The following is a 57,386-nucleotide window of genomic DNA, read 5'->3' on the forward strand; positions in this document are numbered from 1 at the left end:
CTGGCGTCGAGCTGCAGCGTACGCGTGCGCATCTCCAGTCCAGCTTCCTTGACCTGCATCTCCACCCGCATGCACTCGTCGGGCTGTATGCCCAGCAGAATCCAGTTCGGCCGCAGCGCTTCGACCGCCGTCTCGCGGAACAGCTGCTGCGGCGGATGCTTGAAGCGGATGCTGATCATGGACGTGTTAGCCGCCATGCGCTTTCCGGTGCGCAGATAAAAGGGTACGTTGCGCCAGCGCCAGTTGTCGATGTACAGCTTGAGCGCCGCGAAAGTCTCGGTGACGCTGCCCGCGGGTACACCCTCCTCCTCCACGTAGGAAGCCACCGCCTCACCGTCCACCTTGCCGCGCGCATACTGGGCGCGAAACGCGTGCGCATGCACCGCGGACTGCGGGATCGGGCGAATCGAACGCAGTACTTTCACCTTCTCGTCGCGCAGGGCTTCGGCGTCCATGCAGGCCGGCGGCTCCATGGCCACCAGGGTGAGCATCTGCAGGAGATGGCTCTGGATCATGTCGCGCAGTGCGCCGGAGCCGTCGTAGTACTCCGCCCGTCCTGCGGTGCCCTGGCGTTCGGCATGAATGATCTGCACATGATCGATGTAGTTGCGGTTCCACAACGGCTCAAGCAGCAGGTTGGCGAAACGGAACACCAGGATGTTCTGAATGGTGCCCTTGCCGAGGTAGTGGTCGATACGGAATATCTGCTCCTCGGAAAAATACTTGTGCAGCCGCTGGTCGAGCATCTGCGCGCTTTCCAGGTCGTAGCCGAACGGTTTCTCCACCACCAGGCGACGCCAGCCTTCCTCCTCGCGATTGAGCCCCGCTTCCGTCAGATGCTGGCTCACCGCGCCGAAGTCTGAGGGCGGGATGGCCAGGTAGAACACCAAATTCGCCGACGGTAGCTGGGCATCGTTGTCGATGCGCATCGACAACGCGTCGTAGCAGGCGCGCTCGCGCATGTTGCCTTCCACGAAATGCAGCCGCTTGGCGAAGCTGGCAAAGGCCTTTTCGTCGAAACTGCCCTCGCGTGCGTTCACGCGCAACAGCGCCTCGACCTCTCCGCGCCACAGCTCATCGTCCCAGTCGCGCCTCCCCACGCCAACCACGGCCATTTCGTCCGGCAGGCTCCCGGAGCGTTCAAGCTGGTACAGGGCGGGCAGTAGTTTGTGGGCGGCTAGATTGCCGGTAGCGCCGAAAATGACGAAAGTACAGGGATCGAGCATGGAAACCTCGAATAGGGCGAATTGGTCTGCGGGAAGACGGCTGAGCTATAGTCTCAGGCTGACCACGCCAAGCTCAATCGACTGGCTGGCTGAAACTCGAAGCGTGCCGCACCACTCCTGGCGATCGCTCAGGGCTCCGCGACAGCGAGAAAACGCATGGGACGGAAAGCTGCAACGCTGTCGATTCAAGGCAGCTTGATCGACGAATCGCCACGGATGACCGACAGTACTCCTGTGGAGTATAGACTTTCGCGCAACCAATGAACGCGCGCAACCCCGAGGAAACAAGAAAAATGCGCATCCTCTTTGCCAGTAGCGAAGCGCACCCGTTGATCAAGACCGGTGGCCTCGCCGACGTCAGCGGCAGCCTACCCGTGGCGCTCGCCGCGCTCGGCCACGACGTACGTCTCGTCCTGCCGGCCTATGCCGCGGTCACTCGGGGTCGGCACTGGCGCAAGGTCGGCGAACTCGACATCCCGGGGCAGCGTCAACCCGTGGGACTACTGCAGGGCAAACTACCCGGCACGCCGTTGCCCGTATGGCTGGTCGATGCACCGCTCTACTTCGACCGCACCGGCGACCCGTACCGCGCACCTGACGGACATGACTGGCAGGACAATCACCTGCGCTTCGGCCTGTTCTCGCGCGCCATTGCCGCCCTCGCCCAGGGCGACGGCCCGAACGACTGGCGCCCCGAGATCCTGCATTGCAACGATTGGCAGACCGGCCTCGCCCCGGCCCTGCTTGCCGAGCAGCCCGACCGCCCCGCCACCGTATTCACCATCCACAACCTGGCCTATCAGGGCCTGTTCCCCCTCACGGCGCTCGCCGAGCTTAACTTGGCAGGCAAGCTGTGGAATCCCGAAGGGCTCGAGTTCTATGGCCAGTTATCCTTCATCAAAGGGGGACTCGCCTACGCCGACCGCATTAACACGGTCAGCCCGAGCTACGCCCGCGAGATCCGCACGCCGCAGTTCGGCTACGGCCTGGAAGGCCTGCTCAACCACCGCTCCCACATCCTGAGCGGCATTCTCAACGGCATCGACACCGACGTCTGGAATCCGCGCACCGATGCGCACATCAGCCAGCCCTACGATCCGCTGGACCGCCCAGCCAAGGGTCACAACCGCGCGGCGCTGCGCGCCGAATTCGGTCTCGACGACACCCACCCCGGACCACTGTTCGGACACATCGGCCGCCTAGTCGAACAAAAGGGTGCAGATCTCATCGTCGCCGCACTCGAACCGTTGCTGACCGACGGACGCGTGCAAGCAGTGGTGCTCGGTAGCGGCGAAAAACGCTTCGAACAGACCCTGGAGCGCCTTGCAGCGCGCTTCCCGCAGCGCTTGGGCGTACGCATCGGTTATGACGAGGGGCTTGCCCACCAGATCGAGGCTGGCGCCGACGCCTTCCTCATGCCGTCGCGCTTCGAACCCTGCGGCCTCAACCAGATGTACAGCCTGCGCTACGGCACCCTGCCGGTGGTACGCCGAACCGGCGGCCTAGCCGATACAGTGGTCGATGCCACCTCCGAAACACTCGCCGCAGGCACGGCCAACGGCTTCGCTTTCGACGCCGCGAGCGCAATGGAACTGGGCGTGGCGCTGGAGCGCGTTGTAGACACCTGGACCCATCCGCAGATCTGGAATGCACTCATGGCCGCGGGCATCGCGCAGGATTTCAGCTGGGAGCGCAGTGCGAAGCAATATATTGCGATGTACGAATCCCTGCTCTGAGCCCCTGCCCAGGCGCAGAATCATCGAAATATCAGCAAGCTGCTATACTCGGCCGTCCGGCTGCCCCCATCCTGGCCACACTACGGCACTCCAGACCAGCGCCGCCGCGCAGCGCGCGGCCTGGACAACTACGGCGAGTCACAGCGTATGGCACACTCACAAGTTCCCCACCTACGTTCCTACGACAAGCTGCTGCGTTCACGGGTGAAATTGCTCGGCTCGCTGCTGGGCGAGGTCCTGCGCACGCACGCAGGACGCCGCGTCTACTCCGCCGTGGAAACATTGCGCAAGGGCTACATCAGCCTGCGCAAGAGCGAGGATCCCGCCAAACGCGCGCGCCTGCTGCGCTACATCGCGCGACTGGACGCGGACACGCTGGAGCAGGTCATTCGCGCCTTCAGCACCTACTTCAGCCTCGTGAACATCGCCGAGGAGGACCATGCGCACCGCTGGCGCCGGCAGCAGGTATCCAAGGGGCAGCGCTTCTGGAAGGGCTCCTTCGCGCAGACGGTGCACGAACTGCATGCCGAGGGTATCGACGCACAGCAGATGCAGGCCCTACTCGACCGCCTGAGCTACAACCCGGTGATCACCGCCCATCCGACCGAGGCACGCCGCCGCACGATCATGGAGATCCTGCGTCGCATCTTCCTAGTCAACGACAAGCTCAACATCCGCCGCTGGGGTCCGCTGGAGCGCGACTTTCTGCTCGAACGCCTGCGCATGGAAATTCTCGCGCTATGGCATACCGACGAGGTCCGCATACGCAAGCCCGAGGTCAGCGACGAGATCCGCACCGGTCTGTACTATTTCCGCGAGAGTCTGTTCGAAGCGGTGCCACAGACCTATCGCTTCGCCGAACGGGCGGTCAACCGCTTCTACGGCACCGGCACCGTCGAGGTACCCAGCTTCATCCGCTTCGGCAGCTGGATAGGCGGAGACCGTGACGGCAACCCCTTCGTCAAACCCGAGACCACAACACTGGCCCTGCGACTGCAGATGCGCGAAGCGCTGGAGGAATACCATCACCGCCTGGTGGACCTCAGCAAGCGCCTGACACATTCCAACCGCCTCTGCCAACCCTCGTCCGAGTTTCTGGCCAGCCTGGAGCGGGACACCCACCTCGATGAAGGCGCTTATGACGAGCACCTGCAGCGTTTCGAACACGAACCGTACCGGCGCAAGCTCTACGCGATGCGCTACCGCCTGCAGCTGACGCTTGAAACTGTCAGGCATCGCCTGGAAGGGAAACACTCCGCCCCCGCTCCCGGCGCCTATCGCGGCGCGCAGGAGCTGCTCGACGACCTCAAGCTGATCCGCGACTCGCTGATCTCTCACGGCGACGCCCTCATCGCCGGCGCCGAACTGCAGGATCTGATACGCCTGGTGGAAACCTTTGGCTTTCACCTGCTCAGCCTCGACGTGCGCCAGGAATCCACCGTGCACACCCGCGCCGTCGACGCGGTACTCGAACAACTCGCGCCAGGCAGCCGCTATGCCGCTCTGGATGAAGACGGACGCATCGGACTGCTGGCCCAGTACATCGATACGCCCGTGCTAAGTCCCATCGATATGCGCGAACTCGACGACGAGGCGAGCGAAACGCTGGAAACCTTCGCCACCATCGGCAGGCTGCGTGACGAGACCGGCGGCGACCCGTTCGGCAGCTACGTCATTTCCATGACCCACCAGGCGAGTCACGTGCTCGAGGTGCTGTTCCTCGCCCGGCTCAACGGCCTCTGCGGACAGGACGAGCACGGCCGCTTCTGCCACATCCGCATCTCGCCGCTGTTCGAAACCGTGGAAGATCTCAAGCACGTACGCGGCGTGCTCGGCCGGCTGCTCGACACCCCGGCCTATGCCGAAATGCTGCGTGCTTCCGGCAACGTGCAGGAAATAATGTTGGGCTACTCGGACTCCTGTAAAGACGGCGGCATCCTCGCCTCGGCATGGGGCCTGTATACCGCCCAGCGGGAAATTCTCGCCATCACCCAGGCGCACGGCCTGCAGTGCCGTCTGTTCCACGGCCGAGGCGGCACCGTCGGCCGCGGCGGAGGTCCGACCCACGCAGCGATCGCTGCGCAGCCTCCGGGCACCGTGGAGGGACAGATCAAATTCACCGAACAGGGCGAAGTGCTCTACTACCGCTACGGCCAGCCCGAAACGGCGGTCTACGAACTGACCATGGGCAGCACCGGCCTGCTCAAGGCCAGCCGCGGGCTCATCGGTCCGGTCCGACAGGATCGCTCCGCCTACCTCGAAACCGCCACGCAACTGGCTGAACTGGGCGAACAGGCCTATCGGGCGCTGACCGACGACACGCCGGGACTGATCGACTATTTCTACGAGGTCACGCCGGTCAGCGAGATCGGCCAACTCAACATCGGCTCGCGCCCCTCGCACCGCAAGAGTGGCGACCGCAGCAAGTCATCGATTCGCGCCATTCCCTGGGTATTCGGCTGGGGGCAGGCCCGCTATACCATCCCCGGCTGGTACGGCATCGGCACCGCGCTGGAGCGCTGGCGGCAGGCCCGCCCGGACGGCTTGGAGCAGTTGCGCGCGATGTATGCCGAATGGCCGTTCCTGCAGGTACTGCTGGGCAACACCCAGATGTCTCTATACAAGGCCGACATGCAGATCGCGGGCGAGTACACCGCCCTGGCGACCGACAAGCAGCAAGCCGGAGGGATACACGAGACCATTCGCGAGGAATACGAGCGCGCGGTTCGCGAGATTCTGTCGATCACCGCTGCCGACACGGTACTGGCCGAAAACACCACGCTAGCGCTGTCGCTGACCCGCCGCGACCCTTATCTTGACCCGCTCAACCACATCCAGATCACCCTGCTACGGCGACATCGGGGGACGGACTTGAGCGACAACGAGCGCGAGCGTTGGCTGGCCCCGTTGCTGCGCACCATCAACGCCATTGCCACCGGTCAACGCAATACAGGATAGAATAGCCCCATTCGCACTGGACAAATTCGTGTCATGTGCAATCTACTGATGCCATACCCGCGTAGAGATCGAGGACGATTCCAGCAGCGGCGTCTCGCCATCCGGCTCGGCGGCTTTGAACAATCACGACGGAACGTGAATGGACACCTGCTTACACCAACTGTCGGCTCGGGGACAATCCGCCGTAATGCAAGGCATAGGGTGCTGCGGCCGCCGCGAGAAGCACCGAAGGCGCCTTGCCACGGAATCGGAAATGTTCGCCCCGCCGCAATGAAAAGCTGCTAAAACCATATAGCTCGCTCTAATCCAGAAACAGGTTCGTCCATGCCAAGAAACAGAGCCTTCGGCCATCACCTATCCAAGGGCATTATCTTTCTGGCGCTCATCCAGGCCGGCATAGCGTTCGGGGCGGTCTATCTGGCGACCTGGCTGCGCCTGCATGGAACCCCACACCTTGAAATTTACCTGGAATACCTCTTACCGCGGGCCGTGGTATTCACCTTGGGCATCAGCCTGTGCCTAGTGGCCGTCGGGTTATACCGCCATCAACTGCGCGGCACCATAGATCAGATCATCATGCAGGTGCTGGTTGGCGTCGGGCTCGCCGCCATGGCACTGTCGATCATGTACTACCTGCTGCCCGAGCTTTACATCGGACGCGGCATCATGGCTCTGGCCGGCCTGCTCGCCTTCGTCGGCATCGCCGGCACGCATGTACTGTTCATATCCGTACTGGACCAGGAAACCTTCAAACGACGCATCCTCTTCTACGGCGCCGGTGAAAACGCTCTGAGCCTGCTCGAGCGCATGCAACGCAAGGCGGACCGCAGGCTGTTCCGCATCGTCGGCTGCGTCCCGGTCCCCGGCGAAACGCTCCACGTCACCAACGAAACGATCCTCGGCCTGTCCGACAACGACCTGGTCCGCCTCGCCCATGAACACAGGGTCGACGAAATCATCGTGGTGCCGGACGAGAGGCGCCAGTCGCTGCCGATCGAGGCATTGCTCAAGCTCAGGCTAGAAGGAGTGCGCGTTTCCGAAGCAGTATCGTTCTACGAGCGTTATATGGGCAAGCTCAAGACCGACCTGATGAACCCCGCCTGGATCATATTCTCGGAAGGTTTCGAACAGGGCTGGCCCCGCCAGGTAACCAAACGCCTGTTCGACCTCCTGCTCGCCCTGCTCGTCCTGCTCGTCAGCTGGCCCTTCATGCTCATGGCCGTGCTTGCCATCTGGCTGGAGGAAGGCATTCGGGCGCCTGTGCTGTATCGCCAAACGCGGATTGGACTCAACAGCGAACCGTTCCAGATTCTGAAATTCCGCAGCATGCGGGTGGATGCCGAAGCGGACGGCAAGGCACGCTGGGCCTCGACCAAGGACGATCGCGTCACCCGCGTCGGTGCCTTCCTTCGCAAATACCGCGTCGACGAACTCCCTCAGCTATTCAACGTCTTCCTCGGCCACATGAGCCTCATCGGGCCGCGTCCGGAACGGCCCGAGTTCATTCAGGAACTGCGCCGGCATATCAGCTATTACGACCTGCGCCACCGCGTGCGCCCCGGCGTCACCGGTTGGGCGCAGCTGTCCTATCCTTACGGCTCCACCAATCGCGATGCTCTGGAGAAGCTGCAATTCGATCTTTACTACGTAAAGAATGCGAATCTGGTGCTCGACCTCTACATTCTCCTGGGCACGGTGGAAGTCATTTTGCTCGGCAAGGGTGGCCGCTGAGAGGCCCCCACTGCCGAGCCCGGGAAACACGGCACCTCGACACGCCGCCGTTCTTGAAGCACATCTATGCAACAATCGGCCTGGATTGTCACAGCGAGTTATGGCGCGGGAGCCATAGCCTTTGCCGCCCTTTCACTGCTGCTACTGACCAACTGGCGCGGCAGATTGCTTGGCGCGACCTTCGCCGCAGCCACTCTGATCAACACCGCGTGGCTGACTCTGCTGGCGTTGACGCCGTTTCTCCACAAACTTCCGTGGCAGTTCATCTTATCGGGCGAAGCCGTGCGCGACGGCGCCTGGCTCTTCTTTCTATCCCGCCTCCTGCGCTCTTCGCGTCGCGGCGAATGGCTACAGATAGTAGCCCTCCTGGCCCCTGCCACCTGGATCATCTGGGCGTTTTCACCGACGGTGTTCCCGCCCGCCGCCCTGCACGTGAACATGCAGGCCAGCCTGACGGGCGGCGGACTCAGCCTGTCCATCATCGGCCTGGTTCTGCTGGAACAATTCTGCCGTAACATTGCTCCCCAACGCCGTTGGGCACTCAAGTTTCTGTGCATCGGCGTAGGCGTCCAGCTCGGATACGACCTGCTGCTCTACTCCCTGGGCTTGCTCTACCATCACATCGACCCTGCATTCTGGTCTGCCAGAGGTGCCGTCATTGCGCTGACAGCCCCATTGATGGCCGTCGCCGCTGCCCGCAATCCAACGTGGTCCGGCGGCATATTCGTCTCCCGCCGCATCGTCTTTCACACCGCGGCACTGCTGGCGGCCGGCGCCTATCTGCTGGTCATGTCCGCCGGCGGTTACTACATCCGTTACATGGGAGGCAATTGGGGAAGTTTCTGGCAGATTCTGTTCGTATTCGCGGCAGCCATCGTGCTGCTGATTCTATTCACCTCTGGACAGGTGCGCGCCAGAATAAAAGTATTTTTGATCAAACACTTCCACACATACAAGTATGACTACCGGGAAGAATGGAACCGGCTCATACATCGCCTGTACCACACCGAGGAATCCGTCCAGTCGCCGTACGAGCGCGTCATCCATGCCATTGCGGAAATCGTCGACAGCCCGGGCGGAGCATTGTGGGTCAAAAGGGATTCCATCGGCCGCTACGCCCCTGTCGCCCGCTGGAACCTGAACGTACCCGACAGCGCGACAGAACCGCTGGACGGTGCGTTGGTTACCTTTATGCACGCACGGCACTGGATCATCGACGCCGGCAGCTATCATGTAGACACCGCGCAGCATGGCGATCTCGATCTGCCGAGTTGGCTATCGGCCCTTCCCAATTGGTGGCTGGTCGTACCATTGATTCAGGAAGACGCTCTGATCGCCTTCGTCGTATTGCCCCGTTCGCGCGCGCCGCGCAACCTCAGCTGGGAAGACCGCGACCTGCTCAAAGCCGTAGGTCAGCAACTCGCTGCCTATCTAGCCCAGCATGAAGCCGGGCAATCGCTGTCGCAGGCAAGACAGTTCCAGGCCTTCAACCAGCTCAGCACCTTCCTGATGCATGACCTGAAGAACCTCATCGCACAGCAGTCACTGATGGTCAAGAACGCCGCCAAACACAAACACAATCCCACCTTCGTCGACGACATGATCGCCACCATCGACGACTCCGTACAGCGCATGACGCGTCTTCTCGCGCAATTGCAGAGCGGACGCCAAGAAGGCAACCGCCTCCTCGTCGCGGTCGAGGATATCGCAGGCCAGGCGGTCGCGCAGGCAGCCGACCGCACGCCACGGCCTCATCTGGAAATCGCCGTACGGGATACTCCCAGCCGGGTCAGCGCCGACACCCACGCATTCTCGATGATCCTGCAGCATGTCATCCGCAACGCTCAGGACGCCACTGCAGCCGACGGCGAGGTTTGCGTTAAGATCACTCCAGAGGACGAACGCATTCTGATAGACGTTGTCGATAGCGGTAGCGGCATGAGCCCGGAATTCGTGCGCGAGCGTCTATTCACGCCCTTCGACTCGACCAAGTCCTCGCGCGGCATGGGCATAGGTGCCTACCAGGCCCAAGCATTTGCCAGGCAACATGGCGGCGATGTCGAAGTGGAAAGTATTCCGGGAAAGGGAACGCGCTTCCGCATCTGGCTCCCGCGAGCGAAGGAACCAGTCCATACAGCCGAGTAATACGGTGACGTCGACGCCTCGTCACCCGGCTTTAGCTACTGGGAACGGCTTGGCCGTTGCCACGGTCTGCTGAGTACCATAAAACCAACCACCGATCGCCGGGCACAGCGCCCGTAACGAGGGGAGAACAACGCGAATGAGTACGGAGCGGCAGGGCCTGCTTGTAGTGGAGGACGATCCGGGTCTGACGCGCCAGTTGCGTTGGTCGCTGGAAAAATACGAACCGGTGTTCGCGGAGACGCGCGAACAGGCGCTCAACATGGTCCGCCAGCACAGCCCGGCGGTAGTGTTGCAGGATCTCGGACTGCCGCCCGACGCCAACGGCATAGAGGAAGGCATGACCTGCTTGCAGAACATTCTGGCTCTAGCACCCGACACCAAGATCATCGTCGCCACGGGCAATGGCGACCAGACCAGCGCGGTACGGGCTATCGGCCTGGGGGCCTGGGACTTCTACCAGAAGCCGCTCGACGTCGACGTACTGGACATCATCATCGACCGGGCCCTGCAGATCTGGACGCTTGAACAGGAACACAAGGCATTGCAGCGCTCCATGAGTTCGCCACTCAGCGGACTAATCGCCAGCAGTCAGAACATGCTCAAAATCGTCCGCTTGGTCGAAAAGGTGGCTCCGACCAATGCCACCACGCTCATTCTCGGAGAAACCGGCACCGGTAAAGAAGTCATCGCGCGGGCGCTGCACGAACTCAGCGGACGCAGCAAGGGGCGTTTCGTTGCCATCAATTGCGCCTCGATCCCGGAGACCCTGTTGGAAAGCGAATTGTTCGGTTTCGAGAAAGGCGCGTTCACCGGCGCCATAAAGCAAACTCCGGGCAAAATCGAAACAGCCGACAAGGGCACGCTGTTTCTCGACGAGATCGGTGACATGCCGCTGGAACTGCAGGCCAAGCTCCTGCGCTTTCTCCAGGAACGCGTGGTCGAACGCCTCGGCGGGCGCACCGAAATCCCCGTGGACGTACGGATTCTATGTGCCACGCACCGGGATCTGCGCGAACAGATAAGCACCGGCGCATTTAGAGAGGATCTCTACTACCGCATCAGCGAAATCGTCATCGACATGCCGCCGGTTCGCGAACGCAACGGCGATGCCGTACCTATCGCCCAGGCGCTTCTGCGCCGGGCGAACCAGCAACATGGCCGTGCGATCCGAGGCTTCACACCGGACGCGATGATCGCCATTCAAGCATATCCATGGCCAGGCAACGTCCGCGAAATCGAAAACCGCATCAACCGGGCGGTCATCATGGCTGAAGGGCGCATGATCGATTGCGAGGACCTGGGCCTGGCGGAGGACCTTCACGATGCACCGCCCACGCTTCGTGAGGCCCGTGAAAACGCCGAGCGCGACGCGCTTGAGCGCGCCCTCAACGTAGCGGCCGGCAATCTCACCCGGGCAGCGGAACTTCTGGGCGTTTCCAGACCAACCCTTTATGATCTGCTGAAACGCCATAGAATCAGCACAGACTGACGAGCGCTCCGACAAAAGGAACCCCAAATGCGTATCGCAATATCCCGTTTTCTACCCTTGGCGCTCGTGCTCTCGGCAAGCCTCATGTTGGCTGGATGCGGTTCCGGCCCCAGCGAGCAGGCTCAGTTGCAGAAGGCACGCGAATACGTTTCGGCCGGGAAAAACCGCGCCGCACTCGTCGAACTGCGCAACCTAGTCAAAAAACACCCTGAAAACCGCCAGGGCCGACTTGCCCTCGGGACGCTGCTACTGAACGTCGGCGACCCTGCTGCCGCCACCGTGCAACTGCAGCGCGCTCAAAAGCTCGGCGCACACCCCGAGAACGTCGAGCTACCGCTCGCACGTGCATTGCTCCAGACGGGAAAATTCAAGGAAGCTCTGGCCGAACTTCATCCGGAACAGGTCACTTCGACAAAACTTCAGGCGGCCATGCTCACGGCCAAAGGTGAGGCTCAAATCGGCCTCAAACAACTGCAGGAGGCCGACAAGTCATTCGCCGCAGCCTTGGAGAAAGACCCCCGCTTCGCACGAGCCGTGGCCGGGCAAGCCACCCTGGCGCTCATCGACAAACACCCGAAAGCGGCCATCGTCACCGCCGACAAGGCCCTCGCGCTGGACGCAAAAAACGGCCAGGCGTTAGCCATCAAGGGGATAGCCCTGCTTGAAGAAAAACTGTACACGAAGTCGGCCGAAAACCTTCAGCAGGCCTTGTCCGTGGGCACGCCGCAACTGGCGCCAGGCCAACTCTTCATGCTCCGTGCACGCCTGGTAGAGGCGCAGATCGCCACCGGTCAGCGTACCCAGGCACACAAAAACCTCGCACTGATGTTGAAACAGTCTCCCAAGGAACCCTACGCAAACTATCTCAGTGGCCTTCTGGCGTTCCAGGAAAAAGACTACCCCACCGCCGTGCAGCACCTGCAGACCGCGCTGAACGCCAATCCCTACGACGCGAGATCCCTGACCCTGATCGGTGTTGCAGAGGCTGCTCAAAACCACGACGTACTGGCCACGAACTACCTCAGCAGCGCGCTCGCTCAAGCATCCGACAACCCTATGGCACGCCGCCTGCTCGCCTCGATCCAGATGCGTTCCGGACATGGCCAGACGGCGCTGGATACGTTGTTCGCCCAAAAAGGCGGCGTCTCCACCAATGAAATACTGTCGCTGTTCAGTTCACCGACACAAGCGATCCAGACACTGACCACCCTCCAAAGCAAAGTTCAGAATGAACAGTACCGCGCCGCAATCGATCTCGCGCTGGCGCAGGCGTTTCTGATAAAGGGCGACTCGAAAAAAGCCTTGTCGACGCTAAGCACGCTCAAGGGCAACAGCAATACCGCCATGGATACGCAGCGCCTTACCGCCGCGGCGTTCATCCGCAACGGCGAGCCTGGCAAGGCCATCAAAATAGCCGAATCCATCGCCGCGGAGCACGGCCGCGACGTGAATGTCCTGCATCTAGCCTCGGCGATCATGCTCGCCGCTGGCTCGAACAAGGGCGCTGAAACCATACTGCGCAAAGCCGAAAAAATTGCGCCGGACAACCCCGCCACCAGCAATGCCCTCGGCGCACTCATGCTGCGGGAAAACCGATTGGCCGAAGCGCATGGAGCGTTCGAAAACACCCTGAGGCACGCCCCCGGCAATCTACCCGCGCAGTTGGCACTCGCGCGTATCGCCGCCCAGCGCGGCCAGACCGACAAAGTTACTCAGTGGCTCGACAAGGCCAGCAGCAGCCACCCACAGACGCTCGCACCACTGGTCATTCTGACTGAGTTCCAGCTACGGCAACAGAAAACCAAGCAGGCAGTCGAGACAGCGCAGCGCGCCGTGAAGCTGGCGCCCAAGGCAGCGGCAATCCTGAGTCTGCTAGGACGTGCGCAACTAGCCGACAAGCAGAACAAAGCAGGACTCGAAACCATCAAGGCCGCCGCAGCCGCTGCACCGAACGATCCGCGCTATGCACTGACTGTCGCCAGCGCACAATTAGCCCTCCAAAAACCCAAGGAGGCTCAGACAACGCTGACGAACATAGTCGCCAAGCATCCCAAGTTTGTCCCGGCGGTCAGGGCCCTGGCAATGCTGGAACTAGACAACAAGGACCCCGAAGCCGCCTTCAAGACAGCCGACAAACTGGCGACACGGACGACCGAAAAAGCAGCTGCGGAAGAAATCAAAGGTGACCTTTATACCCAGCAGAAACACTATGGCGAGGCTCGTACCGCCTATATGCAAGCCTTAAAACTTTCGCCATCGAGGACATTGGCGATCAAGGCCTTCGCCACAGGCCTGCGCAGTGGTTCCGACAAAGCGCTTGAGCCCCTGCTGGCCTGGTTGCAGCAACATCCGCGCGACGTCACCGCCCGCTCTACCCTCGCAAGCTACTACCAGAACGTCGGCAAATTGCAGGATGCGGAGACACAATACCGCCTTGCGCTGAAAGATAGCCCGGATAATCCCATCGTCCTCAACAACCTCGCGTTCATCGTCGGTGAAAAGAGTGTCGATCAGGCCCTACCGCTCGCCGAAAAAGCCTACCACCTGGCGCCCAAAAGCCCCCAGATCATGGACACCTACGGTTGGCTGCTCATCCGCCAGCACCATCCTGAGAAAGCGCTTCCACTGCTGCAACAGGCCGCTGCGGCACAAAAAGACAGCCCACAGATCCAATACCATTACGCCAAGGCTCTGGCTGATACGGGGCAGAAGGCGAAAGCTGCCACATTGCTGACAGACATTCTCGGGAAAAACAAAGAATTCGAGGATAAGGCCGCGGCCGTGGCGCTGCTCAAACATCTGCAGAACGGGACTTGATCTGTCCCCGGCCATGGATATCATTAATTTCGACCGCATCGATGGCCGGGAGAGCCCAAACCAACAGCCACGTGTACCTGCCGCTGGCCCGTACCGCCATCAGTGCCTTAACAGGCTGTTGAAATTCTACTCATGCGGCGCGATAGCGCGTCAGAATCGGGCTCTTGTGCTCATTTACACCCCGTAAACTGCGCTTTTTCGCCCGACGCTTCCTTCTCTCGCACTCGCCTGAGCGAATTTCAACAACCTGTTAAGCGAGGATACACTTGGGATATCACGCCGCGGGTGGTTATCCATTCTCCAGAGGTGCGCAGATGGACCCCGGGAATGCCGATCGACGCGGCAGATCGGCGGATATCGTTTCAAGCAGCGAGTCGTACAGCGCTCGCATGGATGTGTCGAGCCCCTCCACGACCTCATCGAGCGTAATGCGATAAGCGGCCCGCCTTCCATGATATTCGATCTCCGGCCCCGCCTGTTGAAACTGAATGCCGAAGCGCTTCAACAAGCGCACGAGCCGCGGTTGCATCATGGCGTATCCTAGTGTCTCATGCACCCTACGCACGTCCACAATCGCAGCCACCGACAAATAAAGCGCCAAGGGCAACAAGGGCAAACTGCGCTCCATGATCGAGATTTCATCCGGATCCATCAGCACATTCAATCCAATCGGCGAAAGCCCTTCACCTGATCGGCGCCGAAAGTTCGCGGATACCGCCAAGCGTGAAATCTCGATCAGATGATTCCTCGGTACATCGCTAAAGTCCAAAGTCTGATCATGCACCGAATAGGCCTGTTCCAGCGGCAAGATGCCTTCTAGCATATCTGCGCACAGGATTCGCACGGTACCTGCCAACTGGCCGCTAGAACGATGCTCGGCGTAGACGTGCAAGGCGGACACGTCGAACGCATCCGCCTCGCGCTGGTTCGGACAATCCTCTTCACGTTCGTAGTGAAACTCTCGGCAGTAGACCTCCCAGCGCAAATGCTGCAAGCGCTCGATTTCCGCCCTCGTTCGCGCAATGCGCAAAGCGAAATAGCTACTAAAATTCGTCATACTCCCCTCCCACCATCCTTAGGCGTATCCTCAAGCCAGAAAACCCAGCGCCTCCAGCTTGAGGAGAACACGCTGGATAGCCATTTCCGGCTGCAGGTCGCTCGTATCCAAACTTATATCGGGATCGAGCGGGGCCTCGTATGGATCATCTATACCGGTAAATCCCTTGATCAGGCCCGCACGCGCCTTCGCGTAGAGCCCCTTACGGTCACGGGATTCACAGATATCCAAAGGGGTCGAGACATAGACTTCCACAAAGCCCCCTACCGCCTCGATCATCTGCCGGGTCTGCCTGCGCGTACTTGCATAGGGAGCGATCGGAGCGCAAATCGCAACACCTCCATTCTTGGTGATCTCGCTTGCCACGAACCCAATCCGCCGCACATTGAGGTCACGATGCTCTTTCGAGAAGCCAAGTTCACTGGACAAATGAGTGCGCACGACGTCACCGTCCAGCAGCGTCACCGGTCGCCCACCGGCCTCCATCAGCTTTACCAGCAGCGCGTTTGCCAAAGTAGACTTGCCCGCTCCCGACAAACCGGTGAAGAAAACCGTAAAACCCTGCTTGTGTCGCGACGGATAGGTTTGGCGCAGCTCTTCCGCGATCTCGGGATACGTGAACCAAGCAGGAATATCCAAGCCTTCGCGCAGGCGACGCCGTAACTCTGTGCCCGAGATTAAGCGAACCGTTTCACCTTCATCGACCTCGTCAACCGGCTTGTACCCCGCACGTTCCTCCACGTAGACCATGGCCTGAAACGGCACCATTTCGATGCCCAGCTCGGCTTGGTGCTCCTTGACCAAATCCTGTGCGTCGTACGGGCCATAGAAATCCTCGCCGCTGCTGTCCTTGCCGGGACTGGCATGATCGCGGCCCACGATGAAATGGCTGCAGCCATAGTTGCGCCGGATGATCGCGTGCCACACGGCTTCACGCGGCCCCGCCATACGCATGGCCAACGGCAGTAGGGAAAGCATCGTCGTCTGCTCGGGAAAACGTCGCAGAGCGTGCTCATAGCAGCGAACTCGCGTGTAGTGGTCGACGTCACCGGGTTTGGTCAAACCCACCACCGGATGTATCAGCAGATTGGCTTCAGCGATCTGCGCGGCCCGAAAGGTCAATTCCAGATGGGCTCTATGCATAGGATTGCGTGTCTGGAACGCCACTACACGAGACCAGCCACGGCGTTCGAACTCGCCACGCAGCTGTGCCGGAGTAAAACGTGAGGAGCGGAAATCGTAGTGTAACGGCTCGTTCACGCCGAACAACCGTCCACCCAGGTAGTACTCATCGGTCCGGTTGTACAGATAATCGACCGCCGGATGCGCGACATCGTTGCTACCATATACAGCCTCGGCTTCTCGGGCCTTGTCCGGCCGCCAGCAAGAAGCCACCTCCATGTGTGCCACCAGTACGCCTTCAGCGTCCCGCAACTCTATCCATCCACTGTCAAGTGAAGCAGCAAAGTCTGCAGACACGTCAAGTACGATGGGCATCGGCCATAACGTGCCATCCGCCAAGCGCATCGAATCCACGACTTGGTTGTAGTCGGCTTCCGTCATGAAACCATCCAAAGGCGAAAACCCGCCATTGAGCAGCAACTCAACATCGCATAAATGCCTGGCGCTCAAGATCACGCAAGGTAAATTCTGCGGCGGATCCCCCTCCGGGAACTCAGGGGGCGCTGCATAAAGGTCCTTCAACTCTCCCCCATAGGGCGGAATCAGACGCGACATAGAAAACGACTCCTTGTTATTGGGCGAAATGTACCCGTCCAAAGCAGCTTACGCGATTAACCCGGCTGTTCATCAACGAAACAATCCATCAACCGCCCATAATAAGCTGTCTACTCAGTACGAAACGCTCGCTTACGGTCTTATATATTTCGATCATAACGCACTGCATTCCGATTCGTATCCATCTCAAAACCACCATGGACAATATCGACATTGATCCGTCGAATTCCTTTACAAACTCCCTTCACCGTACCCATCCGCAATCAAACCAACCAAGACAGCAGATCGAAAAATGATAAAATTTAATATAAAAAAATCAACAAGTTAAAGAACAAAAAGGAAATCAGACATCACCCACGAAGACAAAAAAAGAAAATCCGCACGAATATTGCATCTCCATTTTTTCAATGCCGGGCCGAATAAAACGACGAGGAGCTGATGTACGATCCCAAAAGACGCCTTGAATTCATCTATCAGCCCCCGTTACGCCAGAGGACAGCGGGACGGCAGCTGTATATTTCGAGCCATCCCCGCAGACACATGGCAGTACTTGATGATTTGACGTCGTTTCGGTTTGGCGCCTTCCAATGCCGCTTCTTTGCCCGGCTAAGAAAGCAGATCTTTTCCGCCCTCCCGCTGCCCAGACCGTCTCCACCAAAAGAACGGCGACAACAGCCCCCCAAAGCCTGTGGACTTGCGCTGTCCGCCCAAGCCATGCGCTGGATGGACTGACCTTCTGTCGAACCATAATCTCAACCCAGCCACGCTTCCCCATAGGTGCTGATTCCCATATCCGCTCTGGGCTGGCTTACGTAGCCATTTTCTTCAAGCGTCGGCCGGCAATCGCCAAGATCAGACGCTGCAAGGGATTACGATTTCCACCAGGTCGCCAGGTACGAACCATCTTTTGCCTGTAGGCATCGAATTGAAGCCCGGAGGGCGCATATGAAACGCGCCCCCGCCCAAGCAACAGCTTCATCGCCTCCGCGCCAGCCACCCCGGCGCACAGTTCACACGCCATGGGCGTCGACGGACCACGGCGCTCACTGAAACTCACTGCCGAGGGATCTGCAACGTAAGTTTGCTGCAATACTCGCGGCGCCAGACCGACCATAAAGCGCAACAACTGCTCGTCGAAAGTACGCCCTTCCAGATCGAAATAGTCCTCGAACGACATGCCTTGCGGATCGAAGGCCAACAGCGCCACACCCACACCGAGCGGCGCCGCAGTCAGTGCGGGGATTCCCCGCTCTCGACATGCCGCGAACACTGCCCGTCGAATATTCATCTCGAAGAAATCGAGACCATCCACATAGAGATCGGCGCCATCAAGAAAGCGCCCTAGATTCTCTTTGCTGACGCCCTCGGGGAAGCCCTGAACTTCGGCTCCGGGATTGATATCCCGCGCCATGCGTGTAATCACATCGAGCTTGGGCTCACCCATAGTCGAGCAAAAGGCCCCGGCCTGGCGATTCATGTTAACCAAGGCAAAAGAATCCATATCAGCGAGGTTAAAGCGCTGAATACCCAAGCGGGCTAGTGTCATCACATGCGAGCCGCCCACACCACCCAAGCCTGCCACCGCTACGCAACGACCTTTCAACAACTCGCGTTCACCACGAGTGATCCAACCGATCGTGCGTGAGAATGCCTCGTCATAGTCGAAATTCAATGCTGGGTGACCTCTCTTTGACCTAATAGGTGCTACCGACATTATGGCGCAACAATCCAGGAACTTCGCTTCGCGTTATCCCGTAAGGAGAGGCAGAAACTGTGAGGGAACAGCCAGAAAAAACTGAGGCGCCACGAGGGCGCCTCCAAAAGATCGGCCGACAGATCTTGCTTATGAAACGTCGCCCGAAACCCTAGCCATACTACAAAATCAAAAATCAGCTGCGGCGGAAACGGGACTGCCGGAAGCGAAGCCCCATCAGGCCAACCATAAGCAGGCCAAGCCCCATCATGCCGAGATCACTGGGTTCGGGAACAGCATAGTAGCCCCCCGTTCCGCCAGCCTGGTAGTTGTATGCAGGCAGAGCACCCGAATTATACGAGGTGGCGTTTCCACTAAAGAAAAGTCCACCTTGTCCGCCAGCTTCTGTCAGCATCCAGTTAAGCGCACCAGTTTGACCGTTGTTGGTGGAAGCTTTGACATCTTCTGCCTTGAAAGTGAAATTCTGGCCAGTCTGAGTAATCGGCGTTGCCATGAAATCATTGATCGCCAGACTCCACATAAGCGTCCCCTGGCCTGCAGCCGCGAAGGTTGGGCTATTTTGGTTGAAGCTCCCATCGTTGACATAAATATTCATGGCCCCCGGAGTATAGGTCGAGTAGGAGGTCCCATCGATAGTCGTCGAGCCGCCGGTCGGCACCAATCCGGTAACTTGAAACGTCAATTGACAGCCACTTGTTACGCAGTAATCGGCGTTCTGATTAGTTGCCGATAGACCTCCGTTGAGGTAGCCAAAACTGTTGCCGTTGCCAGTTGACAACCACTCTGAAAAATTGAAGTAGCCAGAAAGAGGCACGCTGGTGGTTGTAATCGGCGTGTAGCCGCTCGTATTAGACCCAACATCCGCCTCAATCGTCCCGCCGGGTGTTACATAAGTAAAGACATTTGCAGAGGCAGCGGATGCAAAAGCCAACCCGGCAACTAACATTGTTCCGCCCAACACTGCTTTCACTTTAGTTGCTCTGATCATGATCATTCCCCAATGCCGATGATTTGTGCGCGACGAGCCCTTGGCCCGCCCGTAATTACAAACAAAGCAACTAACGAGCCAACTTGATCGAAACCACCCCGAAAAACATTTAATAGATTGTTTTTAAAGTATTTAGTATTCATCCATCATCTTGCTCTCACTTGGCATAACGGACAGGATCGTAAAAAACATCGACACCCACTTTCCCTTGAGCATGACACCCCAACGCCCCCTTCCCGAAACAGTCATTGGAGAAGCGCTCTAACAGCCACTTCTGAGCCTGCGCCTTATAAGACCATGCCAAACGGTCGACCAACAGCGCTGTAGTAGCGCCAGATCTACATAGACGGTTATTGCAGCGCGATAAACATAGACGTGCGACCAGGGCTTAGGACAACCACATCCACTACACAAGCGAATCGATCTTCCCGCAGACAATGTCGCTCGCTTACCAGAGCGCCTGATTACTGGATCAAGCGATCCAGCGGCAAACGAACGGAACGCGCCGTAGGCGCCGAGCCGTCGCCAAGGCGGCAAAGAAAAATGCCATCAAGCACAGCCTGCTCAGATAACAATCCCTCGAGGGCGCCCCGCACGATGTGGGCTTTCTGCAAGGAGGGGGGGCCACTGGTGAATTCACGCCGGTCCCGCGCATACCGCGCAAATATCAACGGCGTCATTTCCGGCTGGAACTGCAACCCTTGAACAGTCGCCGTCAACCAGAAACGCTGAACCGCCCGCCCTCCTTCGAGGTAAGCATCTATGCCATTGAGTGGGTTGCGACTTGCAATCAACGCATGTGCCGCGCACCTATAGCCCGGCAGCAGATCGAGTTGCAGACGCGGTAGCCACGTTCCAGCCAACCATCGATTGAGAAAACTCACACGCCGCCAGCTCTTCATCCCCCAGCGCATGAGACTCACCCCAACCGGATCGAGCCCAACCGCCTGATCCGGAATCCTGTCCTCGCTGACGCGAGCGCACCATTCGATCACACGGCTGTGCACCTCGTAGGCTTCGGGTATGGTCAATCGGATATGCGCACTGCGGAACAGCAGCTTCGCCATGCGCCAACGCGCCGCCCCACCCTCAAGCCAATGCACTTCGTAAGAATTTCCGACACTAGCGGTCAGTGCGGCTTTCTGCTCATCAGTGAGCGGATGGGTACTAAAGGCTCGGCGCTGGGTTACTCGCTGCTCGATCACCTGCCCTAGAGGGTCGCCTATGAGTTGCTCGTCAGGTGTGAAATGAACGTCGATGAGGGGATGCTCTTCGGGCGCCTCCTGCCGCCGCCTAAACTCGGCGCGCAGCCCCAACGTCGAAGCCGCGATAGCGATCGTTTCCAGCAGCGCGCCCAGTGCGATCTGACTGGCATGGCCGTCGAGATCGTAGACACACCACTGCCGGGTATCGTGTCCATGGATAGTGATGTGCTGGGCATCGTGTATTTCGAAGCACCAGGGCTGCGTGTTGTCCCCGCTGGGCGCCCAACGCGCGCGTTCAAGGATGATTCTCAGATTATCGTTCATCTTTTCTTCACCCATGTCTACATTCCATCAACGCGAAGCATGCTCCTTCAAACTCGATGCGATGCGGTTCGCAGCATGGCCATCCCATAGTGCAGGAGGGATAACTACCCTCCGCCCGGTCCGCAATACGGCATCGACAGCACTGGGCAGCTCTGCGATGCTGATCAGCCGATTAGTACCAGCCGAGACTGTAATCGGCCGCTCGGTGTTTTCCCGGAGAGTCAGACATGGGATGCCGAGATAAGTCGTTTCCTCCTGCAACCCACCCGAGTCGGTGACGACAAGCGCCGCATCCTGCAGCACGTTCATGAATGGAATATAGGCCAGAGGCTCTGTCAGCAGCACGTCCGGATTCGCCTGCAGCAGGGGAAGCAGTTCTCGATCCTGCAGCTGCTGGAAAGTTCTCGGATGCAGCGGAAAGACCAGTCGCATGCGGCGGGACAGTTCGTTCAACGCATCGACCAGCGCGGCGAGGCGCTGCGGCTCGTCAACATTCGAGGGACGGTGCAGCGTTGCCACAGCGTACTCTCCCGCATGCAAACCGAGCCTGCGGCGCGTGCCGTCGGCATCTATCCGATCCTTGAGGAGACGGTATGCATCGATCATGACGTTGCCGACGAAGTCGATACGGCTTGCGGGAACATTTTCCGCCAGCAGATTTTCGGTCGCATCGGTCGACGGCGTCCAAAGCAAGTCGGACACGGCATCGGTCACGATGCGGTTGATTTCTTCCGGCATCGTGCGATCACGGCTGCGCAACCCTGCCTCAAGATGCGCCACCGGAATATGCAGCTTGGCTCCAACCAGAGCCGCTGCCATCGTCGCGTTTACGTCGCCCACCACCACTATCCAATCTGGCGGCATATTCAGACAGACGCGCTCATAGGCTGACATGACTCTCGCTGTCTGTTCGCCATGTGAAGCGCTGCCTACGACCAAGGCAATTTCAGGCGGCGGCAGGTCGAACGCCTGCCTGAACACCTCGGACAGGTTCCGATCGTAATGCTGACCAGCATCAACCAGCCGCGGTTCGCACCACGCGGTGTCGCGCAACACACGATAAAGTGGCCCCACCTTCATGTAATTAGGCCGGGCCGCGACGACCAGATCGACCTTCAGCGGCGGCATAACGGCTCCTGCTGCGACGATGATGCCCTCATCCGACACCCTCCACAATTGTGCAGCGGCTGCGTGCGCTGATTCCCCCTCACGGTTCCCTGACAACCCTATTGAGCAGTTGCACGAGGCTTGCGGCACCTGCACTACGCACATGGCGCTGCAGTTCCCCCCCAGCCAGTGGAACGAAACTTCCCGCTTCAACCTCGCGTATGAATTCAAGCAAACGCTTTTCTGTCTGCGCGGCGTCACCGATATCCGCCACAGTACCGCCCTCCCCCGATTCAAGCAGTCGAGCCGTTTCGCCCGCTGGGTCGGTCAAGGCAAAAATCGGCTTTCCAATCGCCAAATACTCATAAACCTTCGCTGGAATCTGCACGTTGAACTGCGATCCTTGCAGCAACAACAGGCCATCCGCGGAAAGCTGCTCGCGCAGTGCCGCACTGCGCTCGAACGCCGGCACAAGTTCGACCAGATCGGCAATACCGTAATGCTCCAGCATAGCCACATAACTCGCCCGCACCGCCTCTGGACCACTACCGCGCAACACCACGTGCAAATTGGCAGACGAAATCTCGCCTCGCTGGCGCAAGGCTGCAAGCGCACGGAACAGTGGCTCGGGACTGCGTCCATTGGCATAAAGTGCCCCGCTGTGGAGCAGTCTGAGCGGCCCCACCCGCCTCGTCGCGCCTAGATACCCCAAACGATCGCGAGCCAATCGCGCACCAACGACATCCTCGTCGAAACCATTAGGAATGACCTCGAAGAGACCATGATCGACTACCCCATACCTCTCTTCATAGGCCCGCATGGCGCTACGGGTCACGAATACACAGGCATCGGCCTTACTCACCACACGCCGTTCGAGGCGTTCACGCGAGGCGCGCGTCATCCGCCCGATGTCATCCGTGCCCGTCAACATCGGATCGCGAAAATCGGCGATCCATGGCAACCGCGAGCGGCGGTTAAGCGCCGCCGCAATCAGATGGGCAGTTGCGATCGGATAGGTTGACCAGATCGCCTTCGGGCGATAGCGCCTAATCAGTCTGAGACCTAGCGGCACGGCGCTCAAGCGCCAGCTAGCCCAACGATCCGGCTGCGCCAACCACTCGGGGTAACGTCCACCCACTCCTAAATGCTGCCTTGCATCAATGGCGAAAGACCGGAACACGCGGTCGCCGAACTCGTCTGGCGATGCCAAGGTGTTATCCAAGCTCATATAGCTCGCCAGACGTGGCGCGAGAATAATTGGATCCCATCCAAGCGAACGCAGGCCGCGTACCATCGACAGGGTACGCAGCGTGCCGCTGACTTCACCGCAGGGGGGGAAGTGGTAGGCCACCATCAAAATCCGATCAGCCAACGGCTCCTCCACCTTGCCAGCCCACTTCCGGCGACACGCAACGTCATCTTTGCTTGTATTTAGAACGGCATTCAAAAACGCGGGTTCTGGCTACGGTATACCGAATACATCCGGCCCTCAACTCGCCATACCTGCCACGGTCATCCAAACAGCGATCAGCCACGCAACAGCGCTGCCTAGCGCCACGATGACGGCCCGCAAACGGCTCACACGCCACACATAATCCGCCACGAGTACGCACACCGTCGTCTCAAAAATGACCGCCGACGCCAGCTCGATATTCATGCGCCTTCCCCACCCCCCTTGTTTCCACCGGCGTCTCTCCCGCCCAGACGCGCTGCCGTTCATTCAGCGCATAATCCCAGGCCTGCGGCATCTCTAACACTACCGTGCTGCCAAGCAGGATCCGGCCGAGCCTTTGCCCGCGCGTCACTTCATCGCCCGGCGACACCCAGACCTGGAGACGGCGGGCCGATAGACTCGTGATCAGGCGCACCGCCACCACGCCGCGCTGCATGCGAATGATGATTCGTTTCTGCACCGGACATACCTTCTCACGCAGGAAGGCGAAATCCCTCCCCTCACCATCCATGTAAGTGTCACCGGAGTCTTCGATCGACTCGACCACCCCGTCACATGGGCTACGCTGCACGTGTACGTCCCAGAAGCTCAGCGCAATAACCACGTAGCGCGTAGCATCGCGCACCTGCGCGGAGGTCACAAGACCATCAGCCGGTGCGATCAGCCCCGGAACGGGCGGCACCCGACGCTCAGGATCACGCTCGAAGAAGCGCCTGAATCCCTCTGGAATGCGTCCTGCTGTTAACCAACCGCGTATCTGCACTTCTGGCCAGCGGCGTTTAGCCGGCAACAGCAGCCGAATCAATGGCGAAGGATCGGGGAAGTGCCATCCCCATAGAAACAGCGCGACGGCACACCCGAGAATAACGACGAGCGACAGCAACATAAGCAAGCCCCGTCAGCCCGAGCCAATCACGGCATCACGTCGCTGCTCCAACTGTGCGATGAGGCGCCGCGAAAGCATCCTGTACGTCCCCGCCCGGTAACGACAATAGCCGGAGAAATGCACAAACGCGTGATCGACGCCCGGAGCTTCCGGACAGGTCGAATACTTGGGATGGGGCAAGACTTGCGAGTCTTCCAGATTACTGATCAGCAGACAGCTCATGAACTGCTCCGTCCCCCACTCCGTCCAACGCCCGCCAAGCACTTCAGCAAACCTCGACGACCAAGTATAGAGAGTCTCCAAGTCGATTCGACTTGGCGGCAGACCGGAGAACGCGGCACAACCGCGAACGTAGCGCAAACGACCAGTTCCGTCGAGCGTTGACAACGCGGTTTCCGCCAGCGTCTGGACATGTTCATCACCGGCCTCCAGCTCGCGCTTGGCCCAAGCCGCCGCGGCCCGCGCCGAGCCGATCATATGTCCCTGACGGGTTCCCAGTAGAAACGGACGTTCTTCGCCCACGGCGGCAACGACCTCGTCGAGGGCTGCGGTGCTCAGCGTGTCAGCATCGAGCTGTATAACGTAATCATGACGAGCCAGCGCGACCTGCGCATGCAAGCGCTCCCAGCACCCTCCGCGGGGCAACCGTACATTTCGAAAAGCATCGATATCCAACCATTCGACAAAGGGAATCCGCTGTTCGATCATCGCACGATCCCGAGGTTTCAAACTACCGTCGTCGAGCACGCAAACGCGCCCCACGGGACAGCGAGCAGCGAACGAAGTGACCGCGAGCAGATACATATGCACATCGGTGGTAGATACCATCGAAAGCACCGTGATGCCGCCGTCACACGCCCACAGTCGGACATCGAGCTCACTTAATCGCCGCTGTGTTGCGCGAAGCAGCCAGGCATCGTGGTAATGACGCAGCCGATAGAGCATGCGAACTCAGCGACTCATTCGCGGCACCCATGCCGGACTGGCAGCATGCCGAGCAGGAAACCTTCGCTTCATTTCAGTGAAAACCCGCTGCTATGCGAAAAGCCCAGAGGCGCGAACGAACCGCCGCAGGCCGTACAATGCCCCATCAACTAAATTTTCATCGTTTCAATAGAACGGGATGCACGTCCAAAACGGCGCAGTAAATAATCGACGAACCCGCGACGAAAGGCTCTTGGAAAACCTGCCCCAAAAATCAACCACACAACGAAAAAAGAATAAACGCTCTTCAAGCGTGCACCCGCGTGCAACTCGCGAAGCAGCCAATATAGCGTTTGCAACCGACGCCTGGCAAGCCGTCTATCGAAGCCCCCTTTTTCTATCAACAACAAGGTGTTTCTAGTGATGTAGTACAGCTTCAATGGCGGCATCCAACCTCCGAACGCCGCAGACTCCGCATGCTTGATGCGAACGTTCGTATCGCAGTAGGAACGGTACCCGGCTTTCCTGGCCCTTTCGTAAAAATCCGTCTCCTCCAATTGAAGGAAGAAACGCTCATCGAACAGGCCGAGCATATTGAATAGCTGCGCCGGAACAATCAGGCAAGCTCCATATGCATGATCCATTTCGTAAATGCCCTCAGCCACGGCGCTTCCCGCCGTTTCCGCTTTGGACGGATCGAGCTGAGGAGGTCTATCGCAATCCAGATAGTCGATGGCAGGATGAAGCAGGCACGGGCCCAGCTGCTCAAAGCGACGGGACAACTTAACCATATCGGATGCGCCATTCGGCACGACCGTATCGTTATTGAGCAGACAAATCGCCCCGGCCCCCAAAGTCAGTGCCTTCTGAATGCCGGCGTTGCAGCCGCCCGCCCAACCATTATTTTCACTAAGCTCGACGATGATCAGATCGTCACAATCGTTCGCGAGAGACCGAATTTCAGGATCACGCGTACCATTATCGACAACGATCACCTTAGCCGATTCACAGACGTGCTCATACAACGAACGCACGCACCTCAGCGTGGATTCAGCAGCACCATAATGCAGGACCACGATAGCCAGAGTCGTTCCAGGCTCATGATTTTTCATCACAGCTTCGTTCGTCATCGTCACGGGCGTCACTTGGCGCCCTCGCCCGCCATAGTCGTGTATCTCGCGACTGTATTGGAAAATGCGACGCTCGATGAAATCGGCGACGCAGCTGCAGCATAAGTATTTTGAGCACACTCCCAGAGCTTGAGATCCAAACGCGTGCGTTCGCGCAATACCCGTTCGGCGCTAGCGACCTCCTCGGACAGCCAGCGCCCACCTATTCCGCTCGTCAGCCTTTGCTCGTTTCTCTCTGTCGCTGCCTCCTTCTGCCCATGCAGCAGCGCACTCAACCGACGCATGAGCCGAATATGCGCACTCGGCGGATATGCCGAGTTCAACCATGCGCTCAGAGCCGACATCAGATGAAGATTTTCAACGCTGCCAACAAAATCGAAGTGCGACAGGTGCTTGATCGCCTCGCTCAGTAGCGTCTCGTCATGGCTTGGGTCGATGAAGCCTCCATCGGGAATAAGCGGGTGCGGCCACAACAGCATGCGCAACAATGGATTGTCGGTTGCACTGCCGATCTCGGACCGTTCTCCAAAATCAGCCAGCCTTCCCCTCGACAGCGCGATACGCCGTCCCCAGCCACCATACAGAGCCAATCTAGCATCGTCATACCCACGCCAGTACAGCCAGTGCGACAGTAGGCGGCTCATGGGTTCCCGCACAACGGTCATCAATCTTCCTCTGCCGCCGGCAAGCGATAACAGTGTAGTGCGCGAGACGTGACCAGCCGCAAGATCGAGTTCGATCTCCCGCGGCGCGAGCAACAAACCGGCGCGCATATCTTGAGACAGACTATCGAAGTCATCAAAATCGCCAAACTGGGTTCGATCAAAATAATAAGCAACGTCTCGCGGCCGGAGGACATCCTGCAACAAGGTGAATATGCTGGTCCCGGCAGCCTTCGGAAGATGCAGGAACAGCAATGGTGGCCGCAAGCGGCGTCGCGTTATTAGATGACGTGCCTTCACTCTTGCTCACTCATTCCTGGATTCATGGATCCCCCGCGCCCTCATGACGCACAGACGTGGTCACTCGCTCACACAATGTGTTGCCAGCTATCAAACCGTAATCGCCCGGTTCAAAAACGCATGTCGCTGGACACTTTGGCTCTTACGCTTCCAGGCATCGGGAATCCGTCATGTACAAACGGTTCATCCGGCCATGAGCCGATTGCGGAGCGCGGCGGCGAACCGCGAAGCGAAAGCGTCGACAGAATATTCCCGCTCTACCAACCTGCGCGCATTCTCGCCCAGGGAGCGACACAATTCATCGTCCGCATCCAGACGCGACATCGCTGCAGCCAACGCTGCAGAGTCGCCCTGCGGCACAACCAGGGCGGTTTCATCCGCACAAACAAACGCCCGGCTTGCCTCCACGTCGGTAACAATTGCCGGCCGGCCCATGGCGGCAGCCTCAAGGATCGCGCTTACGCCGCTGGGGTTAAGCGTCGGTTTCAGGGGCACGATCACATACCGTGCGCCACGATAGAGTTCGCGCAGTTCCGTATACGGCAATCGTTCACGTACGACGCGAACACGCCGTGGAGCCTCGTCCAAAGCAAGGTTCGTTCTTATAACGACCTCGCGACCGCCACCGTTACCGCACGCATCGAGCAACACAGCGTAATCGCGCCCGACGTCGTTGCCCACGCTCAAAGCATAGCCATCGAGCGCAGGCGGCACGCCAGGAGTGTAAAACTGCTCATCCACATAGTGCGAGATGACCTCGGTGGAACTCGAAGCCCAGGTCTGCTCAATGTAGCGGCGCTGCACCTCCGTGAGCGTAAGCAATAGCTGCAGCCTGGGCGCAACGAAACCCATGGCCCATTGCCCCAGCCGCCAATCCGGCTCCAGGTTCATGTCCCACAGCCCGATCGGCACACGATAGCCGAACAGGCCTCTCAGCAGCGCAAGCGGAACGGCTCCAGCCTGAAAAACGCTGATCACATAGTCGTAATGTCGCCCTTTAAGCATCACTCTGAGCGCCCGTAGCGGATCAAGTGCCTGCAGGAAGGTTCCGTGCCCGGAAAACGGATTCCAGGGGCGTTGACCTGGATTGAGCACATCCACGTCGATCCCAAGACAACGCAATGCTTCGAACAAACGTAACGGGTCGGGCTCCACTCCTGGACGGTGATCGGTATTCCAAGCGATAGGCGGCATCATCAACACCCGCAGGCGCGGGTTGAAATCAGGCATTGTCACTGGATCCACGCCACACGGCGAGCACTTCGCAGAACTTACGGTTCATAGTACGAACGCGCGTTGGACAATCGCCGTACCGGCCGAACAGAAAATCTCGCCAGGCCAGCACGATCGCGTAAATCAGGCGGGCCCGCATGCCCGCTGCAGATCGTGGGAACCACATCAGGAAAAGTGCGTTCTTGAATTCCCACAAACCAACCCTGAGCGTCAGCAGGCGCTGTTTACGCGTCAAATACGAATAGGCGAAACGCAGCATATTTCGGGTGATGAAATACCGGTACAGCGGCGTGTCCGTCCCACCAAACGACACCGCCCCCAGATGGTATACCCGGGCATCCCGGGCGATCATCAACTCCATACCCGCCTCACGCGCACGCACGGTCCAATCCGACTCGTCGAAGTTAAGGAAATATGCTTCGTCGAAATAGCCCACATTCTCTACAGCCTGTCTCTTCACAAGCATCCCGCAACCCTTCACGCTCGCGCTTTCATACCCCCCATCACTCGGCAGTTCATTAAGCCAACACGATACATGATTGAAAAACCACGAAACCGGATCGACTCGTGATCCTCCATACTCGACCCAGTCCGGCCGTTTGCGGGACAGGACAAGACAGCCGACTGCGGCCACATCTGGCTCATCGACCACTCCTGCGACTAGCCGTTCGATACAATCCGGGGCCAACATCACATCCGAGTTGAGCAAAAGCACGTAGTCACAACCTTCCCCCAAAGCCAACCGCAAACCATCATTGTTGCCGCCGCCCCAGCCCCGATTCTCTCCCGACTGCAATAGGCGCAGTTCCGGAAACAAATCACGAAGCGCACGCGCGGAACCATCATCCGAAGCATTGTCGACGACCAATAACCTGACGTTCGTGTATGTCGACGCATACACGCTGCGCACGCAGTCTGCAGCATTTTTCCAGTCATTCCAGTTTAGGATCACTACGCCAATCGATACGCCATCTGCCATCGTCTTTGCCACCCCCATCGGAAAATCGCCCAACCAAAAAGCACATTTATACCGTGAGGAAAATGCATTGAAGACGCCAAACAAAGACCATTTTATGGATCAAAAAACATTACCTATTGCAATTTCATTCGCACAAATTCATCAATTAGCACTGAAGCCTTGGGTATGTTGTTATCAACCAGGCTTGCCCCCATTCGAAGACGATTCTTGTACAATCCCTCCAGATCACACACACTCTGACTCCATGATATATTGACCACACTTGACACCTGACGCAAAAAAGCCGTCTGATGGTCGCCAGCACCACGGGGATTGGGAAACGCGACAAACGGCTTATTCGACAGCAAAAGTTGAATCACCGTAGATCCGCCATGAGTGATAACGAGGGAACTCCTGTCGATCAAGTCCTGTAGACCGGGACGGCCCGCAAATTGTTCACCGTGTCGCATGCGATAACTTGATTGACCGTACTGCGTAACAAGCGGTTGCGCGAGCACGCCAGACTCCGCAAGCCGGTCGACCTCTTCCAGCAATTCATCGAACGGCATCGTAGTACCAACCGTCACCAGTATCACAGTATCGACCCCAATTGCGTTCCGACATTGCGTCGCTGCAACTCTGGCCACTGAACAATAAACAGATCGGCCAGCCTCAAAGCGCGCACCAAACGCCCGGTCATGGAAAGCTGATCGGAACGCGTAATGCTTTCGACGAACACCGTCGACAAACCGACCGTACGGGCCGCAACAAACACTGGAACTGCATGACTACACCCCACCACGACAGCCATGTCCGGCTGAGTAACTCGCATTACACGACGGGCCAGCACGAAAGTACGCCATACCGCCTTTATCGCATTTATCTTTGAAGGGTTGGTAACAGTAGGAAAGCTCGGCACCAAATGGCACTCCCCCATCGGTATCTCCCCGCTGCCGGGTGTACCTCCATGTTCGGTCGTCAAAAAAACAAATGATGAGTGCGTCGCAATAGGCTGCAACAGTTTCGTCGTTTCATAAGTAAAGCCTGCCCCGGACAGCACGCTGAGAATTTTGCCTGTCATCCCTAATTTGCTTTTCCCGATGTCATTGATTCAACGATGCGAGGCACGATCCAGTATTGGGGTTGGCGAGCTCGCCCATCACGTGAAACACCTGGCGCACCGCTCTTCTCGACCCATCGATAGCCGGCGAGTGCTTCGCGGGAGCCCGTCACATTATATATGGATGCCAACGAAGCCATGCGCAACATGCCGTAGTAACCTTTGCTGTGACTCCAACCGCTGCCATTGGCTTGCCCCATAGCCTCCGTCGCCTTCCGCACCTCTGCCCATGTCTTGTATCGAACCTTGGTATCAGGGTTGTAAACGCCAAGGTTATAAGCGATACCGTCGCGCGGGTTCCAATCCCCGCGCGCTTGCAGGCTGCCCGCAAGGAAGTGCATCTGCCAGAGCAATACATCTCTCGCCCCCTGTATCTCCAGGCGCGCAGTCGTTGCAATACTGGTGGCAAGAAAATCCTGCTGCCACGGCGGCATCGCAGCGCCTGCACCATAACTCCCGAAGACATACCCGTAAGTCTCGCCTTCCTCCCGCGTCCACTGCGGAATCCGCGCCTTTAGATAGCGGATATTGTTGTCCAGAATCTGACGAAAATACCGCCCATAGTAGGAATCCGATGGATTGGCATAGGCTGCATATGCAACCTCCCTTAAGCTCCACGCAGCCCCCCTCACCTGAGCACCTGATCCGACGAGTATTCCGTCTCCACCGAGCCTGGGGGCGGGCCACTGACCAAGAATCACGTACAGCGCTTCGGCGTTTAGCTGATCCAGATAATAGCGCCTGCCGGTCAAAAGGTAGGGCACGTAGGCCAGACTGGGTACGTGCGCCGCATCGGGATGCCACTTACCGTCACCGAACCGCTGCGTCAGCCCCTGTGTGCCGGAATTCCTTCCACCTCTGGGGTCGGCCCAAAAGTTGGGGTAATCCAGCGTGGTCAGATAACGCCCCCTGCCCGGCAAATAGAAATGCCAAGGTACAGCGCCCGCGGCGTCGGCCTGACCGAGCGCATAAGCCGCAGCCACCGGCCTCTGGGTAATGAGCCATATGGCGTTCGCCCCGGTCACCGGGCCGATGTCCGGACGTCCACCGGTCATAGGCATGTACTGGACCACTCCATTGGCGGCGAGCGGCCGCCCCCAGCCCTTCGCCTGGAGGGCCTTGAGTTCATGGCGCAACAGCTCAGCCGGCAGGCCATAGCGTATCTGGTAGTTAGGAATAGCGCCGACACGAGCCAGGTGCGACACGTCGTGCACGATGTTGATCGGGGGCTTGCCCGCTGATCGCCAAACCACATGCCAGGCCTGATACTGATGCTGCACGAGCTTGCCACTGTCGAAAACCAGCTTACCTTTACTCGAAATACCTACCGAGTAACGCAGCGTCCCGCCCTGCGGGGACATGGCGATATCGTTATTAAACTGAATATCAGCCGACAGCGATCCGTCGGCTAATGCCGTGAGATCTATCACCAGACGTAACGACCCAACGATATGTTGCTGGACGCGCACTTCCGTAGCCAACGCTCCCTTGCGCCAAAATGCTGAGGAGCCGAAGCCCTTCGCCTGCGCATCACTGAACAAGGTGCTTATATCGTATTCCTTATGCGATTCCACCCCGCCATTCGCACCGTAGAAGGTCAATCGCAGCCGCAGATCATGAGCCTTCAACGCCGTCATCAAAGACGGTTGAGGTGTACCGGCCGCAGTCGGTGCATGCGCCACCAGTACAACCGGCAGCGATCCCGCTGGGGCGATAGGGGGAACTGCGGCGGTGATCACCGCAAAGCGTATGGAGCCGTCCGCATAATGAGTTTTAGCATCGATCTGCACTGGCATCGAGCGTCCGTTCCCAAGATGCGCGGAAACATCTAAGGAAGATTTCACAGCACCTCGACCGAAAACAGTACCGAAAGTGACGTACGCGCGCTTCGTCCGTTCCCTGGAAATATTCTGCAGTAGAAAGCTACCAACGTCGCCGGGGGCGTCGGCGGTCGGCAGGTCCGGCACACGCACCCACTCGGAAGTTGCGTAGACTGGACTCATGGTGAACAACAGAAATCCGAGCAGGGCGGCAACCCACGAAGCACCCACGTGCTGCGGCGATTTGCAGGCTCGCAAACACTTAAGATCCCATGCGACCATATCCAATCCCCAGCAGCAGGCCATTAGCGACAAATCCCATTCCAGCTGCGCCGAAATACCACGAACCGAACCGCATTCGCATATCAGCGTTGCCGAGCCAACCTTCCGAAAATATAACTACGAACGCAGTTCAACAACTCCCTCTCAGGACCGTCCGGTCTGCCTGCCAGCAACCATAACACAAGGAGAGATGAACTATATGTGACCGTTCCCAACGCTATGATCTCGCATAATTGCCATGCCAACGGCCACCCATTGGATGTCGTATGCAAATCGAACCAGCCAAAACCTGCTGCGTTGAGCGCGGCCGTCATGAGCATCGCTGCCACGAAGCTACGCCACACCCTCGAGAGCAAAACCCGCCACGAAATCTGCAGCCGCGACATGGTCACGACGAAATAGACCAAGCCGTTTGCAATACTGCCGACGATCAGTGCCAAAGCGATTCCAGGCATTCCGAACATCAGAATCATCACGATCAATATCGCTATCTGCGACAAACCGAACACCAGCGTAACCTTGAGCAGCGCCTTCATCCAGCCATGTACGGCAAAGGCCTGTCGGCTCATCTGCCCGAAAATCGAAATCGCTTCTCCGAGCGCGAGAATCTGCAGCAACGGCACCGCACCCTGCCATTTTTCTCCGAACGCAAGCCGGACCGTCGGCTCTGCGACCAGCGACAAACCGACGCCAATCGGCAGCACGATCACGTTCATCGTCGTCATCATGCGCAGCAGCAGACCAGCCCCGCGATCAGCCTGATTGCGTACCTCGGAAAGCCCGGAGAACATCGCCCTGGTCAAAGGCCCCGTCAGCTCCGTGGTAGGAAGATTGGCGATTTCCGAGGCAAGCTCGTAGAGTCCGAGCGAGCTGACATTGGTCATTTTAGTGATGGTGGAACGCGTCCCGAGGGTGCCCAGTAGGCCGGCGATGTTGGACAGCCACAACAACGTCGAATACGAAGCCATCCGCGGCCATCCGGCCAAAGTAAAACGCGGCCGATAAGGATGCATCACATAACTGAGCAGAACATCGGCGCACACGTTGACGAGAATCGCGATGATCAGCGCCCAGTAATCGCGCAATACGAAGGCGAGCGTAACCGCCGTCGTCACCGACAATAGCCGGGGAACAAGCTTTAACAGAAACTCGCGGTCGAACGCCATATAGCGTCGATAATCGACGACCCCGATGTTCTGGAAACTGGAAACGACGCTGACCAGGGCGGCCAGCAAAGCCACCTGGGTAAAGTGCGGTGTATTGAAGAAACCACCCGCGGGTACGGCGATTACGGCCAACACGCAACCTACCCCGACCCCGCGCAACACATTGATAGTGAAGCCGGTATTGTACAACTGCCGATCGGGCATATCGGCCCTGATGATGGCGTTTTCCGTACCGAGTTCGGCAAGCTGTTGCAGCCCCTGCACGAAGGACATCGCCAGAGCGACGACACCGAAATCCGCTGGAAGCAATAGGCGCGCCAGAATCAGGGTACTGATAATACCCAGGAAGCGGTTGACGAAACGCCAGATGATTATCCACGCCGCACCAAACGCAGTGCGGGATACCACCGATCCGCCTCGCCCCAGATCCTGCCAACCGGCATCGACGCCGGTTTCCGGAATATCGTTGAAGGCCGCCGGCGTGCTCTTGAACAACCGACCCATGGGTCAACGGTCCAGGCACAACTGCAGGAACTGTCGAGCCTTGGTCGACCAATCGTTCTCCTGCGCACGTCTGCGTCCATTTTCGGCCAATCGGTGCCGTAGCCGAGCATCCAGTACGAGCCTGTGCATTGCCACATGAATCTGCTCAACGGAGGCACCATCCACCACGAGTCCGTTGTCCCCGTCGGTAACGGCATCGACGCTTCCGCCGTCCTTGCCCGCGATCACCGGCAGCCCCGCCGCATTTGCTTCCAGGAAGACCAAGCCAAACCCCTCCGTATCGCCATTTTCCATCCGTCGATTCGGCATCACGAACACATCGCCTGCCCTGTAACAACCCGGCAACTGCTCTGCAGAAACCAGACCGGCGAATTCAACATTCCTGCCCAAGCTCTCCTCGGCAGCGATGGCCCGCAATCTCGCTTCGTCTTCACCGCCACCGACTAGCAGATAGCGGGCTTCGGGGTGCACGGAAAGCAGTCGCGCAAACGCGCGCAGAGCCTGGTCCAGCCCCTTCTTGGGCACAAGACGACAGACGCTGACGAACACGAAGCAGTCGTCCCAACCTAGCCGATGTCGCGTATCGCTAGGGTCGGCCATGGAGAAACGCCGAAAATCGACGCCATTGCCGATGATTGCGATGCGCGCCGCGTCGTCCACGAACGTTCGCACGACGTCGGCAGTAAACCGACTGACCGCGACAACACGATCAGCCGCGCGCAGAAAGGTTCGGCGCCGTTGGCCGCTGTCGTCGTACCCGTCCTCCGTGGTCAGCTCCTCACCGTGTATATACACGACCGTTCTGATTCCAGGCCAGTACTTCAGCGGGCGCAGCAGCCAGCCGTTCGCGATAAGCTCCCCGACGCAGACACAGCGAATTCGGTTCTGCAGCAGAATTCGCCCCACCGCGACCAGGAGCCGCCAGCGCAGGAGAAGTTCCTGCGCGACCCGCCACGTTCTGGACGACCGCCAGCCAGATTGCGGAGTTTGCAGAGGAGTACGCAGCAGGGGAATGCGGTCCACAGGGTAGTCCTGCTGCGCATCGTATTCGCGCCAACCATCCAGCTGGCGATCGTCGTGATACGAACGCGATGCGGCAAGCACACGCACACGCCCTCGCGCCTCGCGTGCCAACTGCGCGTAAACGTTCGCAGAACCACCGACCACCGGTGGAAAGTTGCTCGCAATCAGCAGAACCTGAGATTCATCTTCTGGTGAAGTCACACTGCGCCCAAGCATGCAGGTACTCAGTCTCGCAACTTATGGTACGCAAGTGCCCGTTTACCCGTCTTGACACCCAATCCCGCAGGCGCTACAGCCGGAGCTCCAAGGCTCGCGGACTGGCGCTCCAGAGCAAAACGTCTCAGCAATGAGGACACAGCATAGATTTGGAACAGAAAATTAAAATACGCCTGCGGTAAAGCGCTGCCCGCCACCGTGAATGCGATCAGACTGACTTGAATGAATCCAGCGAGATCATACAACCACACACGATCCGGGTCTCCCCGGGCCAAGCGCCTGACACGCCCCAGGTACAACCAGGCAATCAGCAACATGAGCACGTACAGTGCAAAGCCAATCATGCCCTGTTCGGCCAGCACCTGGAACCAGATGCTGTGGATCGCCCTGCCGTGACTAATGTCGGGCGGACCGTATTGATCCCACATGCCTGCACTTGACCAAACGCCGAAGCCGCCGCCCAGCACCGGATGGTGCAGCGCGACATTGGTCGCGAACTGCCATGACTGCACGCGTCCCTGGAATGATCCGCCCTGTTCCGCCGAACCGGAAACCAGCCCATGCATACGCTCCGTCCAATGCGCAGGCATGAAATTCAAGGCCAGCGGCAACAGTATCACCGTCGCGAGCAACAAACGGAAGCGTCTACGGCTCTTCCAGACCAGTGCAAACAACACCAAAGCCAGCGCGACCTGTCCTCCACGCGAATACGTGCCGAGGATTGACAGCACCATCAGCGCCATACCCAGCCCCAGCCCCCACCTTGTCCAGCGTGAGCGCGAGTGCAGTTGCAGATAGCGCATCAAGGGCAGCGTCATGCACATGACCAGGGCGAACTGGTTGCGGTCTCCATAAAAGGTTGCCCCCGGTCCTCTGACGATATAATGCCCGCCGTGCGCCAAGGTGAATACCCCACCCTTGATACCCCAGAAAGCGAAGGAAATCACGAAGGTCCAGATCAGCCAGTCCATGCGCTTGCGGGAATCGACGAGCAGGATAATGAAGAACGCCAGCACGATGACCTTGAACAGTTGCACCCAATGCGGCCAAGCATAACCCGGCACAAACGAGAAATAAGTCGACACGCCAGTGAACAGCGCGAAACTCAGCATCAATACTGTCAACGCATCCCAACGTATGGCCTGCAGCTTGTTGGCATGGATGATAGAGGAAACGATCGTCACCAGAGCGATCAGGTATACCCAGTGAATCGACGCTGCCAGTCCCCAGGCGAAGCGGTACGGATTCATATCGCTGAACAACACCCACAGAAGCAAGCCGATGAACGGCTCGACAAACGCCATCGGCAACGTCCCTAGAACGAACAGAATCAGCAGAAGAGAACGCATCTCAACCCATCCTTCGCCGCAGCAGCAGTGCGTCAAGCATGAACTTAGCTGCCCAACTTGGATAGCGATACCGCATGTAACCGCCATCCACTGGATGCGAGCCCTTGATGCCGCCAGCCACACCGGCGAGACCATTTATTCTCAACGTTCGTAGATTGAACCCAAGCGCCCTGTGGACCGCCGGCAGAAATCCGGCCTCGCCGGTCAGCTCCACCAGACGCATCCACACTATGGCGATCTGTGCATTCCCGGTCAGGCAACTCCAGCGCGCAGCCCCGTTCCAGTCGGCGTCGAGACGCCCCGGCAGCGCGCCGTCCTTATGTTGCACCTTCGCCAGGGCCCGCGCCGCCGTCAGTACCGTATCCAGGCCACGACCACCGTCCAGCGCCGCCACCTCCAGAATCCCGCGCAGAGCGTAAGCGATGGTGTGCGTGAGCGGGCGCGTATTGTCCTCCAGGCAGTTGTCCGGCAGCCAGCCGTTGGGATGGGCACGGCTCAGCGCCCAGTCCACATTGCGCCGCGCCGCCTCCAGGTAGCGGGGATCCGACAGCACCTGCGACACCCGTCCCAACCCAAAAGCTGTGCGCGTGTTGTACGTATTCAGCGTATGCATTGCGAACGGCGAGCCGAAACGCCGCCAGGCGCCGTCCTCGTCCTGGGCCGAGAGTAACCAGTCGGCTGCGCGATGCAGCGCCTTGCGATAGCGCTCTACACCCGTTTCCTCAAACGCCCGCGCCCAACCGAACAGCACCTGGCCAGTATTGAACACCGTGGGACTGACTTGTGGCGCGTTCATCAAGCCTGCACGAACCCCTCCGTCCGGCAGTTGCACTTCGCACTCCCAATCGGCCATGCGCAATGCACGTTCGCGATACTCCGGCTCCTGCCCGGCCTGCGCATAATCGCAGAGCGTTGGAATGATATAACCGGTCGTCTCCGGATAAGCCGCAGCCCAATCCGCTCGGCGCAGATCGTAGTACGCGCAGACCCCACCACAGCCGCTGGCATCCTGTGCCGCAGCCAGCCAACGTGCCAAGGCCTTACAGGCTGCGTCGGCTTCCGGCTTGGCGCGCGGCAACGGCAGGCGGTCGCGCAGGGCATGAAGTCGCGGTATCGTCATCCGCCTGTCGGCCTAACGCCCGCGGCGACGCGACAGAGTCCGATGCGTCCAGCCAGACGTCGCCAGTTGCGGTCCAAAGAAGGTCCCGGATCCGAGGATCGCCACAGCGCATCGTAGACACGGCCATGCGCAAGCGGCCAGCCCTGCACCGACTGGCCGACGGTCTGCGACGATTGCCGGTCGGCATCGCCATCACGCCAAATAGCGCGGCGATCCCGACCGGAAACAAACTCAGTGGCCCTACCGAGGGCGCCGAGATAATACGCATACGGCAGATTAATACCATTCAGCGTTGCCACCTCTTCCTGGTAATCGGAACGTCCCACGGTCGGTTCGATCGCGACGAATTCACCGGTAGCCGCATGCCGCTTGTATTCCATGCTCGCGAGTCCAGACATGCCGACCCGTTTGAAAAAGCTTGCCGTCGCTTCCGTCAATTTCACAACATGCTCGGGAGCGGACGTGCAGGATGCCGTTCCGCCCACATTGGGCGGCCAGGAGCGGATCTTGCGACCGACGAAACTGCACTCTAACCGCCCTTCCGACGACAGGTGCTGCAAACAGAAATAGATGTCCGAATCGTTGCCTGGAATCCACTCCTGCACGATGACATCGGGAAGCACATCGAGTATGCGCTCGATCAGCTGCCGGGCCTGCCCCGGATCGTCAACGAGGTATGCCTTGCGATACAGGCGTTCGTACTGCGGCGCGTGCAATGCCGGCTTGACGACGAGGGGAGGCGTCAAGACCAGCGCTGTCTCGATATCCCCGGGTTCGCGCACGTTCACCGTCCCCGGAATTCGCAAACCGGTTTGTTCGGCAAGGCGTGCGAACCCCTCCTTGTGCATCAGTGTCTCGAGCAACCCGCCGGACGGCAAGACGAAGCGGAACAGGCCGTGCAAATCCTCCAACGCCCCAGCAACGGTGCGCACAGTCCGCTCCTGTGTCAGAACGAGCACGGGGCGGCACCCCGTAAACCGTCCCTGGCCAAGCTCGACCAAGTCCCGCAGTAGAGAGTCACCTTCGAGAGCGGAAAGCTGCAGGCGGCTCGCATAGCGTGTGCGCAGTTCGAAGCGCCGAATATCGGTATCCGCAAGATAAACGGGAACACTCTCGCTGCCCAGGCTGCGTGCCACACCGAGTCCGTTCAGGCCGCTGCCAAGCACCAATGCCGGCACGCTCGGCCGCGAGCCGTCACGGTTCACCGGTGGCCTCTCTTGTCGCCGCTCGTTCACTCCTACGATCGACCGACTGCTCGGCGACATCGAGCACGACTTTGGCATTTGCGCGCCAAGTCAATCCAAGCTCAGAGATAGTCGCCGTCGCTGCTTCGCCGAGTCGGGCGCGCAACGACTCATCTGTCGCCAACCGGACAATCGCCGCTGCGCGCTGCGCCGGCTTTTCCGGATCGAACAGCAGAGCGTTGGCTTCATGCGTCAGGATTTCCCTGATGTTCTCACTGGCCGGCGCCACGATCGCACAGCCTGCGGCGAGATATTCGAAAAGTTTAAGCGGTGAGGCATAGGGCACGACCGCGGGTTGCAACGCCACGTCGAATGCCACGACGTGCGAGGGGACCTGCTCGCGTTCCACCACACCGGTAAAAGTCACGCGGTCCGCCACCCCGAGGGTGTCAGCCCTGGCCTCCAGCGCAGGGCGAGCGGGACCGTCCCCGACCAGCAACAAGTGCAGGTTCAAATCGGGATGTTGCGCCATGAGATCGAGGATGCTCTCCAAGCCGTGCCACTCCCGCACGAACCCGGTGAAACCGAGCACCAGGCGGCCGTCGAGGCCCAGGCGACACTTAGCCTCCGCGCGTACGGGCAAGGTGAGGTACTGCTGCGGATCGATACCGTTGGGTGTCACGCTGATGCGCTGAAGGGGCACACCCTCGCGCCCGATGCGCTGCGCGAGAACCGAAGTCACCGTGAAAACGTGATCCGCCCCGCGCCAGGCCTGTCGCTCGCTCCAGCGCGCCAATCCGCGCAGCGCAATGCCGCCGTAGCGGCTGCGCTCATCGAGCAAGGGAGCGTTGACCTCAAGCAGCAGCGGCACACCGAAACGCTTCCGTGCCCACGCCCCGGACACGAAGAATAGATTGTAGCGCTCGTAAATCACATCGGGCCGATGCTCGGCTATCGCGCGGCGCAGCCGACGGTAATCATGCGCGCTGTAGGCGAGTTCCAGCACCTCGTAAAGCGCCCGTGGCAACCATCTTTTGAGCGCCGAGACAAAACCGGTTTCCCCTCCGAAGGATTGCTGCTCGACGGACCTGGGGCCGACCACGACCACTTCGGCTCCTTCCTGCTCCAAGGCCCGAATGAGTTCGGCGATATGGACGAACTGTCCGTCCTTGGAACCGATGCGGTGATGATAGAGAATTTTCATCGGAGCCCCCCATCTCCATCGCAAATACGCCGGAACAGAGCAAGTTGCCCGGCGCTGGTATCCTCCCAGCTAAAACGCTGTGCATATTCCCGCACCGCATCCTGTCCCGGATGTGCATCGAGAAGTGCAACGATGGCATCAACCAGTGCCTCCGGTTCCCGAGCCGACGCCACGCGTCCAGCCACGGCCTCAGCCAGCACCTCGCTCACCCCTTCGGCGTCACAAGCGACCACCGGGGTACCGCAAGCCAATGATTCAAGCACTACGTTGGGCATGCCTTCGCGGCTCGAGGCCAGCACCGAAACGTTCGCCGCGGAAAAATAGCGTGCCAGATCGTCGTGAGCCACGGGGCCGAGAAAACGAACTCGCGCACCCAGGCCAAGTGTTTCCGCCTGACGCCGGAGAGCTCCCTCAAGGGGACCTTCGCCTGCAATCAGCAGAGTTGCATCGGGCAGACGTTGAAGCGCCTGCAAGGTTACATGATGTCCCTTGCGCTCGATCAGGCTACCGACAGACAGCAACACGGTTCCCTCGATTCCGAGTTCTGAGCGCAACGCCGCACCAGCCTCGACTTGAGGTCGAAAAAGCTCGAGATCCACACCATTGCGCAACACGACGATCCTCTTGCGGTCCACCCCCAGACTGACGAGGTGCTCCCCCAAGGCCGCGGACACCGATATCAGCCCAGCCGCACGTTCAGCGGCCCAGCAAAGCTGCCGCTTTGGCAATGGGTAACGGGGAATCCAGTTCACATCCGTTCCGCGCGAGGTTACCGTCACCGGTTTTCCGAGACGTTCACCGAGCCAGACCGCAGCCACGCCGTCGGGATAGAAGTAATGCGCGTCGATCAGATCAAATCCCCCGTTCTGCTGTTCGATCCGACGCAGCACCGGCAGCAAGGCGCGCGCCATAAGCCATGGAGCCACGCTCATCCCGACTTTGGGAAGAACAGGGTAACGCGGGTGCAACACTCGCAGGCCATGTCGCTTCTCTTCCCGTGGAACATCGGCATACTGCGCATAGCGGCCAAAACGTGAATTCCGCGAGGGAAACCAAGGAACCGGCGCCAGAACGGTGACCGACACGCCTCCCGCCTCCACCAGATGACGCAGGCGCTCTTCTACGAAAACCCCATGGCGCGGCTGTACGGCATTTGGATACAGGCTGGAGAACGTCAGAATCCTCAGTGTACGGCGCGTATCCATTCGTCCATCAACCAAAGTGTTCGTAATCGAGTGTGCCCCATTCGGAAACTCTTCAAAGCCCACAACGCCCCCTGGCAGCCTCCTCAGCTGCATCTGCCGGGCGAGGCATCATAACCGCCCCCGCATGCACGGCATCGAGTTGACCGGAACGGGGCCGACGAATATCAAACCACACTCTGCACAATTTTCAGCTTAGTAACTGGCTCACGCATCAGGCCTGCCGCCTGATGTTCGGTGCCTCGGCCGGAACAAAGCGTTGGGGAGACAACCGCTCCAGCGATCCGTTGAGCATCAGCAAACTCCACAGCACCGTGCCATGATCGCCGACGCCGCTCTGATGCTCCCGCCACAACGCCTGCAAAGCATCCATATCGAAGAATCCGGAACCCGCCAGGGCCGAATCGCCCAATACCTGCTCGAAAGGCTCGACCAGCGGCCCTCGGAACCACTGTTTGAGCGGCACGGCAAAGCCTTGTTTACGGCGATAGATGATCTCGTGCGGCAGATCGCGTTCCAGCGCGCGCTTGAGCAGATATTTGCCCTCGCCGTCATGAATCTTGTGCCGCCTCGGCAACGCCATACCCCACTCCACCACCCGATGATCGAGCAGCGGCACGCGGACTTCCAGTGCATGCGCCATACTGGCCCGATCCACCTTGGTCAGGATGTCGCCGGGCAGCCAGGTCTTGAGATCGAGATACTGGGCGATTCGCAAGGGATCGTCGGTCGGCGCACGGCGGGCATGCTCACGGAACAGTTCAAGCGCGCTGTAACCCTGTAGTTCGCTGCGAAAGCGCGCGCTGTACAGTCGCTGGCGCACCGACTGCGGTATCGAGGAAACGGTGTGGAAATAGGCTTCGACCGTATCGCGCGCCAAGGCCTGCAGTGTGGTCTTCGCGCGCAGCACCTGCGGTGCCCAGTCCGCCTTCGGGTACAGCCGTCCGAGCACGCCGAACACCGGCTTGCGCAACCCTGCGGGCAACAATTCCCGGACCCGGCTCTCGCGCAGATGCCAACGGTAGCGGCGGTAGCCGGCGAACACCTCGTCGCCACCGTCCCCGGACAGCGCCACCTTGACCCGCCGCCGCGCCAGCTCGCAGACCGCGTAGGTCGGCAACGCCGAACTATCCGCGAACGGCGCATCGTAGACCTCGGCCAGGCGGCCGAACATCTCATGGCCTGCGGCGTGCACGATACGCTCGTCATGATCCGTGGCGAAGTGCTGCGCCACCTGTCGCGAGTACTTTGTCTCATCGAAAGCCGGATCGTCGAAACCGATGGCGCAGGTCTGCACCGCCGCGGGCATCGCCTCCGACATCAGCGCCACCACTGCGCTCGAATCCACGCCGCCGGACAGGAACGCCCCCAACGGCACGTCGGCAACCAGGCGCAGGCGCACGGCGTCAACCAAACGCTCGCGTAACGCCTCGGCCTGCTCGCCTTCACCGCCCTCGCGGCGGGCCTCCAGGTCGACATCCCAGTACGGCTGCGGCGCCGGCTCGGACTCCCCCGCACGAAAGCACAGGGTATGGGCCGGAGGCAGCGTGCATACGCGCTTGAGGATCGAACGCGGATCCGGCACATAGCCCAGCGCAAGATATTCCTCGATGGCCAACGGATCGAGCTCGCGCTCCAGCCCCGGGTGCACGAGCAGCGCCTTGAGTTCCGAACCGAAGACGAAATCACCCTCGCGGGTGAAGCCGTAGTACAGCGGCTTGATACCCAGGCGGTCGCGCACTAGGTGCAGTTCGCGCGTTTCGCCGTCCCACAGCGCGAAGGCGAACATGCCGATGAAACGCTCGACGCAGGCCCGCCCCCAGGCACGCCATGCCTGCAGCAGCACCTCGGTGTCGGAATGGCCCTCGAACTCGTAGCCTATGCCGGCGAGTTCCTGTTTCAACTCGCGGAAGTTGTAGATTTCGCCGTTATAACTCAGCACCCAGCGACCATCGCCGCCGACCATCGGCTGACGGCCATGGACCAGATCGATGATGGACAGGCGGCGGTGCACGATGCCCACACCCGGCGCGGCATACACGCCGGACTGGTCCGGACCGCGGTGCGCGAGGGACTCTCCCATCCGTTCGAGAAAACCGCGCTCCGGCGTGCGTTCCACCGTACTGCATACGATGCCCGCGATTCCGCACATTTCTACGCCGCCCCCCTGCGTTCGACCGTGGCCGATCTGCCGTCCAGAACATCATCGTACAGTTGCCGATAGCGCCCTACCATGCTTTCCAGGGAAAACTCCGCCCGCATGCGTGCCCGGCCGGCTTCGCCATGTGTGCTCGCCAACGCCGGGCTCTCGCGATAGCCGGCCAACGCCTCCGCCAATTCATCGACGGCGCCGGGCGCGACCAGCGCCCCCGTCGTGCCATCGACCACCACCTCCGGATTGCCTCCGACCCGCGTAGCCACCACCGGCAAGCCACTGGCCATGGCCTCGAGAATCGCGATCGACACTCCCTCTATGTGCGACGGCAGCGCGAACACGTCGAATGCAGCCAGCAACTGCGGCACATCCGAACGGGCGCCGGTCAGCGTCACCTCGCGTTCCAAGCCCCGTGCGTGAATCAACGCCTCGAGCCTGGCCCGCTCGGGACCCTCGCCGACGATGAACAGCCGTGTATCGCGCGGCGATTCATGAACTGCGACCAGCTTGGAAACCGCCTCGATCAGCTGCGTCTGCGCCTTGACCGGATCGAGCCTGGCGACCGTGCCGACGACAAAGGTTTCCGGAGCCACACCCAGGTGTTCTCGGACGCGGCTCCGCTCGCCCGCATCGTGCTGAAAACCCGCCGCCGCGACACCGTTATGGATACAGACGAGCTTGGCCGCGGGCACGCCGACCACCTGATGCAGCCAGTTCTCCAGATCAAGCGACACCGCCACGAAGCGGTCTATGAACGGGCGCACTACACGGCGCAGCCGCACATACCGGGCCGGAACGGCCTCGCGCCCGACCAGCCAACCATGCTCGGAGTGGATCACCCGGCAGCCCGCCAATCGCGCGATCGGCGCGACATCCAGCGTCGCCAGGTTGTACGTGTTGACCAAAACCGGCCGCAGGCGCCGCAGCAATCGCCACAATCGCCAGTAACTCGGCAAATCCTTGCCCTCACGCTTGCCCAGCGCGAATACCGCCACCTCCGGCGAACGGATTCGCGCTCGAAAGTCGCTGAAGTCGGTCAGGCAGATCACGGCATGGCGGTAAGGGCCGTCGCTCATGCTGTTGATGAGATCGACCAACACGGTCTCCATGCCACCGTAATCCAGACGGTGGATCACATGGACGATCAGTGGCAGTCCATTCAAATCAGTCACCGGCCCTGCTCCGAAACCGCATATGCCTGCATGAACACCCGCAGACTTTCCGCCGCGCCTGTGACGGCACCCTGAGCAGAGGATGCCAACGGCGTCGACAGGATCACCACCTGGGTCGACTGCGGTGCTGCTCGCAACCCATCAAACAGTTGCTGAAGCTTGACTTGCATCAGGTCAGGAACGATCCGGTTGCCAACCTGGTACCAATACCAGACCAGCCGTTGCTGGCCACCCGAACTGAGTTTCAATTGATGCACTGCATGCAGCCCTGCGGGCCGCACAAGCATCGGTTTCCCGACCGGCCACCACTGTCCCGTGTTGTACAGTCGATTTCCGGCAAGAAAGAGTTTGTGCCCGTCACGCGGGCGGCCGTCGTAACGCACACGCACTATGTTGACGTGCCGCTCACCATCCACGAATGTACCCGTGGACTCGCGATCCGGCGCTCGGTAGCGAGCCCCGAGCGGATTTGCCCCGGGCAGCAACAAACGCCACGCGCCAAAGGCCTGCGGTGTGACCGGCACGGCAACGCTCTGTGCCACGGGGGTAAGAGCGGCCAATGCCCATCCGATCACCGGCCCTACCAGCAGCAACGATACCGCCAACACCCCAAGCGGGATGATATTCCCGCTGGCTGTCCCCTCACCGTCATCGGGTACTGGCGTCTCCGGCGGCGGCAGCTCACGCCAGCGCCAGCCGATAAGGAAGAGCAGCAGCAGCACCGTGCCGAAAAACTGCCAGCCGAAAATCAGATGATCTGTGCCGGTAGCGTACTGCACCCCGAACACCTCGCCGATCACCACCGTGAAATAGACGCGAAAACCATTGGCGACGATCGGCACCACGAAGGCGAACAGCATGAACACCAGCCGACGGCGCCAACTGCAATAGAACAAATTGGCGTATAGCGCCCCAAGCGCCAGGGAGGCAATGAAGAACTTGATGCCGCTGCAGGCCTCGGCGACATGCCAGGCTCCAAACGGCGTCTCGATCAACACCCCCTGCAGCACCGTGGTGAATCCGGTCAGCTGCAGCACGCGTACGCTGAACTCGGCCGTAATCTGCTGCAGCAACGCCGTCAGACCGGCCACCGGCCAGGGAAAGGCGAAGAACAGGTACAGCAACGGGAACAGCAGCGCCCGACCGACAGAGACACCATAGATCGCAAGCACCAGCGCAGGCAGCAGCGTCACCACTGCGAAATGCTGCATCAGTTGCACGCCGACCAACTCGCCCGTCAGCCACAACAACACCATCGCCGCGACCAACAGCAGGCCGGCCATGCTTGGTGCGAAATCGCAGGCAGCCACCTCCCTGCGGCGCGACCAGATCAGAAACACCGAGATCGGCACGATCAGAAAGGCGTACTGGAAAGTCCCGTCGCCAGCCCAGACGCCGACCAGTGTCTCCAGCGTCGACCGGTAGCCCAGCACATAGGACAGCAGAAGCAGGCCGAACAGCGCGTGCGAAAGCATCCGTCGGCCGCCGGCATTGTCCATCGTGCGGCTCATCGGGCCACCGCCTGTTGCAGTTCACCGGGCTCCTGCACGTCGCCTTCCAGCAGGCTTAACAACTGTTCCAGCGAATGCGTCCAACTGAATCGCTGGCCAATCAATCGACGGCGCACGCCCGCTTCACTGAGTGTAGTACCCCGCAGCCGCACGACCAACGCCCGGGCAAAGGCATCGGGCTCGTCCACCCGATCGCCCAGCACCGCATCGAACACGCCCAAGCCCTCCCAGGCCGCTTCCGTACCGACCACAGGCCGGTCCATGGCCAAGGCCTCAAGCACCTTGTTCTGTACGCCGCGCGCCACGCGCAGCGGGGCGCAGATCGCGCCCGCGTGTGCCAGGTAGGGGCGCACGTCCAGCACGCGACCGGTTACCGTCACCCCGTCGAACTCCTGCGCGAGCGACCGAACCGCCGGCACTGGCCTCTGACCGACGATATGGAACCGTGCCGCCGGCAGCGCAGCCCGGACCTGCGGCCATACCTCACGGCAGAACCAGACGACACCGTCGACGTTGGCCTGATAGTCCATCGCGCCGGTGAAAACGATGTCATCCCCCTCAGCCGGAAAGGGGTCGGCGTGCGGCAAGGCGGGATTGAAATAGTCCAGATCGACGCCGTTGCCGACGGCACGTATGCGGTCGTCCAACTCGGGATTGCAGCGATGGAAGAGCCGCGCCTCTTCTTCGGACACGAACAAACCGGTATCGTACGCCACCGCCAAATACGCCTCCTCGGCCGCCAGCGTACGGTGTTCGCGCTCATAGACCAGGCGCATCGGCCCCTTGGCCTGACCGGCATACTGCCGCCACTTCTCCGAATCGACGTCGACGAAGTCCATGACTCGGCGCACAGGATGCTGCGTCGCGCTCAGCCCGTATCGTCCCATTGCCGAGGAAAATGCGAAAACGCGCTTCACCTCATACTGCTGCAGAGTCTGTCCGACCCATCGGGCGAAACGGGTATGTTCGTAGCGCGCCAGCGAGAGCGGCGCCCCCCGCAGCGCGGCGGGTACACCGCGCAACTGTCCCGCCCATGGCCGCAGACGCGGCAGGTAAAGACTGTGGCAATACGGGCGCAAACGCTCGACATGCACCAGGTCCTGCGGGTCGTCGACAAACGCCCCCAGATGGATCCGATAATGGCGTGACAGGCCGTCGAGAAAATGGAATGAACGGATCTTATCGCCCTTGTCGGGCGGATAGGGAATACGGTGCGCCAGAAACAATAAATCCGGTGTGCCCATGCTACCCCAAGCTCCTGGCCAGAGGCGGACCCAGCAACTGACTGACCGACAGCGGCAGACGGCGCCACAGCCGGATGAAGCGCTCATACTTGGGATTCACCGGACTGACGTCGGGCATGGCCTGCAGGCGCACCAGATCATATTCGTAATGCAACGGTTCGGGCTCGAAACCCCAGTGCGTCTTGTAGCTGTACGAACCGGTCTCGCGCTTGCTGCGCCCGAAGTCGAACACGCGCACTCCGCGATCGACCGCTCGACACATCAGCTCCCAGTACATCAGATCGTAGGCTTTGAGATCACGGGCGGCGGCCGTACCCCCGCCGTAGTAGGGCAGCACCTCGTCGCGGAAATAGAAGCTCAATACCGAGCTGACCGGTTGCCCTTGATGGCGCACCGTGAGTATCTCGCTCTCCTCCGGAAACACGTCCAGCAGCGTACGCACGTAGCGGCGCGAAAACACCGGCGTGCCGAGGTTGCGCACGCTCTCGGAGTAGGCCCGGTAGAAATCGGCAGGGTCCTCATCAACCTGGACATCGAGCCCGGCCGCCAAACTTTTGCGGATCACCGCGCGCTGCTTGCGCGGCACCGCCTTGAGGTTGGCATCGTGATCGGCCGACAGCTCACGCCGGAAGGTGACGTAAAGCGATTTGGCCGGCCAGTCCGGGCGTGTGGAGCGCTGCTGTCGCAATTCCATGTATTCCACATTGAGACTGCGGGCCAGTTCGCTGCCGGCCTGCAACAACGCATCGAGGGTCTGCTGGTCACGCGCCACCGCCCCGCCATAGACACAGAACGGCGTCGAAATCAGCGCATCGTGGAACAAGCGGCTGCGAACTCGCGCCAGCGGCAACACACCTATGACCTCGCCGCCGTCCTCGGCCAGCAGATAGTGAGTCTTGTGGCCGAAGGCACGTTCCAGCACCGTACTCCAACCCGAACGGTGAAAAAAGCTTGCGTCGGGATGACCATCGACGAAGGCATCCCAGGCCGGCGCATCGGCAGCGGCCATAGCCCTGATCCGCATCAAGCAACTCCCTGCCGTTCGGCCGCGACACCACGGTCCGTTCCCTGCGCGAGGCGCATGGGCGCGGCGAATACGCTGTCCATGCGATCCCAGCGGAAATCCTGCAGCAGACGCGCAAGCCGGCGTTCGGTACGCCCCAGATTCAAATAGTGCCGAAAGCGGGTCTTCGCGCCGATGCCGCCGATGCGAGGCTGTCCGGGATCAATCTCCCAGGGATGGAAGTAGAACACCGTGGCCTCGCCGTCGCGATCGTTCACACGTCGAATGGCCCAACGGCTCACGGCGTAGGGATACAAACGGAAATAGCCACCGCCACCGCAGGGGAACGTCTTCCCATTCAGTTCAAAGGTCGTCACCGGAACTTCCAGCAGGCCGTTGTCACCCGGCGCGAATGCGAAGCGAGGCGCTTCCGGCATGCCGTAGTGGTCGTGCTGAATGGGATAAATGCTCGAGCTGTAGTGGAAACCGCTCTGAGCCAATTCATCCAGCGCCCAGAGGTTGTCCCGGCCGATCGAATAACTCGGTGCGCGATAGCCGCGTACTTCCCCGCCGCAGATATCTTCCAGCAACGCCTTGCTGCGCCGGATATCGTCGCGAAAGGCCTCAGGCTCCATGCCCGTGACGCGACGATGTTCCATGCCATGGCTGGCCACTTCGTGGCCGGCGTCCGAAATGCGCCGCACCATGCCCGGCAGACGTTCGGCCAGCCAGCCCAGCGTGAAAAACGTGGCCTTGGCATCGTGCTCGTCGAACAGCTCGAGAATACGCTCGACGTTGCGCTCGACCCGCAGACTTATACGCGCCCAGTCGCTGCGCGAAAGTACGCCTTCAAAAGCGGAGACTTGGAAATAGTCTTCCACATCCACGCTCATCGCATTGACGATCGCCTGAGTCATGATCCTCTCCGAAATCGATCCGCCCACCTACGATCGATGTCGCATGAAAAACGCCCGCTCACGGAAAGCATAACCGTGCAAATGCGGCATACCGATGACATATCCCCTCCTCAACATCCTCAACTGCGTAGCCAGCGCCCCTTCTGCCTCAACTGCCCAAGCAGTTTTTCCATACGATCGATACGCGTCAGGAGCGTACCGGCATCCCCGGATTCCTCCTCCTGCTCCAGCAACTCCTGTACCTGGGCCGGCCCCAGCAACTCCGCAACATTACGCTCAAGAGCTGCGAAGCGGCGCCCGATTTCCTCCGCGCCTTCCGCGCTGGCCTTGCCCGCTTCCGCCGCACCCGCCGGCGGCGCCCTGCGGCCGAACTCCTGTCCAAGCTCATCGATGACCGCCTGTAGTTCCGCTCGGCCGAGCTGCTCGCGTTCCTCCAGATAGCCGAACAGCAGCAGGCGGTCCATCAGGATATTGATCTTGCGCGGCACGCCCTGCGACCACTCGTGCAACAAGGGGAAGATGCCCTCCTCCAGACTCGGCATTTCGTTCCAATCCGCCGTGGTCAAACGGTGCTGGACATAATCCTTCACTTCCCCGAGGCTCAACGGCTGTAGATGGTGCCAGGCGATGATGCGCTGCCAGAGCTGCTCCATTCGCGGGCTGTCGAGGGTTTCTCGCAGGTCGCTCTGGCCGACCAGCGATATCTGCATCAGGGCACGGCCCTCCATGCTCATGTTAGACAGCAGGCGCAATTCCTCCAGCGCCTCGGCCGAGAACGTCTGCGCCTCGTCCACGATCAGCAGCACCCCTTTGGGATAGGCGTGCAGTAGGGTGCGCTCCAATTCCGTCAGCAATGCGGCCTTACTCGAAATCTCCGGTGACAGGCCGAATGCGGAGGCCACCAGCGGCAACACCTCGGAAGCGCCTACATTGGCTGCAGCGATACGCACACCGCGAATCTGTTTGTTCGCCAGGTAATCCAGCATGGTCTGGATGGTCAGCGTCTTGCCCGTGCCGACATCGCCTGTAATGACGATGAACCCTTCGCGCTGCCCCAGACCATAGATCAGATACGAGAGCGCACGGCGATGAGTGGCGCTGGGGAACAGGAACACGCTGTCAGGCGTCAACGCGAACGGCCGTTTGCTCAAGCCGTAAAAAGATTCATACATGGATATTGCACACCTTGGCTAAGGACCGCATAGCACGGCAAGTACACCGCGGCGCACGCTGCATGAAGCAGTCGGCGCCTCTTCTATGTCATTAACCGGCTAAAAAGTCGCCGACAACTGCAACAGGACGCTGTTTGCCGTGTAGTTGTTCGACTCGACATACGAACGACGCGTCTGACGATTGAGTATGAAACTCAGCTCCGCATTGGTCAGCAGCGCATAGGTCGCACCGAGGCTCGCAGTGTTCATGAAATCCGTGGAATCGGGAGTCAGCCTGCTCACCAACCGCTCGCGGTTGAAGCTGACATTGACCCTGGTTCTGGCCGTCGCCTGCCAAAGCCAGCCAACGCTACCGCCACTGGTACGATCCTCGCCCAGGCTCTCCGGCCGATAGTACTTGCGATCATCGAACAAGCCTGCCTTGATCTGGCTGCGGGACAACAAGTAGGTCACGTTGGTAGTCCAGCGTTTATCAATGTATATGCTCGTGTTCTGCAACTGATTGAGCGGGACGACCGGTGTGGCCGAGGTCAACGACACAGTATCGAGTTGCTGCAGCGAACTCACGGTAGGCGTTTCGGTGTATCCCATGCTGAGTTGCAAAGCGCGTGCGTGGTAGGCGGCGTTGACGGCCCAGGAATGTCCGAAGAAACGATGCCCGTAGAGCACCTGTAGCGAACTGGATGGATTCGACCATTGAAACCCTGCGTTCCAGAAATGGCTGCCGTAGCGATCTACCGTACCGTCCGGCTGGTAGTCGTTCTCCACGCCCCCCGTCGCCAGCAACTTGACGTTGTAGAACAGCTGGTAGCCGAGCCGCAACGAAGCATCGTCGAAATAGTCGGTATTGCCGGTATCGTCATACTTGACCCGAGTGCTGTTCCAGTCCAACGTCCACGACCAGTCCACGTTGCTGGAAGGGCTGACTAGGCGGAACGATTTGGTCCAGTTTTTCGAGTCGGTCAAAGAGGTATTCGTATAAACGACACGCCCATAGCTGTAGCGCAAGGTTGCCAATCCCAGCCGTCCCAAGCTCTGTTTCCAGTAAGGGCTGACCGAGGAGGTCCAGACGTTGGCGCGGTTAGAGGTGGTGGAGAACACGTTGTTGGTCGAATAGACCGCCATCGGATCGATAACCGACTGCCCATACTTTCCGTTGGCATCCAGAAAGAGGTGATTGCCGTACAGGTCGGTTTTCAACTCCCCTTTGAACTGGTTGTAGACCTGATTCTTCGGCGGATTACGCGCATAGCGGATAAGCTGAGCCGAATAATCGAAGGTCGTATAAAGCCGGCTGCCGACGCTGCAGCCCGACAGGCCCGGACGCAGCACCGTGGCGTAATTCGAACGGGCCGCGCTGTCGGGCACCAACTCGAAATTGTCGGAATACACCTCAGCCAGACTCACTGACGGCTGCAGAAATTTCGACAACGCCGGCGCCTGCTGGCTATCGCTACCGAGCGTTGCCAGAGGCTGCGCCGGCACACAGCTTCCCAGCGCACCCGGGGCAGGCGGCGCCAACGCGTTGACCGCGCCGATACCGGAATCGACGGTGACCGTCCCGCTGCCCGATTCCGCAGAACCGCCCGAGGCAGCCTGGGCCGACGATGGCAAGGCTATTGGTAATGCCAACAGTACGCAAAGCAGGAATTTGCCGTACGACAAATCCCTGCAACGGTGCGCCAGGCCTCCAGACATCGTGGTTTCTCCGCTCAACCCTTGTGGGCGCGTTTGTCGCGTCCATCCCCATCCGGCTGCGCTTCGTAGCGGTAGCCGTAGTGATAGCCGCCATAGCTGTCACCATGCGCACGCACGACCTGATTCAGCAGGAAGTTGATGGCTTTCTTGCGATCCAGAGGCTGCACAGCAGCGGCAACTGCCTTGCGTTCCGTCGCTCCGGCCTTGACCACCACCATGATCTGACCCACGGCTTCGGCCAGCACCAGAGCCTCTGGAGCGCCGAGCAGCGGCGGGGCGTCGAACAACAAGACCCTGTTACGTTTCCCAGCCAGGCGATCGAGCACCGTTTCCATATGCTGACTGGACAGATATTCCGTCGCGAGCGCATGTCGCGTACCTGCCGGCACAACCAGCAGCCGCGGAATATCCGTCCCGACAACGATATCCTCGACGTCGGCATCCGTCTGGCTGAGTACGTCCATCAAGCCCTTGCTCGCCTGCAATCCGAGATGGCGGGTAAGGCTCTGGCGTACGTTGTCGCCGTCGATGAGTACGACTTCCCAATCCGGCTCCTGGGCCAGACTGCGGGCCAGATTGAATGCAGTGAAGGTCTTGCCCTCGCCCGGCAACGCGCTGGTGATCATGATCAAGCGCCCCCGGTCGACCTTCACCGCGCCCCGGCCGGTCACGTTCGCGAGCAGCGGCCTCTTGATCCGGCGATACTCGCTCTCGAGTTGCTCGCGGGATGCCTCCGAAGGCAGCAGGCCAACGGTCTGAAGCCGGCTCAAATCGACGTGTACGGAAAGACGCGGCTTTTCGGGAACCACCGCGCCTGGAGGCTGTTCGGCATCGAGCAGGCGGCTATCCATCAACTCGGGCGTCGAAGCCTTGGACTGCGCCTCGGTTCGCTGCTCCGGCGTCAGACCGTTGTTCTCGCTCCCCGCCTTCTGGGAGGCGCGCAGTTTTTCCGCAGCTCGTTCGATGATGCTCACAGCCGTCCCCCCAACAAACGCGTCTGCACCAGATGCGCTCCCTGATTGGCGAACAGGATCGCGATGATGCCGGCCAACAGGAACACGCCGCACCCGGCCCAGAACAGCGTCAGCTTGCTGCGCCGCATACTCCGAAACGTAGGCGCCCCGGCAAACGACACAGCCCCGATGACAGGCAAGGAGAACATTTCGATCAACTCGGAACGCGTCATGAACACGGGCCTGATCTGCGACAGCAGATACGCCAGCGCGCCACCGGCTCCCAGAGCGAAGATCAACACCATGAACGCCATCAGGTGACGTTTCGGGGCAGCCGGCGTCAAAGGGGTTAGCGGTGGATCGACGACTTGGAACTTCAAAGGATTCCCGCTGGTCTGCGCGCTCTGCGAAAGCTGCGCGGAGTAGAGGCGTGACAGCAGGGAATCGTACTGCTTCTTGGTGACCTGATAGTTACGGGTAAGCGACTCGAACTGTGCCTGGATATCCGCCATCTGGCCTGCAGTGGACTTGAGTTTCGCAATCTGCGCGTTGGCCAGCGCGATCTGCGTCTTCAGGGTCTGAATCTGCACCGAGGTCTTATTCAGCTGCATCGACAAGTCCTGATACACCGGGTCCGCCGGATTGAACGTATCGGTCTTCTTGTTCTTCAGTTTGGCGATCAGCTCGTCGCGCTGCTTCTTCTCCAGCCGGATACGATCCTTGAGATCGACCACCCCCGGGTAGGCATCGGTATATTGCGTCAGCAGACTGTTCAACTGCTGCTGATCACTCTGGATCAGCGTACTGAGAGTCTGAACCTGAGGATCCGACTCCGGCCGCACCGGCGTCTTCCCCGTCTTCATCGCATAAATCTGCTGGGACAAGGTCCGTTGCTGGGCGGACGCGATAGCCAGCTGATTCTGCAGCGACGCGCGCCCGCTCTGCACCTTCTGCAACTGAGTGAAATAGTCACCGCCGCCGCTGGAAGGCATGAGCCCCACGTTTTCACGCTTGAATTTGGCCAAAGCCTGCTCGGCCTCGTTGAGTTGCTTGGCGTAGGCCTCGACCTGCTTCTTGAGAAACGACTGGGCGGCGACCGAACTCTGCTGGGAAGAACCCAGCGCATTGGTCATCATGACGTTGAGAACCTGCTGCACCACCTCTTTGGCCATTACCGGTTTGGGATTCACATAGCTGATCACGTACAAATCGGTGCCGGCGTTCTGGATTTCTATGCTACTGCGCAATCCGTTGAGCAAATTGGCCTTTTCGTCTGGCGTAAGCCCACCCAGATCAAGGTTGGATTTGCGCGCGATCTCTTCCAGGTTCGGCGTACTGAGCAAGGTCTTCGTCAGCAGCTGAACCTCCTGGTTCAAGTTCGGCTGTACCGCCAAGCCCCTCAGAAGTGGGCCGAGAAACGATGCGGTATCGACGTGCACCCGTGCCGAAGCCTTGTACTGATTCGGCAGCGCATAAACGACCAGCCAGCCGGCAAGCGCGACGCCCCACATTGCAGCCAAGGCATGCCAGCGAAAACGCCAGGCATTGCGCAATTCGCCCAAAAGCTTCTCAAACAGATCCTGCATGCCGTTACCTGGAACTCGCTACGCCCTGAAGTCCATCCACACATCGCACTCGATGCACGGTACCTTGAGACAAAACCGAACCCGGCCATCCGAATGGCGGGCGGCCGGCCAACGTCAAAACAGTTTCTGCGGAATGATGATGGTATCGCCGGGCTGCAAGGGAGCGTTGTCCTCGATGCTGCCGTTAAGCAGATCACCAAGGTATACGCGATAAACCTTTTCCTTGCCCTTCACCCGACGTACCAGCTCCGCCCGGTTGCCCGCCGCGTAAGGCGTCAGGCCTCCAGCAGCGGTCAGGGCGTCGAGCAGCGTCATCCCCGCACGATACGGCAGAGCCTGCGGCTTGACCGCCTGGCCAACGATTCGCACTTCATTGTTATAGGTTCCCTGGAACGAGCGCACAATAACCGTCACGTCGGGATTGCGGACGAAACGGGCCAATTCCTTCTCGATTGACTTCGCCAGTTCGGCCGGAGTCTTACCCTCGGCGGTGACGTCCTGCACCAACGGTATGGAAATGCGTCCATCGGGCCGCACCGGCACGGTTTCGGAAAGGTCCGGCTTGCCTTGCACGTAGATCTGCAACTGATCGCCGGGACCGATGCGGTAGAGCGGCACGCTGCTGACGACAGGTGCCGAACTTATCGGAGGGGGATTGGAACACCCTGCGAGCAGCGACAGAAACAGGGTCACAAACAAAAAGCGCAAAATGGTCAGTTTTCGCATGGCCAAGCGTCTCTCCCTCGATTGTTTATTGCCTCACCGCAGGTATGCCACAAGCTGCGGCGTCACCAAACGCGGGGAAACTTTACCGCTAAACATAGTGGCAGACTCCCAATAAAGGCGCAATAAACACGAGCTTTTCCGCATCATCGCCCTGCCAGCCCATCACACGCGGCAAAACCGAGCAAGGCGTGCAAAAATGGCCATCGGCCCTATTATGCGTCAGCCCGAAGCATCTCCCAGAGGTGTTTCAAACGGATGTCACGACCAAGCAGAACATGCCCCGACCAGAGCGCAATATCAGCCCGCACATCAATGCCACGACCCTCGGCCTGCTGATTGCCGTGCTGCTCTTCACCCCCGCGGCACACGCGGCATCAGCATACGAACTGAAGGGCATCCAGGGCGCGCTGCGAGACAACGTCGAAGCACATCTCTCGGGGCTCGCTCTTCCTTGCGACACACCGCGCTGGCAGACCGAAGCATCGATGTCGCGCGCCCGTAAAGCCGCCCGCCGCGCGCTCGAAGCTCTTGGACATTACAACCCCTCCATCAAGACGACATTGCGGCGTCAGAATCACTGCTGGCGCGTGCAGTTGGACATCCAGGCCGGACCACCGGTACGCATCACCCGTCTGGACATCGCGGTCACCGGCGACGGACGCGACGCTCCTCGGCTGACCGCGCTGTTGAGCGACCCGGGGCTACAGCTCGGCGGCACCCTCAACCAAGGTACGTATACCCAACTCAAGGACCGCCTCAAACACTATGCGCGCAATCACGGCTACTTCGATGCCAAGTTCACCGCGCACGAAATTCAGGTCGACCCTGCCACCAATACCGCCCGTATACGACTGATCCTGGACACCGGCAAACGCTATGTGTTCGGCGCCACCACGCTGCAGCAGGATGTGCTTGAGCCGCGGGTCGTACGCGGTTTTCTGAGCTACCGGCAGAACCAGCCCTACTCCAGCGACGCGGTGGTCGAAAGTCAGAGCACGCTCGCTGGCACCGGCTACTTCGGCACCGTCCGGCTACGCACGCAGGTGGACCAACGCGCCGACGGCAAGGTCCCCATGCACCTTACCCTGAGCCCGGCGCGGCGCTATCAACTGCTGACCGGCGTGGGCTACGCCACCGACACCGGCCCGCGGTTACGCCTGGATTTCCGCAACCGCAGGGTCAACCGCGCCGGCCACCGCTACGCCTTCACCAGCCAACTTTCGCCTGTGCAGTCGCAGGCCGGCTTCAAATACGAGATACCGCTGAGCAATCCGCGCAC

General features: G+C 59.9%; 43 protein-coding genes. 7 read left to right on the forward strand and 36 right to left on the reverse strand.

Annotation, left to right across the window (positions count from 1 at the left end):
- Nucleotides 1–1,226 (reverse strand): glucose-6-phosphate dehydrogenase (gene zwf, locus P8014_RS06800; protein ID WP_337816558.1); only part of this gene is annotated, 1,226 nt, incomplete at its 3' end.
- 293 nt (nucleotides 1,227–1,519) lie between these two features.
- Between zwf and glgA the strand changes: the two genes are divergently transcribed.
- The 6 genes from glgA (at nucleotide 1,520) to prsT (ending at nucleotide 14,102) form a co-directional block, all read left to right on the forward strand.
- On the forward strand, nucleotides 1,520–2,962 hold the full coding sequence (gene glgA / locus P8014_RS06805; protein WP_337816559.1) for a glycogen synthase GlgA: 1,443 nt from the start codon (nucleotides 1,520–1,522) through the stop codon (nucleotides 2,960–2,962).
- Between the two features lie 147 nt (nucleotides 2,963–3,109).
- Nucleotides 3,110–5,920: a phosphoenolpyruvate carboxylase gene (gene ppc, locus P8014_RS06810; RefSeq protein WP_337816560.1), complete on the forward strand. Its 2,811-nt coding sequence runs from the start codon at nucleotides 3,110–3,112 to the stop codon at nucleotides 5,918–5,920.
- A gap of 324 nt (nucleotides 5,921–6,244) precedes the next feature.
- Nucleotides 6,245–7,651: a TIGR03013 family XrtA/PEP-CTERM system glycosyltransferase gene (locus P8014_RS06815; RefSeq protein ID WP_337816561.1), complete on the forward strand. Its 1,407-nt coding sequence runs from the start codon at nucleotides 6,245–6,247 to the stop codon at nucleotides 7,649–7,651.
- A 66-nt stretch (nucleotides 7,652–7,717) separates the two neighbouring features.
- Nucleotides 7,718–9,796 carry an XrtA/PEP-CTERM system histidine kinase PrsK gene (gene prsK / locus P8014_RS06820; protein WP_337816562.1) on the forward strand — a complete coding sequence of 693 codons (2,079 nt, stop codon included), beginning with the start codon at nucleotides 7,718–7,720 and terminating at the stop codon, nucleotides 9,794–9,796.
- Nucleotides 9,797–9,932: 136 nt separating this feature from the next.
- Nucleotides 9,933–11,285, forward strand: a complete 1,353-nt coding sequence (gene prsR, locus P8014_RS06825; protein WP_337816563.1) for a PEP-CTERM-box response regulator transcription factor — start codon at nucleotides 9,933–9,935, stop codon at nucleotides 11,283–11,285.
- Nucleotides 11,286–11,312: 27 nt separating this feature from the next.
- Nucleotides 11,313–14,102: an XrtA/PEP-CTERM system TPR-repeat protein PrsT gene (prsT, locus tag P8014_RS06830; protein WP_337816564.1), complete on the forward strand. Its 2,790-nt coding sequence runs from the start codon at nucleotides 11,313–11,315 to the stop codon at nucleotides 14,100–14,102.
- Between the two features lie 289 nt (nucleotides 14,103–14,391).
- Here the strand turns inward: prsT and P8014_RS06835 are convergent, their stop codons facing one another.
- From P8014_RS06835 to P8014_RS07005, 35 genes are all read right to left on the reverse strand, one after another.
- The gene (locus P8014_RS06835; RefSeq protein ID WP_337816565.1) at nucleotides 14,392–15,159 is read right to left on the reverse strand and encodes a PEP-CTERM/exosortase system-associated acyltransferase; all 768 of its coding nucleotides are present in this window, start codon (nucleotides 15,157–15,159) and stop codon (nucleotides 14,392–14,394) included.
- 30 nt (nucleotides 15,160–15,189) lie between these two features.
- Nucleotides 15,190–16,896: a bifunctional sulfate adenylyltransferase/adenylylsulfate kinase gene (locus P8014_RS06840; RefSeq protein ID WP_337816566.1), complete on the reverse strand. Its 1,707-nt coding sequence runs from the start codon at nucleotides 16,894–16,896 to the stop codon at nucleotides 15,190–15,192.
- A gap of 808 nt (nucleotides 16,897–17,704) precedes the next feature.
- Nucleotides 17,705–18,568: a ThiF family adenylyltransferase gene (locus P8014_RS06845; protein WP_337816567.1), complete on the reverse strand. Its 864-nt coding sequence runs from the start codon at nucleotides 18,566–18,568 to the stop codon at nucleotides 17,705–17,707.
- A 217-nt stretch (nucleotides 18,569–18,785) separates the two neighbouring features.
- Complete coding sequence (locus P8014_RS06850) at nucleotides 18,786–19,598, reverse strand: PEP-CTERM sorting domain-containing protein (protein WP_337816568.1); 813 nt, start codon at nucleotides 19,596–19,598, stop codon at nucleotides 18,786–18,788.
- Nucleotides 19,599–20,062: 464 nt separating this feature from the next.
- Nucleotides 20,063–21,142 carry a hypothetical protein gene (locus P8014_RS06855; RefSeq protein WP_337816569.1) on the reverse strand — a complete coding sequence of 360 codons (1,080 nt, stop codon included), beginning with the start codon at nucleotides 21,140–21,142 and terminating at the stop codon, nucleotides 20,063–20,065.
- 12 nt (nucleotides 21,143–21,154) lie between these two features.
- Nucleotides 21,155–22,255, reverse strand: coding sequence for a UDP-N-acetylglucosamine 2-epimerase (non-hydrolyzing) (gene wecB, locus P8014_RS06860; RefSeq protein ID WP_337816570.1), 1,101 nt, complete (start codon nucleotides 22,253–22,255; stop codon nucleotides 21,155–21,157).
- Between the two features lie 79 nt (nucleotides 22,256–22,334).
- Nucleotides 22,335–23,606, reverse strand: a complete 1,272-nt coding sequence (locus P8014_RS06865) for a glycosyltransferase (RefSeq protein WP_337816571.1) — start codon at nucleotides 23,604–23,606, stop codon at nucleotides 22,335–22,337.
- A 117-nt stretch (nucleotides 23,607–23,723) separates the two neighbouring features.
- Nucleotides 23,724–23,891, reverse strand: coding sequence for a hypothetical protein (locus tag P8014_RS06870; protein WP_337816572.1), 168 nt, complete (start codon nucleotides 23,889–23,891; stop codon nucleotides 23,724–23,726).
- Nucleotides 23,857–24,573 (reverse strand): phosphatidylserine decarboxylase, encoded by a 717-nt coding sequence (locus P8014_RS06875; protein WP_337816573.1) that lies wholly within the window; start codon nucleotides 24,571–24,573, stop codon nucleotides 23,857–23,859. The genes P8014_RS06870 and P8014_RS06875 overlap by 35 nt, the downstream gene beginning before the upstream one ends.
- 12 nt (nucleotides 24,574–24,585) lie before the next feature.
- A complete protein-coding gene (locus tag P8014_RS06880) occupies nucleotides 24,586–25,518 on the reverse strand; it encodes a hypothetical protein (RefSeq protein WP_337816574.1) in 933 nt (310 codons plus the stop codon).
- A gap of 149 nt (nucleotides 25,519–25,667) precedes the next feature.
- On the reverse strand, nucleotides 25,668–26,627 hold the full coding sequence (locus P8014_RS06885; RefSeq protein ID WP_337816600.1) for a glycosyltransferase family 2 protein: 960 nt from the start codon (nucleotides 26,625–26,627) through the stop codon (nucleotides 25,668–25,670).
- A gap of 11 nt (nucleotides 26,628–26,638) precedes the next feature.
- A complete protein-coding gene (locus P8014_RS06890) occupies nucleotides 26,639–27,589 on the reverse strand; it encodes a hypothetical protein (RefSeq protein WP_337816575.1) in 951 nt (316 codons plus the stop codon).
- Nucleotides 27,590–27,772: 183 nt separating this feature from the next.
- Complete coding sequence (locus P8014_RS06895) at nucleotides 27,773–28,819, reverse strand: glycosyltransferase family 4 protein (protein ID WP_337816576.1); 1,047 nt, start codon at nucleotides 28,817–28,819, stop codon at nucleotides 27,773–27,775.
- A complete protein-coding gene (locus P8014_RS06900) occupies nucleotides 28,812–29,801 on the reverse strand; it encodes a glycosyltransferase family 2 protein (RefSeq protein WP_337816577.1) in 990 nt (329 codons plus the stop codon). Before P8014_RS06900 ends, P8014_RS06895 begins: the two co-directional genes overlap by 8 nt.
- A gap of 113 nt (nucleotides 29,802–29,914) precedes the next feature.
- Nucleotides 29,915–30,349 (reverse strand): glycosyltransferase, encoded by a 435-nt coding sequence (locus P8014_RS06905; RefSeq protein ID WP_337816578.1) that lies wholly within the window; start codon nucleotides 30,347–30,349, stop codon nucleotides 29,915–29,917.
- Nucleotides 30,350–30,372: 23 nt separating this feature from the next.
- Nucleotides 30,373–30,861, reverse strand: a complete 489-nt coding sequence (locus tag P8014_RS06910) for a hypothetical protein (RefSeq protein WP_337816579.1) — start codon at nucleotides 30,859–30,861, stop codon at nucleotides 30,373–30,375.
- A gap of 2 nt (nucleotides 30,862–30,863) precedes the next feature.
- The gene (locus P8014_RS06915) at nucleotides 30,864–33,002 is read right to left on the reverse strand and encodes a hypothetical protein (RefSeq protein ID WP_337816580.1); all 2,139 of its coding nucleotides are present in this window, start codon (nucleotides 33,000–33,002) and stop codon (nucleotides 30,864–30,866) included.
- Nucleotides 33,003–33,085: 83 nt separating this feature from the next.
- Entirely contained in the window at nucleotides 33,086–34,672 is a 1,587-nt protein-coding gene (locus tag P8014_RS06920) for a lipopolysaccharide biosynthesis protein (protein WP_337816581.1), read from the reverse strand.
- A gap of 3 nt (nucleotides 34,673–34,675) precedes the next feature.
- Nucleotides 34,676–35,911 (reverse strand): glycosyltransferase family 4 protein, encoded by a 1,236-nt coding sequence (locus P8014_RS06925; RefSeq protein WP_337816582.1) that lies wholly within the window; start codon nucleotides 35,909–35,911, stop codon nucleotides 34,676–34,678.
- Between the two features lie 8 nt (nucleotides 35,912–35,919).
- The gene (locus P8014_RS06930) at nucleotides 35,920–37,260 is read right to left on the reverse strand and encodes a putative O-glycosylation ligase, exosortase A system-associated (RefSeq protein ID WP_337816583.1); all 1,341 of its coding nucleotides are present in this window, start codon (nucleotides 37,258–37,260) and stop codon (nucleotides 35,920–35,922) included.
- A gap of 1 nt (nucleotide 37,261) precedes the next feature.
- Entirely contained in the window at nucleotides 37,262–38,380 is a 1,119-nt protein-coding gene (locus tag P8014_RS06935) for a prenyltransferase/squalene oxidase repeat-containing protein (protein WP_337816584.1), read from the reverse strand.
- Complete coding sequence (locus P8014_RS06940) at nucleotides 38,377–39,585, reverse strand: hypothetical protein (protein WP_337816585.1); 1,209 nt, start codon at nucleotides 39,583–39,585, stop codon at nucleotides 38,377–38,379. The genes P8014_RS06935 and P8014_RS06940 overlap by 4 nt, the downstream gene beginning before the upstream one ends.
- Nucleotides 39,575–40,768 (reverse strand): glycosyltransferase family 4 protein, encoded by a 1,194-nt coding sequence (locus P8014_RS06945; protein WP_337816586.1) that lies wholly within the window; start codon nucleotides 40,766–40,768, stop codon nucleotides 39,575–39,577. The genes P8014_RS06940 and P8014_RS06945 overlap by 11 nt, the downstream gene beginning before the upstream one ends.
- Nucleotides 40,765–42,036: a glycosyltransferase family 4 protein gene (locus P8014_RS06950; RefSeq protein WP_337816587.1), complete on the reverse strand. Its 1,272-nt coding sequence runs from the start codon at nucleotides 42,034–42,036 to the stop codon at nucleotides 40,765–40,767. The genes P8014_RS06945 and P8014_RS06950 overlap by 4 nt, the downstream gene beginning before the upstream one ends.
- Nucleotides 42,037–42,184: 148 nt before the next feature.
- The gene (locus P8014_RS06955) at nucleotides 42,185–44,122 is read right to left on the reverse strand and encodes an XrtA/PEP-CTERM system amidotransferase (protein WP_337816588.1); all 1,938 of its coding nucleotides are present in this window, start codon (nucleotides 44,120–44,122) and stop codon (nucleotides 42,185–42,187) included.
- A gap of 2 nt (nucleotides 44,123–44,124) precedes the next feature.
- Nucleotides 44,125–45,297: a TIGR03088 family PEP-CTERM/XrtA system glycosyltransferase gene (locus P8014_RS06960; protein ID WP_337816589.1), complete on the reverse strand. Its 1,173-nt coding sequence runs from the start codon at nucleotides 45,295–45,297 to the stop codon at nucleotides 44,125–44,127.
- Entirely contained in the window at nucleotides 45,294–46,808 is a 1,515-nt protein-coding gene (xrtA, locus tag P8014_RS06965) for an exosortase A (protein ID WP_337816590.1), read from the reverse strand. Before xrtA ends, P8014_RS06960 begins: the two co-directional genes overlap by 4 nt.
- Nucleotides 46,805–48,052 carry a TIGR03087 family PEP-CTERM/XrtA system glycosyltransferase gene (locus P8014_RS06970; RefSeq protein ID WP_337816591.1) on the reverse strand — a complete coding sequence of 416 codons (1,248 nt, stop codon included), beginning with the start codon at nucleotides 48,050–48,052 and terminating at the stop codon, nucleotides 46,805–46,807. Before P8014_RS06970 ends, xrtA begins: the two co-directional genes overlap by 4 nt.
- A 1-nt stretch (nucleotide 48,053) precedes the next feature.
- On the reverse strand, nucleotides 48,054–49,076 hold the full coding sequence (locus P8014_RS06975) for a FemAB family XrtA/PEP-CTERM system-associated protein (protein ID WP_337816592.1): 1,023 nt from the start codon (nucleotides 49,074–49,076) through the stop codon (nucleotides 48,054–48,056).
- Nucleotides 49,076–49,972, reverse strand: coding sequence for an XrtA system polysaccharide deacetylase (locus P8014_RS06980; protein ID WP_337816593.1), 897 nt, complete (start codon nucleotides 49,970–49,972; stop codon nucleotides 49,076–49,078). Before P8014_RS06980 ends, P8014_RS06975 begins: the two co-directional genes overlap by 1 nt.
- Before the next feature lie 119 nt (nucleotides 49,973–50,091).
- On the reverse strand, nucleotides 50,092–51,144 hold the full coding sequence (locus P8014_RS06985; protein WP_337816594.1) for an AAA family ATPase: 1,053 nt from the start codon (nucleotides 51,142–51,144) through the stop codon (nucleotides 50,092–50,094).
- Between the two features lie 99 nt (nucleotides 51,145–51,243).
- The gene (locus tag P8014_RS06990; RefSeq protein ID WP_337816595.1) at nucleotides 51,244–52,842 is read right to left on the reverse strand and encodes a TIGR03016 family PEP-CTERM system-associated outer membrane protein; all 1,599 of its coding nucleotides are present in this window, start codon (nucleotides 52,840–52,842) and stop codon (nucleotides 51,244–51,246) included.
- Nucleotides 52,843–52,856: 14 nt separating this feature from the next.
- Nucleotides 52,857–53,816 (reverse strand): AAA family ATPase, encoded by a 960-nt coding sequence (locus tag P8014_RS06995; RefSeq protein ID WP_337816596.1) that lies wholly within the window; start codon nucleotides 53,814–53,816, stop codon nucleotides 52,857–52,859.
- A complete protein-coding gene (locus P8014_RS07000; RefSeq protein WP_337816597.1) occupies nucleotides 53,813–55,381 on the reverse strand; it encodes an XrtA system polysaccharide chain length determinant in 1,569 nt (522 codons plus the stop codon). The genes P8014_RS06995 and P8014_RS07000 overlap by 4 nt, the downstream gene beginning before the upstream one ends.
- A gap of 114 nt (nucleotides 55,382–55,495) precedes the next feature.
- Entirely contained in the window at nucleotides 55,496–55,999 is a 504-nt protein-coding gene (locus P8014_RS07005; RefSeq protein WP_337816598.1) for an XrtA/PEP-CTERM system exopolysaccharide export protein, read from the reverse strand.
- Nucleotides 56,000–56,382: 383 nt separating this feature from the next.
- On the opposite strand from P8014_RS07005, the gene P8014_RS07010 reads away from it, so the two are divergent.
- Nucleotides 56,383–57,386: POTRA domain-containing protein (locus P8014_RS07010; RefSeq protein WP_337816599.1), on the forward strand; the 1,004-nt coding region annotated here is incomplete at its 3' end.

This window comes from Acidihalobacter sp. (assembly GCF_037381185.1).
Taxonomy (GTDB): domain Bacteria; phylum Pseudomonadota; class Gammaproteobacteria; order DSM-5130; family Acidihalobacteraceae; genus Acidihalobacter_A.

Coding starts and splice junctions, on each gene's coding strand:
- P8014_RS06970 (WP_337816591.1), bottom strand. CDS start 48,052: ATGGGCACACCGGATTTATTGTTTCTGGCGCACCGTATTCCCTATCCG.
- xrtA (WP_337816590.1), bottom strand. CDS start 46,808: ATGAGCCGCACGATGGACAATGCCGGCGGCCGACGGATGCTTTCGCAC.
- P8014_RS06935 (WP_337816584.1), bottom strand. CDS start 38,380: ATGACGATACCGCGACTTCATGCCCTGCGCGACCGCCTGCCGTTGCCG.
- prsT (WP_337816564.1), top strand. CDS start 11,313: ATGCGTATCGCAATATCCCGTTTTCTACCCTTGGCGCTCGTGCTCTCG.
- P8014_RS06855 (WP_337816569.1), bottom strand. CDS start 21,142: ATGGGTGAAGAAAAGATGAACGATAATCTGAGAATCATCCTTGAACGC.
- P8014_RS06980 (WP_337816593.1), bottom strand. CDS start 49,972: ATGACTCAGGCGATCGTCAATGCGATGAGCGTGGATGTGGAAGACTAT.
- P8014_RS06900 (WP_337816577.1), bottom strand. CDS start 29,801: ATGGCAGATGGCGTATCGATTGGCGTAGTGATCCTAAACTGGAATGAC.
- prsK (WP_337816562.1), top strand. CDS start 7,718: ATGCAACAATCGGCCTGGATTGTCACAGCGAGTTATGGCGCGGGAGCC.
- P8014_RS06875 (WP_337816573.1), bottom strand. CDS start 24,573: ATGTTGCTGTCGCTCGTCGTTATTCTCGGGTGTGCCGTCGCGCTGTTT.
- P8014_RS06925 (WP_337816582.1), bottom strand. CDS start 35,911: ATGCTTGGGCGCAGTGTGACTTCACCAGAAGATGAATCTCAGGTTCTG.
- P8014_RS06920 (WP_337816581.1), bottom strand. CDS start 34,672: ATGGGTCGGTTGTTCAAGAGCACGCCGGCGGCCTTCAACGATATTCCG.
- wecB (WP_337816570.1), bottom strand. CDS start 22,255: ATGCCGCCGCTGAAGGTCGATCTGGTCGTCGCGGCCCGGCCTAATTAC.
- P8014_RS06880 (WP_337816574.1), bottom strand. CDS start 25,518: ATGCTCTATCGGCTGCGTCATTACCACGATGCCTGGCTGCTTCGCGCA.
- prsR (WP_337816563.1), top strand. CDS start 9,933: ATGAGTACGGAGCGGCAGGGCCTGCTTGTAGTGGAGGACGATCCGGGT.
- P8014_RS06930 (WP_337816583.1), bottom strand. CDS start 37,260: ATGCGTTCTCTTCTGCTGATTCTGTTCGTTCTAGGGACGTTGCCGATG.
- P8014_RS06850 (WP_337816568.1), bottom strand. CDS start 19,598: ATGATCAGAGCAACTAAAGTGAAAGCAGTGTTGGGCGGAACAATGTTA.
- P8014_RS06985 (WP_337816594.1), bottom strand. CDS start 51,144: ATGTATGAATCTTTTTACGGCTTGAGCAAACGGCCGTTCGCGTTGACG.
- glgA (WP_337816559.1), top strand. CDS start 1,520: ATGCGCATCCTCTTTGCCAGTAGCGAAGCGCACCCGTTGATCAAGACC.
- P8014_RS06835 (WP_337816565.1), bottom strand. CDS start 15,159: ATGACGAATTTTAGTAGCTATTTCGCTTTGCGCATTGCGCGAACGAGG.
- P8014_RS06915 (WP_337816580.1), bottom strand. CDS start 33,002: ATGGTCGCATGGGATCTTAAGTGTTTGCGAGCCTGCAAATCGCCGCAG.
- P8014_RS06910 (WP_337816579.1), bottom strand. CDS start 30,861: ATGACAGGCAAAATTCTCAGCGTGCTGTCCGGGGCAGGCTTTACTTAT.
- P8014_RS06840 (WP_337816566.1), bottom strand. CDS start 16,896: ATGTCGCGTCTGATTCCGCCCTATGGGGGAGAGTTGAAGGACCTTTAT.
- P8014_RS06990 (WP_337816595.1), bottom strand. CDS start 52,842: ATGTCTGGAGGCCTGGCGCACCGTTGCAGGGATTTGTCGTACGGCAAA.
- P8014_RS06975 (WP_337816592.1), bottom strand. CDS start 49,076: ATGCGGATCAGGGCTATGGCCGCTGCCGATGCGCCGGCCTGGGATGCC.
- P8014_RS06895 (WP_337816576.1), bottom strand. CDS start 28,819: ATGCCTGATTTCAACCCGCGCCTGCGGGTGTTGATGATGCCGCCTATC.
- P8014_RS06905 (WP_337816578.1), bottom strand. CDS start 30,349: ATGCCGTTCGATGAATTGCTGGAAGAGGTCGACCGGCTTGCGGAGTCT.
- P8014_RS06945 (WP_337816586.1), bottom strand. CDS start 40,768: ATGAAAATTCTCTATCATCACCGCATCGGTTCCAAGGACGGACAGTTC.
- ppc (WP_337816560.1), top strand. CDS start 3,110: ATGGCACACTCACAAGTTCCCCACCTACGTTCCTACGACAAGCTGCTG.
- P8014_RS06870 (WP_337816572.1), bottom strand. CDS start 23,891: ATGAATATCGAGCTGGCGTCGGCGGTCATTTTTGAGACGACGGTGTGC.
- P8014_RS06955 (WP_337816588.1), bottom strand. CDS start 44,122: ATGTGCGGAATCGCGGGCATCGTATGCAGTACGGTGGAACGCACGCCG.
- P8014_RS07000 (WP_337816597.1), bottom strand. CDS start 55,381: ATGCAGGATCTGTTTGAGAAGCTTTTGGGCGAATTGCGCAATGCCTGG.
- P8014_RS06885 (WP_337816600.1), bottom strand. CDS start 26,627: ATGACGAACGAAGCTGTGATGAAAAATCATGAGCCTGGAACGACTCTG.
- P8014_RS06815 (WP_337816561.1), top strand. CDS start 6,245: ATGCCAAGAAACAGAGCCTTCGGCCATCACCTATCCAAGGGCATTATC.